Origin of the sequence: Solimonas fluminis, from assembly GCF_002930645.1 — a bacterium.
Classification (GTDB): domain Bacteria; phylum Pseudomonadota; class Gammaproteobacteria; order Nevskiales; family Nevskiaceae; genus Solimonas_A; species Solimonas_A fluminis.
The window spans coordinates 113,522-169,853 of the sequence record NZ_PSNW01000003.1 but is presented as its reverse complement, the minus strand read 5'-3'; the positions used below and the strand labels follow the sequence as shown (position 1 = coordinate 169,853).

The window sequence follows — 56,332 nt, the reverse complement described above, 5'->3', positions numbered from 1 at the left end:
TCTGCAGGCCGGCCTGACGCAGACCCAGGAGCCGCAGCAGATGCGTGCCGCGAGCCAGGCCATCGAGACGCTGCGCCTGGCGATCCCCCACAGCTACGAAGAGCCGACGCGCGAGTCCAGCCTCGCGGCCTGATGGGCAGTGGTCTTGCAGCCTCCCGGAACAAGGACGTTCCGGGAGGCTGCTTTGTTTCCGGGGCCGGGCGGCGCATTGCGCCGCAGGCGGAGCGCTGCAACAGTAGCGGCATTCCATAACCAGAAAGCGGGAACCGGTGCGGGCATTGGGGGGACGCAGGAATCGGCGGCGGATGCACGGGCGGGCCCTGTGCGCCGTACTGGTATGGCTGCTGCCCCTGGCGGTCCGGGCGCAGGCGCCGGTGGAATTGGCGCCGGTGGAGGTCCAGGCCCAGCGCAAGCCGCAGGACGAGCGCGACGTGCCGCTGTCCCTCACCGTGCTCGATGCGGAGCGCTTGCAGGACGCGCGCATCAGCACGGTGGACGATCTGTCGCGCTATGCCGCCAACACGCAGTTCAGCAAGAACCAGCTCTTCATCCGCGGCATCGGCACCGGCGCCAATTTCGGTTTCGATCCTTCCGTGGCGCTGTTCGTGGATGGCGTCTACCTGGGCCGCGGCACCGCGGCGCTGATGCCGTTCTGGGATCTCGATCAGATCGAGGTGATCCGCGGCCCGCAGGGCACGCTGCTGGGCAAGAACACTCTCGGCGGCGCGCTGAGCCTGCGCACCGCGGCACCGCAGGAGGGTTTCGGCGGCACGCTGGCCGCGGTGCACGGCGACCTGGATCCGCTGACGCTGCGCGCCGCGGCGGACCTGCCCCTGGCCCAGGACTGGGCGCTGCGCGTCTCCGCGCTGGCGGAAACGCTGGGCGGCTATGTGGACAACCGCACGCTGGACGAGGAGACGCTGGGCCGCCGCAACCAGGGCCTGCGCGCGCGCCTGCAGTGGCAGCCGGACGGCGACTGGTCCGGCTGGCTGGGGCTGGAGGTCAACAGCGGCCGGCTGCGGCACTTCGGCAGCCAGCTTTCCGCGGCCACGCCGGAGAGCCTGGCCCTGTACCGCCAGTTCGATCCGCAGACCGAGGCGCGGCTGGACGACTACCGCAGTTCCACGGACATGGAGCACAGCGGCGCCGGGCGCCATGCCGCCAGCGCGACGCTGAACCTGGCCTGGGGTGACGACCGCCTGCGGCTGACCTCGCTGTCCAATGTCTCTGGTTCACGCCTGGACTACGACTACGACGCCGACTACAGCCCGATCCCCTTGCTGACGCTGGGGCTGGACGAGGACTACCGGCAGTGGAGCCAGGAACTGCGGCTGGATGGGCGTCACGCCGCGGGCGAATACCTGCTGGGTGCCTACCTGCTGCATGCGGACCTGGGCGTGGACAGCCGCATCACCGCGCTGCCGGGAGGCGCCGAGGCGGTGGCGGGCGAACTGTCGGCGACGCCGGCCCTGCTGGCGCCGATCCTCGACGCCCTGCGCCGCCCCGGCCTGCCGGACCCGGTGTCCGACCAGAGCCGCAAGCGCTTCCGCCAGGAGGCGGCCAGCCTGGCGCTGTTCGGGCAATGGGGCTGGCGCTTCGCCCCCCGCTGGGAGCTGGCGGCCGGCCTGCGCTGGACGCAGGAACGCAAGGCGGTACGCATGCGCCAGAGCTTCGAGGACAGCGGGCTGCTGTTCCGCAGCTTCCTCGACGAGCAGGCCTACCAGGCGAGCCGGCGGCGCCGCGAGGATGACTGGTCGCCGCGGCTGGTGCTGCAGTACCGGCCCGACGCGCAGGCCACCTGGTACCTGCTGGCCGCGCGAGGCTTCAAGGGCGGCGGCTACAACGACCTGGCGGCCCGCCCGGACCGCCTGGAGTTCGAGCCCGAGCGCGCCACCACGCTGGAAGGCGGCTTCAAGGCGCTGTGGCTGGCCCGCCGCCTGTCGCTGAACCTCAACCTCTTCGACAGCCGCGTGAAGGACCTGCAGGTGAATGCCTTCGACGGCAGTTCCTTCTACGTGCAGAACGCCGCCGCGGCCCGCCTGCGCGGCGCGGAGCTGGAGACGCGCTGGCGGCTGGGGCGGGGCTGGAGCCTGCAGGGCAGCCTGGGCTGGCTCGATGCGCGCTACCGCTCGTTCCCCAACGCCCCGGCGCGCGCCGACCAGTCCACGGACTCGCAGGATCTCGGCGGCCAGCGCCTGTCGCGCGCGCCCGCCGCGTCCGGCGCGCTGGGCCTGGAGTACGCCGCGGTGCTCGGCGGCGGATGGGGCTGGCGCGCCGCGGCGGACGTACTGCACCGCGAGCGCAGCTTCCTGTCGCTGGACAACGACCCGGCCGACGCGCAGCCGGCGGTGACCACGCTCAACGCGCAGCTCGGGCTTTCATCCGCCGGGGGCGGCTGGGCGCTGGCGCTGGAGGGGCGCAACCTGACCGATGAACTGGTGCGCAATGCCGCCACCGATGTCTCGCTGTTCAGCGGCAACCACTGGGCCGAGGTGGACCCGCCGCGGCGCTGGTCGCTGACCCTGGCCTGGCGCTGGTAGGGCTGCCGCCGCCGGCGATTTCCGGGCACAGGACCCCGCAAGTCCGTTCCTCCGGCGATCCCTACCGCTGATCCATCTTCAGAAAAACTCCTAAAGGTTTGTCAGACGACGCCGTTAAGGGCCTCAGTAGCGGCAATGAGCTGCGAAGGGCCGGAACAACGTCACCGGCAACATCCACCCAGGAGAAAGCCATGCAAGGTATCAACACCAACGTGATGTCTCTGAATGCCCAGCGCAATCTGAACTCGTCACAGTCTTCCCTTTCCACTTCGATCCAGCGCCTGTCCTCGGGCCTGCGCATCAACAGCGCCAAGGACGACGCCGCCGGCCTCGCGATCAGCGAGCGCTTCAGCAGCCAGATCAAGGGCCTGAACCAGGCGCAGCGCAATGCCAATGACGGCATCTCGCTGGCGCAGACCGCCGAAGGCGCGCTGGGCCAGGTCACCAACAACCTGCAGCGCATCCGCGAGCTGGCCGTGCAGTCCGCCAACGCCACCAACTCCTCGACCGACCGCGCCGCCCTGCAGGCCGAAGCCTCGCAGCTGCTGAGCGAAATCGACCGCGTCGCCAACCAGACCTCGTTCAACGGCGTCAAGCTGCTCGACGGCAGCTTCAGCTCCGCCGTGTTCCAGGTCGGCGCCAACGCCGGCGAGACCATCAGCATCTCCAGCCTGGTGGACTCCAACGTCGCCGCCCTGGGTTCGGTCACCGCCGCCACCGGCCAGTCCAGCGCCGTCACCAGCATCGACACGCTGACCGCGGTCGGCGCTGGCGCCCTGGTGATCAACGGCACCGACGTGGGCGCCGGCATCGGCGCCGCGGGCTCCGCCCAGCAGCGCGTGGGCCAGGTCGTGGACGCGATCAACAACTACGCCAGCACCACCGGCGTGAACGCGGCCTACGACAGCGCCACCAACCGCATCGTGCTGACCTCGGCCGGCAACATCGCCGCCACCGGCACCGACGACGGCAGCCTGACCGGCTTCGACGTGACCGGCGCCGACGGCGACGCCACCGCCAGCACCACCACGGGCCTCACTGGCCTGAGCGTGGCCTCCTACGCCGGCGCCTCGCTCGCCATCCAGCAGGTGGACAGCGCTCTGTCGCAGGTCAACTCGGCTCGCGCCACCATCGGTGCGGTGCAGAACCGCTTCGAGTCGGTGGTCGCCAACCTCGCCACGACCTCCGAGAACCTGTCGGCTGCCCGCAGCCGCATCCAGGACACGGACTTCGCGGCGGAAACGGCCAACCTGACCCGCGCGCAGATCCTGCAGCAGGCCGGTACGGCGATGCTGGCCCAGGCCAACTCGGCGCCGAACAACGTCCTCAGCCTGCTGCGCGGCTAAGCGACGGAAACCCGACGGGGCGGGCCGCGAGGCCCGCCCCCAAGGGACTCCCACTCCGGAGTCGTCCAAGGAGTAGAAGATGAGTACAGAGATTTCAGCGGTAGCGGCGTTGGCGGCCTCCAGGGGAGGCGAGGGCCAGCGCGCTGCCGTTTCCGCGTTTCCGGCATCCGCGGCGGCTCCGCCGGCAGCGGCCGCCGCGGCACCCGCCCCCGGCGCGGGAGAAGCCTTGCAGGCGCCCACGGCGGCGGAGCTGCAGAAGGTGGTCCAGCAGATCGAGCGCTACCTGGAGTCCAGCCGCACCGGCCTGGAGTTCCGCGTGGACCGCGACCTCAACCGCGTGGTGGTGTCGGTGGTGGACCCGCGCGACGGCACGGTGCTGCGCCAGATGCCCAGCGAGGAAGCCCTGCGCATCGCCAGGGCCTTGGCCGACGAGGGCGGCAGCGGCCTGCTCGACGCCCTGGCCTGAAAACTGCATAGGCCCCTCACCAGAGAGCGAACATGGCGACCAGTTCCATCAATGCTTCCAGCTTCAGCTCCGGGCTCGACGTGGTCAGCCTGGTATCGCAGCTCGTCGCTGCGGAACGCGCGGCTCCGGACGCCCGGCTCAATGCCGCGCAGTCCAAGGCCCAGACGCGCCTCTCCGCGATGGGCGTGCTGAAGTCCGCCCTGTCCAACCTGCAGACCACGGCCAAGACCCTGGTCGGCGGCGGCGCGGTGGCCACGCCGGCCGTGAAGTCCTCCCGCGAGGACCTGTTCACCGCCACGGCCGCGGCGGGTGCCGCGCGCGGCAGCTTCGCGGTGGAGGTGGTGTCCCTGGCGCAGTCGACCAAGCTGGTGTCCGCGCCCATGGCCAGCGCCGATACCATCCTCGGTGCCGGCGATGTGGATATCACGGTGGGCTCCGAGAGCTTCAAGGTCACGCTGGGCAGCACCGGCAACAGCCTGGGCGCCCTGCGCGACGCCATCAACAACGCGACGGACAATCCGGGCGTCACCGCCTCGCTGGTGACCGAGTCGGGCGGCGTGCGCCTGCTGCTCACCGGCAACCAGACCGGCGCCAGCCAGGCGGTGAGCGTCAGCTCGCCCCTGATCTCGCTGAGCCAGACGCAGGCAGCGGTCGACGCGCACGTGAAGGTGGAAGGTTTCGACGTCTACAGCGCCAGCAACACCGTGACCGGCGCGCTGGACGGGGTGACGCTGAACCTGGTCAAGGCAGAGCCCGGCACCACCGGCACGCTGGCGCTGACCACCGACAACAGCGCCGCTTCCAAGGCGGTGCAGGACTTCGTCACCAAGTACAACCAGGTGTTGACCACGATCAACAACCTGACCAAGTACGATCCGGCGACCAAGACCGCATCCACGCTGACCGGCGACAGCACCGCGCGCCAGGCCGCCAACGAGCTGCGCGCCATCATGGGCGGCTCCGCGCCGGGCGGCTCGGTCAGCTACCTGTCGCAGCTGGGCATCAAGACCGGGTCCGACGGCTTGCTGACGGTGGACAGCGCCAAGCTCGGCGAGGCCATCGCCAAGGACGCCAGCAGCATCGCGCGGATGTTCGGCGGCGAGGACGGCTACGCCAGCAAGATCAGCAAGAACATCGACGCCATGCTGGCCGAGGGCGCCGGCATCGACGCGCAGACCGACACCCTGCAGGCCCGCCTCAAGGACATCAGCAGCCAGAAGGACGCGCTGGACCGGCGCATGACCCAGGTGCAGGCGCGCTACACCGCGCAGTTCACCGCGCTGGACACGCTGATGACGCGCATGAGCACGACCAGCAACTACCTCACCCAGCAGCTCGCGGCGCTGGCGGCCAACAATTCCTAGCGCCGTTCTTCCATGTGGGAGCGACGCGAGTCGCGATTACCCCCGAAAGATCTCGACCCGCGTCGCTCCCGCATGAGGTCGTCTCTCGCAGGAGCGGCGGTCAGCCCCGAACAGTGGCTGAATAAGCTGCCGTTCATCCTGAGCCTGTCGAAGGGCAGATGGTAGCTCGTTGACCCATGGGGAACCGCCCGTGCTTCTGTCCTCCGACAAGCGCAGGACTTCGGCATGAACAGACTTTTCCAGCGCTTCCCTAGTGCGCCAGCTTCAGCCCGATCACGCCGGCCAGGATCAGCAGCACGCTGACCATGCGGGCGATGGTGGCCGGCTCGTTCAGCAGCAGGATGCCCAGCAGCACGGTGCCGGCGGCGCCGATGCCCACCCAGACCGCGTAGGCCGTGCCCACCGGCAGCGAGCGCATCGCCAGGCCCAGCAGGCCCAGGCTGATCGCCATGGCGCCCACGGTGAGGACAGTGGGAAGGGGGCGGGTGAAGCCCTCCGTGTACTTCAGGCCGATGGCCCATCCGATCTCGAACAGGCCCGCCAGGACCAGCAGCAGCCAGGACATGATGACGCTCCGCGATGCGGGGTCGTCCCCGGGGTAATCCGACGATTCGCCGGGGTCGTCCCCGTGTCGGTGGTCGGCCGCTTGGACCGGCCGTCGGCAGGGGAGTTCCCCGGCTGTTCCAGGGCTCAAGTCTAGTCCATCGCCGCCGATAAGGGTCTGGACGACAACAGGAGTTTCTCCCATGCCCGCCCCGCAATCCGGCGCTCTCCGGCAGTACCAGAATACCGCGGTGATCGACGCGGCCAGCGCCGACATTCCGCCGCAGCAGCTGATCGCCATGCTGCTGTCGGGCGCGCTGGAGCGGCTCAACGCGGCACGCGGCTGCATCCTGGCCGGCGACCTGCTGCGCAAGGCGCCACTGATCGCCTCCGCCTCCGCCATCATCGAGCATCTGCGCCTGTGCCTGGATCACCAGGCTGGCGGCGAGATCGCCCGCAACCTCGATGCGCTCTACGACTACATGGGCCGCCGCCTGCTGCGCGCCAACCTCGACAACGACGCCGAGGGCGTGGACGAAGTGGCGGGCCTGCTGCGCACCATCAAGGCCGCCTGGGACGAGGTAGGCCGCCCGGGTCCGCGGCTGCGCTAGGGCGCTCGGCAAGGCCGTATGGCACAGGGACTGCAGGGTCCCGGTGATCCCGACCGAGTTCCGTCCATGAACGATCCGACCTCCCTCGACCAGCAGCTGGGCTACCGCGACACCCTGCCGCTGAGCTGGGTGCCGCTGGCCACGCCGCCGCCGCCCGAGCAGTTGCAGCAGTTGCAGGAGAACAACCTGCGCGTGCTGGCCGTGGTCGCGGCGCTGGAGGAGCGCCACTCCCCGCGCGGCGAGAACGACGAGCGCGTGGAGCAGGAGCTGGAACGCATCCACCAGAAGCTGGACATGCTGCTGGTGCTGTTCGGCCAGTTCCTGCGGCGCATGGACCCCTCGGCACCGCCGCGGCCGGTCCGGCTGACCTCCGCCGGCCTGAGCTGGGAGGGCGGCAGCGCCCTGGAGGGTTACGGCCTGCTGTCGGTCATGCTGCACCCCTGCATGCCGGAGCCCTTCACCTGGCCGGCCCGGGCGACCAACGCCGGCGCCGTGGGCGAGGCCCGCTTCGAGCCCCTGGGCGAGGCCCTGGAGGCCGCCCTGGAGAAGCACGTCTTCCTGCACCACCGCCGTTCAGTCGCCGTCTCCCGACCGCCTGCCGCCCGGAGCGCGTAGGGCGCTCCCTGACGGGGGTAGTATCTTCCCAGACTCTTGGAGGAGATCCCGGGATGCGGCTGATACTCGCCGAACCGCAGACGCTGGTCCGTGCCGGCCTGGCGCGGCTGCTGGAGCAGCACGCCGGCGCCGAGGTGATCGGCGAAGCGGACGACGGCCAGCAACTGCTGGAACTGGCCGCCCGCCTGCGCCCGGACGTGATCGTCAGCGAACTGGCCCTGGGCCGCATGAGCGGCCTGGAGCTGCTCTCTCAGCTGCGCCGCCACTATCCCGAGATCGCCGTGCTGATGATCTCCGCCCAGCTCGACAGCCACTCGGTGCGTACCGCGCTCAAGCTCGGCGCCGCCGGCTTCCTCGGCAAGAACGCCGACCCCAAGGAACTGGCCCTGGCGCTGCAGGCCGTGCAGAAAGGGCAGGTCTACCTCAGCCCCGGCATCGCCCACCTGGCCTTCGAACGCCGCAGTGCCTCGCAGCGCGCCGAAGACCACGTGGCCCTGACGCCGCGCCAGAAGCAGGTGCTGCAGCTGATCGCGCGAGGCCGCTCCACCAAGGAGATCGCCTCCCTGATGGGCGTCAGCATCAAGACCGTGGAGACCCACCGCGCCCGCATGATGCAGTCGCTGGGGCTCTACGGCACCAACGCGCTGATGCGCTATGCCATCCGCCTGGGCATGGACAGCGGCACGCTGTAGGGCGCGCTATTCCCATCCAGGCTCGTTGCCCGCTTCTCCCTGCTCGTCATTCCGGCGAAAGCCGGTATCCAGTGGATCTGCTCGGTGCCTGGCGAAGCTCTGGAAAAGTCCGTCCGTGCTGAGCCCTGAGCTTGTCGAAGGGTCGAAGCAGGGGCGGACTTTTTCCACCGTTGGTCAATGAGCTGTCGTCCACTGGGCCGACAAGCGCTTCAAGCCGACGCGGCTTAAGCTAGGGCATTCGGTACCGCGAGCGGAGAACACCATGGGACTGTTGACCTTCAGCCTCAACCTGACCCTGGACGGCTGTGTCGACCACCAGGAAGGAATCGCCGACGACGAGACTCACGCCTTCTTCACCCGCCTCATGGACGAGGGCGGGGCGATGCTGTGGGGCCGGGTCACCTACGAGATGATGGAGAGCTACTGGCCCGCGGTCGCCCGCGGCGATGCGGAGGCGCCGCCGGCGATGCGCGAGTGGGCGGTCAAGCTGGAGGCCAAGCCGAAGTACGTGGTGTCCGCGACGCGAGAGGACTTTCCTTGGACCAACAGCCACCACATCGCCGGCGACCTGCGCACGGGCATACAGAAGCTCAAGGACGCGACCCCGGCCGGCGTGCTTCTCGGCAGCGGCAAGCTCGCGGCCGAACTGGACCGGCTGGACCTGATCGACGAGTATAAATTCCTCGTCCACCCCAGGATCTCCGGCCACGGCCCGACGCTGTATGAGAGCGGGCTGCCCAGCACGCGACGGCTGGAGTTGGTCTCGGCGAATCCGCTTCGCTGCGGCGCAGTCGCCGTGCATTACCGGCGCGCGCACTGACTCAGCCCGTACAGGGCGGGTCTTGACCTGCCTTCCGGCTGGCGGGCCCGGAAGCCGCCCCGCACGAGCCCTGAACACCCTCGGCGCTTGCCATCGCGCCCCCAGCACTCCAGTATCCGCCGCATAGCCGCGCGCCACGCAGCGCCGGCACCGGAGGAGAGAGCGATGAACGATTCGCGCGGTGCCGCTGCGGCGCCAGCCTCGATGGCCTATGCCTGGACGGTGGTGGCGATCCTCATGGTCGCCTACGTGTTCTCCTTCATCGACCGGCAGATCCTCAACTTGCTGGTGGGGCCGATCCGGCGCGACCTCGGCATCAGCGACACGCAGATGAGCCTGCTGATGGGCTTCTCGTTCGCGATCTTCTACAGCCTGCTCGGCATTCCGCTGGGGCGCCTGGCCGACAGCCGCAGCCGGCGCGGGCTGATCACCGCGGGCATCGTGTTCTGGAGCCTGATGACGGCGCTCTGCGGCTCGGCGCGCTCCTACCTGCAACTGTTCCTCTACCGCATCGGCGTGGGCGTGGGCGAGGCGGCGCTGTCGCCGGCCGCCTACTCGCTGATCGCCGACTACTTTCCGCCGCAGCGCCGCGCCACCGCGATCAGCGTCTACTCCGCCGGCATCTACCTGGGCTCGGGCATCGCCTTCCTGCTCGGCGGCCTAGTGATCCACTACGTCAGCGCGCAGGGCGAGGTGGTATTACCGCTGGTGGGCAGCACGCGGCCCTGGCAGGTGGTGTTCTACATCCTCGGCGCCGCCGGCCTGGTCTTCAGCCTGGCTTTCCTGCTGGTGCGCGAGCCGCCGCGGCAGGGCACGCATGCGGTGGTGCCGCTGGGCGAGGTCATCGCCTACCTGTGGCGCCATCGCCGCGCCGTTCTCTGTCATAACCTCGGCTTCGCGATGATCGCCTTCTGCTCCTATGGCGCCGCGGCCTGGATCCCGAGCTTCTACATCCGCACCTACGGCTGGAACGCCGGCCAGGTAGGCATCGTCTACGGCCTGGTGGTGATGGTCTTCGGCACCGCCGGCATCGTCTGGGGCGGGCGCCTGACGGATCGCTGGGTGCAGCAGGGCCGGGGTGACGCCGCGTTGCGCGTGGGCCTCTGGTCCTGCGCCGTCTGCGTTGCCGGCAGCTGGGCCTACCTGCTGATGCCCACCGCAGAGTTGGCCCTGCTGGCGATGGTGCCGGCCGTATTCGCCCTCGGCATGCCCTTCGGCGCCGCGCCGGCGGCGATCCAGGAGATCGTGCCGCCGCGCATGCGCGGGCAGGCCTCGGCGATCTACCTGTTCATCGTCAACCTGGTGGGCCTGGGCATCGGCCCCACCGCGGTGGCGCTGGTGACCGATTACGTCTTCCACGACGACGCGGCGCTGCGCTGGTCGCTGCTCATCGTGGGCAGCGTCGCCTGCGCCGCCGCCGCGGCACTGCTTTGGGCGGGATTGCGGCCGTACCGGGCGGCGCTCGATCAGTTGCGGACGGAAGCTTGATCGGGCTGCGTTGTGCTTGCGGGGCGCATGGAGGTATGTCGGTGGCGGCAACTTGCAGCCCGAAGCCGCCTTTCAGTTGTCCTATTGTCCTTCCTAGAGGCGGTCGTTCGCCATCGTCTGGCACCCGCCCATAGAAGTCGGGATCAGCAAACAAATCGCCCATGCGGCTTTCGGTGCGCCCTACTTCATAAAGTGGACAGTCACTAGATGATGCATTGTCCCTTCTCGGGCCCGCCGCTGAGATTCCAAATCATTGTCCGTCGGTCGCGGATCTCTCTACGGGACACTGCTCCAGAACTGGCGCATCCCAGAGGTTCCGCTGCTTAGACGATCAGTCTACGTTCACTCGTCGGCCTATCAGAAGTAGCCGAAGAGTTGCGGCTTATCCACAGGGCGGTGGTTAAAAATGCCTTACCCGATAGAAGGTTATGGCTGGCCGTCTGGGCCCGTGAAATAACGTCTGGTCTGGCTCACACTAAGTGGACGCTGTCCCTTCTCGTTCATCAGTCAAGCAGCCGCCAAACCCCTGAAGGAGTACTGGAGCAAATGCGCGGATTCAGGTCGGTTAGTGACGTCTCTGGCATAGCAAGCACTATTGAGCCCCGGGGTGACTGAATGACTAAACCCGGAGTCATACGGCCGCGAACTACAGCTGTGGCGCTCGTTGCCGCTGGGGGGGCAGTTGTTATTCTTGCTTCCGTCTTGATGGTTAATGCTTCGAGCCGGACACGTCTGCAGGATGCATTCGACCGCGCTGAAAAACAGTTTGTGCGGCAACTTGACGACCGCATGCGAAAGTACGAGTACGGTGTGCGTGGAGCTCGTGGTGCCGCTGTCGTTGCCAACTCTGACGGCGGCCTAACTCTCGCACGCTTTCGCGACTACATCTCAACCAGGGATGCGAGTCGGGAGTTTCCAGGTGCCCGCGGTTTCGGATTCATACGTCGGGTTACGCGCGACTCAGAGAATGCATTCCTGGAGCAGGCACGCGCTGAAGGCCGCACCGACTTCAGCATCCGGACGCTGGGGCCGAATAGCAGCGATCGGTACGTGATCCAGTACATCGAACCCGAGGAGATAAACCGTCGGGCCGTCGGTCTGGATATCGCGTCCGACCCTGTGCGTCTCGCTGCAGCACGTAGGGCAATGCTCAGCGGCCAAGCCACACTCACTGGCCCGATTCCCCTGGTGCAGGCACAAAGCAAGGAAGCGAACGGCTTTCTCCTGCTGCTTCCGGTCTATCGGCCAGGCGCGCCCTTGCGCACCGAAGCGGAACGATTCGAGGCTACGATCGGTTGGAGCTACGCGCCACTGATCATCGACGAAATTCTGGCCGACTTGGTTGCGCAAGATTTTGGATTGGCCGTGTCCCTCAGCGACGTAACCCCCGGGGCGGAAGCATCTAGCTTCTATTCCACATCGTCGGCCACTATCGACGCAGAATTTATCCAGAATACCCGTGAATTCGATGTGTACGGACGCCGTTGGCAAGCCGTATTGACCTCCAAGCCTTCCCTGAAACAGCAAACCTCTGTGGTTCCAAAACCGCTCGCGGTCTTGATATCACTGACGTTGTATCTGCTGCTCGTCGCACTGGGAATTCTGGTCTACCGGTTCCGATTACGCCAACGGAGGGCGCTGGCTGATCAACTTGCCTTGACCAAGGGGGTCATCGACGCTGCGCCACAAGCGATCCTGGTGGTCGATCAAACCGGCGTGATATTGGAAGCCAACCGCCAGGCACTCACGTTGTTCGGCTACTCACTGGACGCTCTCACTGGAAAGTCCGTCGACCTGCTATTGCCCGAAAACAGTCGCGACGCGCATGTGGCCCATCGCAGGAGGTATGACCGATTGGCGCGGCCTATGGCCCCGAATCGACAACTGGCGGCGCGCCATTTCGACGGACATGGGTTTCCGGTGGAGGTCAGCCTGAGCCCCTTGACGCTGGGCCGCCAAGAGTTGGTTGTAGCTTCGGTAACGGACGTCACTGAGCGGTTAGCCACGCTGGCGCATCTGCAAGCGAGTGAGTCCCGCTGGCGCGAACTGGCCAACTCGATGCCACAATTGGTCTGGACCTGCCAAGGCGATGGCCCCTGCGACTTCCTGAGCGAGCAGTGGGTCCGGTATACCGGAGTTCCGGAGGCCGAGCAATTGGGCTCGGGCTGGCTGGAGCAGGTTCATCCCGATGATCGCCCGCAGCTTATGGAGCGCTGGCAGGCTGCGGTCGAAAGCCGCGGCATCTTCAGCGTCGAGTTCCGCATCCGCCGACATGATGGCATCTATCGCTGGTTCGATACGAGGGCTGTGCCTCTTCTCGATCCAGTCAGTGGAGCGGTCGTTCGGTGGTTCGGTAGCAACACTGACATCGAGCACCGAAAGCAAGCCGAGGAGGCGCTCAGGACACTGAACGCTACGCTGGAGCAACAAGTTGTCGCTCGCACCCAGGAACTGCGCGAGGTCCTTGCCCTGCAGGGCGCCATCCTCAGCAACGCCGGATTCGCCATCATCGCCACGGAGGTTGATGGAACAATCAAGGTGTTCAACCCGGCGGCGGAACGACTTCTGGGTTACGCGGCGGCAGAGGTTATTAGCAAGGCTACACCGGCCATCATCCATGATCCGGGCGAGGTCGCGGTTCGTGCGGAATCCCTGAGCCTGGAACTCGGTTATCCGGTAGACGTCGGGTTCGAAACCTTCATCGCAAAGGCCCGGCTCGGGGCGGTTGATGCCAACGAGTGGACCTATGTGCGAAAAGATGGCGGGCGGGTGCCGGTCTGGCTCTCTGTAAGCGCACTAAGGCGGGACGATGGGGAGCTATTCGGGTTCCTGGGCATGGTGGTCGATATCACGGAGAGGCGCGAACTTGAACGAACACTTCGGGAAAGAGAGCGCTTCCTTAACGAGGTAACGGACAGCATCCCCGGGATGATCGGATATTGGGATTCCGAACTGCACTGCCGCTTCGCTAATGCCTCCTACTTGTCGTGGTTTGGGAGAGCCAAGGAGCAGATGATCGGCATTCATATCAGAGATCTGCTGGGAGAAGAATTATTCCACCGCAATGAGCCCCTCATTCGGGGTGCCCTGAAGGGAGAGGCTCAGAAGTTCGAACGTAGGTTGAAGCGAGCAGACGGTAGCCATGGTCATACATGGGCGCACTATATTCCGGACATGGATGGTGCAACGGTAAAGGGCTTCTATGTTCTGGTCACCGATATAACGGAGCTGAAAAAGGCGCAGGAAATGCTCGAGGCGACCAACCGCATACTCGAACAGCGGAATCGGGAGGTTGAGGCTGCCACACAGGCCAAGAGTCTCTTCTTGGCCAACATGAGCCACGAGATACGGACGCCGATGAATGCCGTGATTGGTATGCTTCAGCTACTGCAACGAACACCAATGACGAGGTTGCAAGCCGACTACACGGACAAGGCCGAGGCTGCGGCGCGTGCAATGCTCGCGCTCATCAACGACATCCTGGACTTCTCCAAAATCGAAGCCGGCAAAATGCAGGTGGAGCGGGAGCTGTTCAAGCTGGATGAACTGCTGCGTCAGACGGGCGCTGTTCTATCCGAGATGCTGGGAGCCAAGGATGTAGAGATACTCTTTGATATCGATCCCAATGTGTCCTCGTCGCTTGTGGGAGACAAACTACGACTTCAGCAGGTGCTTCTCAATCTGGCCGGAAACGCGATCAAGTTCACCGAGCGTGGTGAGGTTGTAGTCGGGGTGCATGAGCGAGAGCGTCGTGGGAGTGTATCAGTCCTCGATTTCTTCATCACCGACACCGGCATTGGAATCGCTCCTGAGCAGATGGGAAAGATATTCCGTGGCTTCGAACAGGCCGAGGCGTCTACGAGCCGCCGCTACGGGGGGACCGGCCTTGGCTTGGCAATCAGCCGACGTTTGGTGGCCCTGATGGGAGGCGATCTACGTGTCGAAAGTACAATGGGAAAAGGAAGCCGTTTCTGGTTCTCGCTGGAGATTGAACTCGCAGACACCTGTCCGGCTAATCTGACCTCGAGCAATGGGGGTGTCAGCCTGAGGGATTTGCGTGTTCTTCTGGTCGATGACAACCCAATGGCACGCATGGTTCTGCGCGGATATGCCGAATCGCTTGGTTGGCGTGTTGAGATGGCCTCCAACGGGAAGGAGGCACTTGCGCTTTTGGAGACGGGATCGATCAGCGGGATTGAGCATGACGTGCTTCTTATCGATTGGCAGATGCCTGATATGAGTGGATGGGAAATATGCGAGCGCATCAGGTCTCGCCCACAGCCTAGCAAGGCGGCCCTGATCATCATGGCTACCGCACACGGTCGAGGTGCACTTGGCGAGAAGCTGGAGCAGGCACCGTCTCTGGTCGATGCCTTTCTGGTCAAGCCGATAACCGCATCCATGATTCTGGACGCAGTGGCGGACGCCCGCGCCCGGCACGGTACGCTTTGGGCCCAACGGGCGATGGTAGTGTCCGAGCGCAGGCTTGATGGCGCCCGCGTCCTCGTGGTCGAGGACAATACGACCAACCAGCAGATCGCGCACGACCTCCTGGTTTCTGAGGGAGCTACCGTCACGATCGCCAATGACGGCGAGGCAGGTGTGGCCGCAGTCCGGAACGGCACTCCGCCCTTTGACGTGGTGCTCATGGATATCCAAATGCCGGGCATGGATGGATACGAAGCAACCCGGAGGATTCGAGAATATTCTGCCCGCGGACGCTTACCTATTATCGCGATGACAGCAAATGCAATGCCCCAGGATCGGGAAGCCTGCTTGGCTGCCGGTATGAATGACCATGTTGGGAAGCCTTTCCACATCGATGAACTAGTAAGAGTTCTGCGTCTACATCTGCGCGGAGATGGGGTCCCCGGGTCTCTTCCAGCCCGTTTCCAGTTGTCACCGAAAGCAGAGTTCAACTTCCCCGCAGCGATTGCCCGCCTGGGCGGCAAAGCAGACTTGTTTGCTCGCCAGGCCAAGGCTTTTGGAGTCAACCATGGTTCAGTTGCGCCCGAATTGCGAGCTTCATTGCTGGCAGGAGACAAGCTCGGAGCCGGCCGGATCTTGCATGCCCTTAAGGGCGTTGCCGGGACGCTAGGCGCCGAGGGTTTGGCCGATAGTGCGGCGATGCTTGAGTTGCAGATCAAGGAGGCTGGAGACCAAGCGGTGTTCAATCCGGACCTCATGGGTCTGGAAGGGGCTCTCGCTCGCGCTGTGACTGAGCTTCAGCGCGAAGCCGACCGACTGTCGCCTGACTCGAAAGCGGTGGTTCCGACTCGCGTCTCTGACGACATGTTGAGATCCAACCTGATCGAGCTCATGGGTTTGTTGGCCCAGAACAACACGCGGGCGCTGGCGTTGCTGGATCTAGTTATCCCCGCGATCGAGAAGCTTGATTCTCATGCCGCTCGGGAGTTAAGGACATTCGCGGACAAGCTCGATTTCGCCGGGGCTTTAGAGGCATGCCGAAAGATCGATCTCGGAGGGGATGAGTAATGCGAGATCTGACTCCAGATGCCTCCCATCGGTTTCGCTTGCTAATTGTCGATGATCAGCCCATCAATATTCGGGTACTGCATGAAGCTCTTAGCGTGGACTACGAGATATTCATGACGACCAACGGACTCCAGGCGCTGGAGATCTGTGCGCGTGAACGGCCAGATCTTGTGTTACTCGATATCGAAATGCCCGATATTGACGGCATCGAGGTTTGTCGACGGATCAAGAGCGGTGAGGTGACCAAGAATATTCCCGTGCTTTTTGTGACCGGACACACCTCTCCTGAGCAGGAGGCCCTGGGATTGGAAGTCGGTGCGGTGGATTTCATTGCCAAGCCGATCCACCCGGCTGTTGTCCGGGCCCGTGTTCGCACTCATCTCTTGCTCAAATGGCAAGCCGACCTGCTGAGGCGCATGGCGCTTATCGATGGCCTGACTGGAGTTGCGAATCGGAGATGCTTCGATGATGCTCTGGACTTGGAGTGGCGCGTCTGCTCTCGATCCGGAGAGTCACTTGGCCTGGCCATGATCGACGTGGACTACTTCAAGCGCTTCAATGACCAATACGGTCATCAGGCCGGCGATACGTGTCTTAAGACCGTCGCCCAGAAGCTCCGAGGCCTGCTACGGCGCCCTCGCGATCTGATTGCACGATATGGAGGCGAGGAGTTCGTCTGCATGATTCCGGGGGCTAGCCTGGACGCTTTGAGGGATATTTCCGAAGGCCTTCGGAGTGCCGTCGAGTCGGCGATGATCCCACATGGCGGATCAGACTGTTCGGATGTAGTCACTGTCAGTATCGGCATCGCAGTTGCTTATCCTCGATTCGGCGAGAGCCCCGACGTACTGATGCAAAGCGCAGACAGGAGCCTTTACGCTGCGAAGCAGTCTGGAAGAAACAGGGTGTTAGCCGAGCCATCAAACGGGACGAACGCACAGAAACCTCGCCTTTAAAGCTCTTTGTCAGGCAGGCGTGAGAGGCGCTAGGGCATTCCTAGAAATCTTGATCACGGGCAAGAAATCCCGCTGCGTCTGCAGGTATTCTGAGGCTGGACAGTCTTCTCAGGCCAAGCAGGCGGCGACAGCCTGATAGCCGCACTTCAACGATGGTTGTAACGGGCCAGTGCAATCGCAGCAACCGTTGGGGAAGCAGAGGCCTTCCTCAAAGCAGTCGTTCGCCATCTTCTACTCCTGGCACAAAGCGGCCGCTAAAAAAAACAGAACTCCGTTATGAGCTTCTGGCTCCTCCGCCTAGAATGGTCCCTGGGGAGCTTGCGCCCGCAGGAACCCGAAACCCGGCTCCGCCGGGCCTTTTCGTTTCCAGGGTCAAACGAGTCCGGCTCCCGATGCTGTCCGGTGGGCGATTCCAATTTGCCGGCATAAGGGGCAGCATGCCCGCCATTGACCCCTTTCCGGATCCCTTCCCATGACCGACCGTGTCACCCTCGAGATTGCCGACGGCATCGCCACCGTCGGCCTCAACCGTCCCGAGAAGCACAACGCCCTCGACATCCCGCTGATCCAGGCGCTGGTGGACACGGCCAAGGCCATCAAGGCCGACCGCTCGGTGCGGGCGGTGGTGCTGCAGGGCAACGGCCCCTCGTTCTGCTCCGGCCTGGACGTGGCCAGCGCCTTTTCCAGCCTGCCCAAGTTCTTCAAGCACTTCGCCACCTTCGGCGTGAAGAAGCGCAACATCTTCCAGGACGTCAGCCTGTGCTGGCGCGAGCTGCAGGTGCCGGTGATCGGCGCCATCCACGGCAACTGCTTCGGCGGCGGCCTGCAGATCGCGCTGGGCGCGGACATCCGCATCGCCACGCCGGAATCCAGGCTGTCGGTGATGGAGGTCAAGTGGGGCCTGATCCCCGACATGTCGGGCACCGTGCTGCTGCGCGAGCTGATGCCGATCGACGTGGCCAAGGACCTGACGCTGACCGGGCGCATCGTCTCCGGCGCAGAGGCCAAGGAGCTGGGCCTGGTGACGCGCCTGTCGGCGGACCCCCAGGCGGATGCCCTGGCGCTGGCGCGGGAGATCGCCGCCAAGTCGCCGGACGCGGTGGCGGCCGGCAAGCAGCTGCTCAACGCCAACTGGCTCTGCGGCGAGAACAAGGCCCTGAAGCTGGAGCGCAAACTGCAGCTGCTGATGTTCCGCAGCAAGAACCAGCGCATCGCGGTGAAGGCCGGCCTGGCCAAGCAGGCGCCGCAGTTCAAGCCGCGCGAGCGCGATTACTGATCGGAGGAGGTCTCGCCGGTCTGCTGTTCGCGGAAGGCGGAGGGCGACATGCCTTTCCAGCGCTTGAAGGCGTGGATGAAGCTGGCCGGCTCGGAGTAGCCCAGGCGCAGCGCGATCTCGCTGAGCTTGATGCGGCCGGTGCTCAGCATTTCCTCCGCCAGGGTCTGGCGCACCTCGTCGAGCAGGGCGCGGAACGAGGTGCCTTCCTCTTCCAGGCGGCGGCGCATGCTGCGCGGTGACAGGTGCAGGCTGTCGGCGATGCGCTGGATGTCGGGCATCTCTCCCGGCGCGCGCAGCAGCAGGTCGCGCACCTTGCCGGCGATGCCGGCGCGCGACTGGCGCTGCGCCAGCAGTTGCCGGCACTGGTCCAGGCAGAGCCGCGCGAGCTGGCTGTCGCCCTGCGGCAGGGGCGCGTCCAGCACGGCGGCCGAATACAGCACCGAGTTCTCGGCGGCATCGAACTGCGGCTCCAGCCCACAGAGTTCGGCGTAGCGCGCGGCATGCGCCGGGCGCGGCCCGCGCAGCAGCACGCGCGTGGGCGGAATGCCGCCCGGGCGGATCTCGCGCACGGCATTGGTCAGCGCGGCGAAGTCGCGGTCCAGCAGGAACTGGCGCAGGTCCTCGGGGATGCCGCTGTCGTCCAGCAGCACGGCGATGTCGCGCCCGCGCGGCTCCATGCGGAAGCGCACGAAGGCATAGGACAGATCGAGGTAACGGGTGGCGATGTCCGCCGCGCTGCGGAAGTTGGGGCTGCTGACCAGGGCGAAGCCCCAGATGCCGTACACCGCCAGGTGATAGCGCAGCCCGGCATCCAGTCCCAGGTCCGGCAGGTGGCGCAGCCGGCGCACGATGTTGCGCACCAGGCGCAGCTCCTGGCCCGCGGTGATCTCGCTCTGCGGGTCGGCCAGCGTGTCCGGGTCGATACCCGTGCCCTGCAGGCACTCGGCCGCCTCCATCCCGCGCGAGACCGCGAGCTGGGTCAGCAGGTTGGCACTGATCGCGCTGCGCGTTGCGTCCTCGGGGACCATGCGAAAGTGGGGGGAGTGGCCTGGCCACAATTATCAATACCTTGTCCCTTGGCGTCATCTACAAGGCTGTCAACGGTCCCTCATGATGGATGGATTGCCCCAACGCGGCTGCAAGACCGTGCATCGAGGAGTGTTTCGCGTGCCCCAGAGTTTCGACTACATCGTCGTCGGCGGCGGTTCCGCCGGCTGTGTGCTGGCCAACCGCCTGAGTGCCGACGGGCGCTACCAGGTCTGCCTGCTGGAGGCCGGCCCGGACGACCGCAATCCGCTGATCCACATGCCGCTGGGCGTGGTGCCGCTGGTGCGCGGCTGGTTTGCCAACTGGCGGTTCTGGAGCGAGCCGCAGCCGCAGCTCGGCGGGCGCCGCACCTACCAGCCGCGCGGCAAGGTGCTGGGCGGCTGCAGCAGCATCAATGCCACGGTCTGTACCCGCGGCCACCGCTGGGACTACGACCATTGGTCCGAGCTGGGCTGCAGCGGCTGGTCCTATGACGAGGTGCTGCCCTATTTCCGCAAGTCCGAGAACTACGAGGCGCCGCTGGCCGAGCGCGATCGTCCCTTCCACGGCCAGGGCGGTCCGCTGAACGTCACGGCGCGGCGCTATACCAACCCGGTCAGCTCGGCGATGGTCGAGGCTGCCGTGCAGGCCGGGCATGTCCATAACGAGGACTTCAACGGCGCCGCGCAGGCCGGTGCCGGCCAGTTCAAGGTGTTCCAGAAGGGCGGCCAGCGTTGCAGCAACGCGCGCGCCTACCTGACGCCGGAGGTGCGTGCGCGCCGCAACCTGCACATCCTCACCGGCGCGCAGGCCACCCGGGTGCTGATCGAGAACGGCCGCGCCATCGGCGTGAAGCTGCGCCGCGGCGGCCGCGACGAGGAGTTGCGCGCGCAGCGCGAGGTGATCCTCTCCGCCGGCGCCTTCCAGTCGCCACAGCTGCTGATGCTCTCCGGCATCGGCCCGAAGGCGGAGCTGCAGAAGCACGGCATCGCCGTGCAGCAGGACCTACCCGGCGTGGGCGAGAACCTGCAGGATCACCTGGAAGTGATCGTGGAGACCCAGGCGAAGAGCCGTGCCGGCATCTCTTACCACCCGACCTCGCTGCTGAAGTCGATCGTCGCCCTGTTCCAGTACCTGTTCGGCAAGCGCGGCATGCTGACCAGCAACGGCCCGGAGGCCGGCGGCTTCCTGAAGTCCTCGCCGGCCGAGCCGATTCCGGACCTGCAGTGGCACTTCGGCCCGTTTCCCAACGTGACGCACGGTTTCAATTTGGTACCGATGTTCCTGCGCTACGGCTACATCGCCTATCTCTACGACCTGCGTCCGCTGTCACGCGGCCGCGTCGGCCTGCACAGCGCCGATCCGCTGGCGCCGCCGCGCATCGACCCGAACTACCTGGCCGAGCCGCGCGACGTGGACAAGCTGGTGGCGGGCGTGAAGCTGACGCGCGAGGTGCTCAAGCAGCGCGCGCTGGACCCGCACCGCGGCGAGGAACTGAGCCCCGGCCCGGCGGTGCAGTCCGACGCCGACATCGCGGCCTGGGTGCGCAAAGCCGCGGAGACCACCTATCACCCGGTGGGCACCTGCAAGATGGGCGTGGACGAGATGGCGGTGGTGGACCCGCAGCTGCGCGTGCGCGGCGTGCAGGGCCTGCGCGTGGTGGATGCCTCCATCATGCCGACGCTGATCGGCGCCAACACCAATGCGCCGACGACGATGATCGCGGAGAAGGCGGCGGAGATGATCCTGCGGTCTTAATTCCTGCCCTTTGTTTTCGCCATTCTCATTGATGGCGTTGCCTCTTCTCTCCCTCTCCCCGCTTGGGGGGAGAGGGCTAGGGTGAGGGGCTGCGGACTTTCGGCTGGAAGCCACGACGGAGGTGCCGGCGACGACGCCGGTCAGGCACAGTGGATCTCTAAGGGTTGGTTTCGCCCAAGGGCGAGTTACTTTCTTTCTTGTGAAAAGAAAGTAACCAAGAGAAACACACCCTGGGCGCGGACGGCCCCGCTGGCCCGTACATCCAAAGCATTCGCAGTCGCTCATGAAGACCTCGGAAGAGTGATTCCGAAATTCCTTCGTTGATCTCTGCTGGTTGGGAGAAAAGCAGAACCCCTCTCCCGCAAGCGGGAGACGGGCAGGCGAGGGCATGGATGCCCGAGGTAGGGCAACGCAGGAGCAGTTGCCGAGGAGAGGGTTTCTGTGAATCGTAAAGCGATTAAACCCACCGTTCGCCCTGAGCCTGTCGAAGGGTGAACGGCGGGAACCACGCCGCTCAATATCTGGCCGATTCGCGCGCCCTAAGCGTCCCTGCCGATGGTATGAACTGCTTGGAACAGGTCCCCGCCTGTCCGATTCTATCAACGGCCTGTCCCGCCCTCGCATTGGATGAGCCGCCGCTCACCGGCACCATGCCGCCGTCGAATCGCGACGCTGCCGTGCCGGGAGACACCGCATGTCCATCCTGATCAAGCCCAACGACGCCGCCTGGTTGTTCATGGAGCAGCGCGAGATGCCGACGCACATCGGCTGCCTGGCGATCTTCTCGCTGCCGCCGGACGCGCCCTCGGACTACCTGCTGCAGATGGCGGCGCGCTTCCGCGCCACGCGCATCTTCGCGCCGCCCTTCAATTACCGGCTGCAGCGCGGTGCCCTGCGCAAGCTGCTGCCGGCCTGGGAGGAGTTGTCGCCGGACCGGATCGACCTGGACTATCACTTCCGCCATTCGGCGCTGCCGCAGCCGGGCGGCGAGCGCGAGCTGGGCACGCTGATCTCGCGCCTGCATTCCTACCCGCTGGATCGCCGCCGCCCGCTCTGGGAGGTGCACCTGATCGAGGGCCTGGAGAACCGCCGCTTCGCGCTCTACACCAAGCTGCACCATTCGCAGATCGACGGCGTGGGCGGCGCACGCATGATCCAGGGCAGCATGTCCACCGACCCCGAGGCCCGCAACCTGGCGCCGCCCTGGGAGGGACGGCGCGCCGAAGGCGGCGAGCGCCGGGCCCGCCCGAGGCCGATGCCGCTCAGGCAGGTCCTGCGTGAGCAGGTGCAGGCCCTGGTGCCGGCGGTGAAGACGCTGGTATCCGGCCCGGCGCAGGAGCATGAGGACGAAACGGCGCGGCCCTTCGCGGCGCCGATGACGCCGTTCAACGGACGCATCCTGGGCAAGCGCCGCTTCGCCACGCAGCACTACGAACTGGACCGCATCAAGCGGGTGGCGCGCATCGCCGGGGTCACGCTCAACGACGTGTTCATGGCGCTGTGCTCGGGCGCGCTGCGGCGCTACCTGGGCGAGCTGGGACAGTTGCCGGAGGCCTCGCTCACGGCCGGCATGCCGGTGTCGGTGCGGCCGGCCGGAGACCAGAGCGTCGGAAATGCCATCAGCTTCATCATGGCGCAACTGCACACCGAGATCGCCGATCCGCTGGAGCGGCTCAAGGCCTGCCATGCCTCGGCACAGGCGGCCAAGCAGCCGCTGCAGCAGTTGCCCAAGGCGGCCATCAACCACTACACCATGATGCTGATGACGCCGCAGATGCTGCAGGTGAGCCTGGGCCTGGGCGGCTACACGCGGCCGATGTACAACCTGATCATCTCCAACGTGCCGGGCCCCTCGGAGACGCTGTATCTCAATGGCGCGAGGCTGGAGCAGATCTACCCGATCTCTCTGCTGTTCAACGGCCAGGCCCTGAACATCTCGGTGGTCAGCTATGCCGGCAGTTTCTGCCTGGGCTTCACCGGCTGTCGCGACAGCCTGCCCAGCATGCAGAAGATCGCGGTCTATACCGGCGAGGCGCTGGAAGAACTGGAGCGCGTGCTGGGCATCGCCGTGGAGAAGGCGGCATGAGCCGGGAAACGGTGCTGGTCACCGGGGCTTCGGCCGGCATCGGCCTGGCGCTGGCCGGCGAATTCGCATCGCGCGGCCATCCGCTGCTGCTGGTGGCGCGATCGGCGGACCGGCTGAAGGAGATCGCGGCCGATCTGCGCCGCCGCCACGGCACCGCCAGCGAATGGATCGCCGCCGACCTGTCGCGGCCGCAGGCGCCGCAGGAGCTGTTCGAGGCCTGCCAGCGGCGCAATCTCGAGGTGGACATCCTGGTCAACAACGCCGGCGTGCTGTGGGAGGGCGAGTTCGACGGCATCGCGCTGGAAAGACACCTCAACCTGCTGCAGGTGAACATCGCCGCGCCCACGGCGCTGGCGCACCTGTTCCTGCAGCCGATGCTGGCACGCGGGGCGGGGCGTATCCTCAACATCGCCTCCACCTCGGCCTTCAACCCGGTACCCTCGCTGGCCAGCTACGCCGCGAGCAAGGCCTACCTGCTGTCCTGGAGCGAGGCGCTGAACCTGGAGCTGCGCGAGCGCGGCGTCACGGTGACGGCGGTCTGCCCCGGCTTCACGGAGACGGCGATGATCGCGCAGGAGGGCCGCAAGCCCATGACCCTGCCGCTGGTGCCCAACCTGACGCCGGAGCAGGTGGCGCGCGAGTCCTACGAAGCCTGCATGACCGGCAGGGCGCTGCACATCAACGGCCTGATGAACCGGCTCGCGGTGCAGGGCATGAAGTACCAGCCGTTCTGGCTGCGCCGCGAGATGGTGGGGCTGATCGAGAAGTGGGGTATCTAGGCTCGTGTCTGCAGGAGCCAGCTCGCCGGCGAGCTCGATCTGGAAGTCGCCGGCAAGCTGGCTCCCGCATCATGCGTCGGCGTCGCCCGCCCCCGGTCGCTTGAGCTTGCGGTAGGCGGTGGGCGACATGCCCTTCCAGCGCTTGAAGGCGCTGATGAAGGCGGCAGGCTCGGTGTAGCCGAGGCGGCTGGCGATCTCGGCCAGCTTCATGTGGGCGGACAGCAGCAACTCCTCCGCGAGCGTCTGGCGCACCTCGTCCACCAGCGCGCGGAAGGTGGTGCCCTCCTCGTCGAGCCGGCGGCGCAGGCTGCGCGAGGCCATGTGCAGCTCCTCCGCCACGGTTTCCAGCGAGGGCATCTCGCCGGGATTGCGCAGCAGGCGGTCGCGGATCTGGCCCGCCAGGCCGGAGCGCACGCTGCGCTTGGCCAGCAGCTGGCGGCACTGCTCCTCGCACATGCGCGCCATCATCGGGTTGGCCTGCGGCAGCGGGGCGTCCAGGTCCTTGGCGGCGATCAGGATGGCGTTGAGCGGTGCCTCGAAGCTGGGGCGCACGCCGCAGAGCTTGTCGAAGCGCCAGGCGTAGTCGGGGCGCGGAAAGCGGAATTGCGCACTGCGCCCGGGGAAGCCGCCGGGGCGCATCTCCCAGGCCGCGTTGGCCCAGGCGGCGAAGTCGCGCTCCACCAGGAACTGGCGCAGGTCTTCGGGCACCTCGCTGTCATCGAGCACGATCAGCAGGTCCTTGCCGACGTTCTCCAGGCGGTAGCGCGCAAAGGCATAGGAAAGATCCAGGTAACGCACCGCGATCTCCGCCGCGCTGCGGAAGTTGGGGCTGCTGATCAGCGCGAAGCCCCAGATGCCGTAGGCCGAGAGGTGATAGCGCAGGCCGGCGTCCAGGCCCAGGCCCTGGCTCGCTGCGGGGCCGAGCCCGGAGAGCAGGTTGCGGATCAGCTGCAGTTCCTGCGCGGCGCTGATCTCGGTGGCGGGGTTGGACAGGTCGGCGGCGTCGATCCCGGTATTGCGCAGGCAGGCTTCCACCGGCAGGCCACGCTCGGCCCCGAGCCGCGTGAGCAACTGTGCGCTGATGACCGGGCGGCGTACTTCGGCGACGGGCATGGATCGGACTCCGACGGCGGCGGGAGGTGGTTGGCCGCAATTATCAGTGAGTTGGCCGAAAACGTCATTTTTCGGGTTTCCCCCTCGGAGCAAGTCTGCCGCGATGCCACGGAAGGACGATCATCTGGCCGAAATCATTAACTGTTTGTCCCCTGGACTCATTCCCCGCGGGTGGTGACGGGCGGCAGCATTCCCAGCCATGAAAACAGAGCCCGGCGCCGCAACAGGCGCCGGCGTTTTTTTACTGGGGAGTTCCAGATGCATATCGAAAACCGCGTCTTCCTGATCACCGGCGGTGCCTCGGGCCTGGGTGCCGCCACGGCGCGCGCACTGGTCGCCCGCGGCGGCAAGGTGGTGATCGCCGACCTCAACGACAAGCTCGGCCAGGAACTGGCGCGGGAGCTGGGCCCCGCCGCGCGCCATGCGCGCGTGGACGTGGCCAGCGAAGCCGACGTGCAGCAGGCCGTGACGCTGGCGCTGGCCGAACTGGGCGGCCTGCACGGCGCGGTGAACTGCGCCGGCATCGGCGCCGCCGAGAAGGCGCTGGGCAAGGAAGGCCCGCTGGCGCTGGAGCGCTTCAACCGCATCATCAGCGTCAACCTCGTCGGCAGCTTCAACGTGATCCGCCTGGCGGCGCATGCGATGAGCCTGCAAGCGCCCAACGAGGGCGGCGAGCGCGGCGTGATCATCAACACCGCCTCGGTCGCGGCCTTCGACGGCCAGATCGGCCAGCCGGCCTACTCGGCGTCCAAGGCCGGCGTGGTCGGCATGACGCTGCCGCTGGCGCGCGAGTTCGCGCGCATCGGCATCCGCGTGATGACCATCGCCCCCGGCATCTTCGAGACGCCGATCCTCGCCGGCCTGTCGCCGGAGGCACTGGACTCGCTGAACAAGTCGGTGCCCTTCCCGCCGCGCCTCGGCCGTCCGTCCGAGTTCGCCCAGCTCGCCGTGCAGATCGTCGAGAACCCGATGCTCAACGGCGAATGCATCCGCCTGGACGGCGCCATCCGCATGGCGCCGCGCTAAACGACCGTCACCCTCGTGGGAACGGCCTTGGCCGCGATCTTTCCACCCTGAATCGCGGCCAAGGCCGCTCCCGCGAAAGCGAAGCCTTTTCACTTCAAACCAGAGAAAACCATGACCGAAGCCTTCATCTACGACCACGTCCGCACCCCCCGCGGCAAGGGCCGCGCGGACGGCGCGCTGCACGAGATCACCCCGCTGCAGCTGGGCACCCAGGTGCTGCAGGCCCTGCGCGAGCGCAACCGGCTCGACACCGCGCTGGTGGATGACGTGATCATGGGCATCGTCTCGCCGGTGAGCGAGCAGGGCGCGGTGCTGCCGCGCTCCATGGCGCTCAACGCCGGCTACGCCGAGACCGTCTCCGGCGTGCAGGTCAACCGCTTCTGCGGCTCGGGCCTGGAAGCCGTGAGCCTGGCCGCCGCACGCGTGATGTCCGGCATGGCGCCGGCCGCCATCGGCGGCGGCGTGGAGTCGATGTCGCGCGTGGCGATGGGTTCCGACGGCGGCTCCTGGCCCACCGATCCCTCCTTCGCGCCGCGCGTCAACTTCGTGCCGCAGGGCATCAGCGCCGACCTGATCGCCACGCTCGACGGCTACTCGCGCGAGGACGTGGACGGCTTCGCCGTGGAAAGCCAGCGCCGCGCCGCGCAGGCCTGGAAGGAAGGCCGCTTCGGCAAGTCGATCCTGCCGGTGCGCGACGTCATCGGCCAGGTGGTGCTGGATCGCGACGAGCACATCCGCGCCGGCACCACGGTGGCGGACCTGGGCAAGCTCAAGCCCTCGTTCGAGATGCTGGGCCAGCAGGCCGGATTCGACGCCGTGGCGATCCAGCGCTACCCGCAGGTGGAAGCGATCAACCACGTGCACACCGGCGGCAACTCCTCCGGCATCGTCGACGGTGCCTGCGGCATCCTGATCGGCACCAAGGAATTCGGCCAGAAGGCAGGCCTGAAGGCTCGCGCCCGCATCCGCAGCTTCGCCGCCATCGGCTCCGAGCCCTGCATCATGCTGACCGGCCCGGCCGCGGTGTCGCACAAGGCGCTGAAGCTGGCCGGGATGAAGGTGAGCGACATCGACCTGTGGGAGATCAACGAGGCCTTCGCCTCGGTGGCCATGCGCTTCATGCGCGACATGGACATCCCGCACGACCGCGTCAACGTCAACGGCGGCGCCATCGCCATGGGCCATCCGCTGGGTGCCACCGGTGCCATCATCGTCGGCACCGTGCTCGACGAGTTGGAGCGCACCGGCAAGACCACCGCGCTATGCACGCTCTGCGTCGGTGCCGGCATGGGCAACGCCGCCATCATCGAGCGCATCTGAGGGCGGCGCAGGTTCCTGCCACGCCTCGACAAGCTCGGAACGATCGGGAACCGGTGGGTTCCGTTCGCCCCGGGCCAGTCGAGGGATGAACGGAATCGGCGCAGGACTTCGCAACGAATACCTGGATTCAACATGACTACCGCACTGAAATTCGACCTCGACCGCAACGGCTTCGCCATCCTCACCATCGACGTGCCCGAGCGGCCGATGAACGTCATCACGCCGGAGCTGACCGCCGAGCTGACGCAGGCCGTCGAGCGCATCGCCGCCGACGCCGCCATCAAGGGCGCCATCATCACCTCCGGCAAGCCGGGCGCCTTCGTCGCCGGCGCCGACCTGAAGGACCTGGTCACGGCCTTCGACAAGGGCATCGACGCCGTCGAGGGCTCCAAGGCCTCGTTCGAGCTCTCCGCCCTGTTCCGCCGCATCGAGACCAGCGGCAAGCCCTTCGCCGCCGCGATCAACGGCCTGGCCCTGGGCGGCGGCCTGGAGCTCTGCCTGGCCTGCCATTTCCGCGCGCTGAGCGATGATCCCAAGGCCGTCGTCGGCCTGCCCGAGGTCAATGTCGGCCTGCTGCCGGGCGCCGGCGGCACCCAGCGCCTGCCGCGCCTGATCGGCATCCCCAACTCGCTGCCGCTGCTGCTGCAGGGCAAGCAGGTGAAGCCGGCCGAGGCGCTCAAGCTCGGCATCGTCCACGCCCTGGCCCCGGCCGACCAGCTGGTGGCCAAGGCCACCGAGTGGCTGCTGGCCACGCCCAGCGCCGAACAGCCCTGGGACAAGAAGAACTTCCGCGTGCCCGGCGGCGCCGGCCCTATGGCCGCACATGCCAGCCAGACCTTCGTCGCCGGCAATGCGCTGACCTCGGCCAACACCAACGGCAACTATCCGGCCCCCAACGCCATCCTGTCCTGCGTCTTCGAAGGCACCCAGGTGCCGATGGACACGGGCCTGCGCATCGAGAGCAAGTACTTCGGCAAGCTGCTGTCGGGCGCCGTGGCGCGCAACCTGATCCGCACGATGTTCATCAACAAGGGCGCCGCCGACAAGCTGGCCGGCCGCCCCAAGGGCGTGGCCAAGTCCAAGGTGCAGAAGCTGGGCGTGCTCGGCGCCGGCATGATGGGCGCCGGCGTCGCGCATGTCAGCGCCAAGGCCGGCATCCAGGTCGTGCTGCTCGACTCCACCCTGGAGCAGGCCGAGAAGGGCAAGGCCGGCATCGCCGCGATGCAGGCCAAGGACCTGGCCAAGGGCAAGACCACGCAGGACAAGATCGACGCCATCCTCGGCCGCATCAAGGCCACGGCCGACTACGCCGACCTGGAAGGCTGCGACCTGATCGTCGAGGCCGTGTTCGAGAAGCGCGAGATCAAGGCCGACGTCACGGCCAGGACCGAGGCCGTGATCCCCGAGACGGCGACCTTCGGCTCCAACACCTCCACGCTGCCGATCACCGGCCTGGCCAAGGCCTCCAGGCGCCCGAAGCAGTTCATCGGCATCCATTTCTTCTCGCCGGTCGAGAAGATGCCGCTGGTCGAGATCATCCTCGGCGAGCAGACCTCCGACGAGACCCTGGCCAAGGCCCTGGACTACGTCGCGCAGATCAAGAAGACCCCGATCGTGGTGCGCGACTTCCCGGGCTTCTACACCAGCCGCGTGTTCGGCACTTTCTGTTCGGAAGGCCAGAAGATGCTGCTCGACGGCATCGAGCCGACGCTGATCGAGAACGGCGCCAAGCTCGCCGGCTTCCCGGTGGGCCCGCTGGCCGTGTCCGACGAAGTGACCATGTTCCTGCAGCAGAGCATCTACAAGCAGCAGGAAGCCGACAACCTGCCGGAGAAGTACCGCGGCAAGCTCGGTCGTCCGGTCGTCGACAGGATGGTGGACGAACTCAAGCGCCCGGGCCGCCGCTTCGGCGCCGGCTTCTACGACTACCCGGAGGGCGGCGGCAAGAAGCTGTGGAAGGGCCTGAAGGATGTCTTCCCGGTGAAGGCCGAGCAGCCGACGCTGGCGGAGGTGAAGTCGCGCTTCCTGACCATCATGGCGCTGGAGACGGCGCGCTGCTTCGAGGAGGGCGTGATCGCCTCGCCGATCGACGCCGACATCGGCTCGATCCTCGGCATCGGCTACCCGGCCTGGACCGGCGGCACGCTGTCCTACATCGACACGCAGGGCCCCAAGGCCTTCGCCGACGAGTGCGCGCGCCTGGCCGCCGCCTGGGGGCCGCGCTTCGAGCCCTCGGAGTGGCTGAAGGCGCGCGGCGCCTCCGGCGAGCTGTTCTACAAGAAGGCGGGCTGAAGCCCGTCTCCATCACAGGAGGAGCCGTCCATGTCCGCCGTCCTTGATACCGTGACGAAGCTGGCCGCTGCGCCGGCCGGCGACAACCCTCTGCCGGTGCTGCTCGACCGGCAGAGGGCGGCATTCAACGCCAGGGGCGAACCCTCCTCGCTGGCCGAGCGCCGCGAGATGCTGCGCAAGCTGGAGCAGGCGCTGATGGACCAGCGCCTGGCCCTGGCCGACGCCATGGCCGCCGACTTCGGCGGCCGTGCGCGCCAGGAGTCGCTGCTGGAGCTGTTCGTGGTGATCGACGACCTGCGCTACGCCCAGGCGAAGCTCAAGTCGTGGATGCGCACGCGCCGCGTTTCCGCCAACTGGCAATTCCTCCCGAGCCGTGCCTGCCTGATCCCGCAGCCGCTGGGCGTGATCGGCGTGATCGGCGCCTACAACTACCCGGTGATGACGACTCTGTCGCCGGTGGTGGGCGCCATCGCGGCCGGCAACCACGTGATGATGAAGCCCTCCAGCCTGACGCCGCGCAGCACCGAGCTGATGCGGCAGATCGTCTCGGGCCTGTATCCGGAGGAGCAGGTGGCCGTGGTCGCCGGCGACAGCAGCGTGGCCAAGCAGTTCTCCAAGCTGCCTTTCGATCACCTGGTCTTCACCGGCTCCACGCGCGTCGGCAAGCTGATCATGCGCGACGCCGCCGAGAACCTGGTGCCGGTGACGCTGGAACTGGGCGGCAAGTGCCCGGCCATCGTCGGCGAGGGTTACGACCTGAAGACGGCAGCCGAAACCATCGTCCAGACCAAGTTCCTCAATGCCGGTCAGACCTGCGTCACCGGCGACTACGCCCTGGTGCCGGAGGCTTCGGTGCCGGAATTCCTGGAGCACGCGCGCAACGCGATCAAGGCGTTCTACCCGAAGCTGGTGGACAACCCCGACTATGGCCGCGTGCTGATCCGCAGCGACTGGACGCGCCTGTCGAACTGGGTCGAGGAAGCGCGGGGCAGGGGGGCGAAGGTGGAAACCTTCAACCCCGCCGACGAGAGCTTCGGCCCCGACAACCGCGTGTTCCCGCCGACGCTGGTGTCCGACTGTCCCGCCGACACCACGCTGTGCCGCGAGGAAATCTTCGGGCCGGTGCTGCCGGTGCTGGGCTACAAGACGCTGGATGCGGCGCTGGCGCACGTCAACGCCGGCGAGCGTCCGCTGGCGCTGTACTTCTTCAGCAACCGCGGCGCCGAAGTGGAGCGCGTGCTCAAGCGCACCATCTCCGGCGGCGTCAGCATCAACGGCTGCGGCTACCACGCCATCCAGCACAACCTGCCCTTCGGCGGTGTCGGCGCCAGCGGCATCGGTGCCTATCACGGCCAAGCCGGTTTCGACCGCTTCTCGCATCTCAAGCCGGTGCTGTTCATGAGCCGGCTGACCAAGGCCAGCGTGTTCCTGCGCCCGCCCTTCGGCGCGCTGGCCGCCTGGGTGCTGGGCTTCATGCTGCACAACCGGCCGCGCCGCGAAAACCTCTGAACGGAACGAACACCTGATGGACTTCAAGAACCTCCTGTACCGCATCGAGCAGGGCATCGCCGTCATCAGCTTCAACCGGCCCAAGGCGCTCAATGCCATGACGCTGGAACTGATGGAGGAGCTGGGCCAGGCCTTCGACGCCGCCGCGGCCGATGCCGCGGTGCGTGCCATCGTGCTGACCGGCGAGGGCCGCGGCTTCTCCACCGGCGCGGACCTGGCGGCCACCAGCGACAAGCCGCCGCTGGACCTGCAGGGCCGGCTGGATCTCGGCTTCGTGCTGGACCGTTACTACAACCCGCTGATCCTGAAGATGCGTGAGCTGCCCAAGCCGATCATCTCGGCGGTCAACGGCATCGCCGCCGGGGCCGGCGCCAACCTGGCGCTGATGGCCGACCTGACCGTGGCGGCGCGCTCCGCATCCTTCCTGCAGGCCTTCGTCAACGTCGGCCTGATTCCCGATGCCGGCGGCACCTGGATCCTGCCGCGAGCCATCGGTCCGCAGCGCGCCATGGGCCTGGCCCTGATGGGCGAGAAGCTGTCGGCCGAGCAGGCGAAGGAGTGGGGCCTGATCTGGAGCGTAGTGGACGACGAGCAACTGATGCCGACGGTGCTGGCGATGGCGAAGCGCCTGGCGGAAGGCCCGGCCGTGGCCATCGAGCGCATCAAGCGCGCGATCCACGCCGCCGCGGCCAACGAGCTGGACAAGCAGCTGGACCTGGAGAGCGACCTGCAGCGCGACTGCGGCCAATCCCAGGATTTCATGGAAGGGGCGATGGCCTTCGTGCAGAAGCGCAAGCCGAACTTCAAGGGGCGTTGATGATGGATACGAATCTTTCCTCCTGGAACCCGCGCGGTGACACGGGCCGCATGGGCAGCCTGGCGATGCCGGTGACCGAGCCGCTGACGCCGCGCGAGCGCGAGGTGCTGGACTGCCTCTCTCGCAAGATGATGGACAAGGAGATCGCGGACTCCCTGAAGGTGTCGATCAACACGGTCAAGCACCACCTGCGCAACATCTACTCCAAGTTCGGCGTCGGCAACCGCCGCCGGGCGGTGGAGTTCTATCTCGCCCGGGTCTGACCCCCGGCGGATCGTCGCGGGCCTGGCCGGCGGCCGCCGGCAGGGCCTTCCGGGCGGCGCGGCGGCGCAGGGCCGCACGCCCGGGCTTTTCCCCGGCTTCCGGGCCGGCCGGGCGCCCTGGCGCCCGATTCCTCCTGTCCGGCCGCCCGGCCGGCATCCTCCTGCCGCTTCCATCCCCTCTTCGGGGTGTCCTGCCCCTGGGGCCGCAGTTTATGCGCCGTTCCCCGGCAGGCTAACATTGCCATCGGACGCTGGAATCGAAGCCCTGGGGCGGAAGTGACACTGGCGGCCCGGCAAACCTAGAATGGCCGCAGGGCCAAGACCTACGACACAGAAGCCCGCAGGAGAGACGAGCCGATGAAGGATTCGGGGCAACTGCTCCAGATCATCCATGCCGGGATGGTCAAGGCCGGTCTGGACGTGGACGCGATCTACCGCCAGCTGGGCTACCACGCCGAGAAGCTGCCCCTGCGCGAAATCCGGACCGAGCACGCCCTGCAGACCCTGTTCTGGCAGGTGGTGGAGCAGGTCAGCGGCGACCAGGAAGTGGGCCTGCACCTCTGCCCGCACCTGCCGGTGTTCCATGGCGAGGTGCTGGAATACCTGATCTTCAGCAGCCAGACCCTGGGCGAGGGCGTAGGCCGCTCCCTCAAGTACATGCGCCTGCTCAGCGACGCCATGAACGTGCGCATCATCCAGGACGAGCGGGGCTCGCGGCTGGTGGTGCAGGGTGGCGCCCTGGACGCACCGCAGCTGCGCCATACCGAGATCTGCGTGCTCTACGAGCTGATCGCCTTCGCCCGGTCGGTGACGGAGCGCAATTTCGCACCCCTGAAGGTGCGCCTGCGCTTCGACCGCCGCATCGACCCGGCCGAGTACGAGAAGGTCTTCGGCTGCCCGGTGGAGTTCGACGCCCCCGAAAGCGAGATCTGGTTCGACCCCAAGCTGCTGGCCTACCGCTCGCCGCGCTGGGACCCGGACCTGCTCAAGCTGCACGAGGAGCTGGCGGAGAAGCGCCTGTCCAATCTCAAGCGCCAGGACCTGATCGAGGGCATCCGCAAGGTGTTCTCGCAGCGCCTGGAGCTGGACAAGTGCGACCTGGAGGACGTGGCGCGGGAACTCGGGGTGCCGACGCGGCGCCTGCGCTTCGAGCTGTCCCGCGCCGGCACCAGCTTCAGCCAAGTGCTGGCCGACTTCCGCTACGCGCTGGCGCGCAAGCTGCTGCGCTCCACCGACGAGCCGATCGAGAACATCGTCTACCTGACCGGCTTCTCCGAGCCCAGCACCTTCTACCGCGCCTTCAAGCGCTGGTCCGGCATCACCCCGGTGCAGTACCGCGAGAGCCGCCGCCAACGCAACCTGGCTGGGTGAGGCGATGCAGGCGATGCCTCAAAGGCATTGCCTGCATCGCCGAACGTCCGGCCCTGGAGAAGCCGGGGGAGGAGGAAGTCCCGTCATGGATGCCGCCGCTGCGCGTGCGATGCCCTGAAGGCCATCGCCGCCGCTTCCGGCTCCCGGCGCGCCTGGCGCAGCGCGCCGCTAGCCGTTGTCGTCTTCGTCGTCGAAATCGTCTTCCGGCGGCGGGTTGCCGTCGTAGACCAGGTTCTGGCGGCGCTGCAGGTAGAGGCCGCGCACGAAGACGTAGGGATCGAGCTGCTGCTCCAGCAAGCTCTCGCTGCCCAGCAGGCCGCTGCGGGCATCCACCAGCCGCACGCCCTGGTAGCCCAGTTCCACCCGGTCATGCAGGTCGGCGTAGAGCAGCGGGTTGGTGAAATAGTCGCCGACGTTGTTGCCGACCAGGTCGCGGTTGGTGCTGGGCCCGAGGAAGGGCAGCATCAGGTACCAGCCTTGCCCCACGCCCCAGCGCCCCAGGGTCTGGCCGAAGTCCTCGTTGTTGCGCTCCAGGCCCACCATCGTCGCCGGGTCCAGGAAGCCGGCCAGGCCGAAGGTGGTGTTCATCAGGAAGCGCGTGGTGTCCAGGCCCGCCTGCTTGAACTTGGCCTGCAGCAGGTCGTTGGCGATCACCCGGATATAGACGAGGTTGTCCAGGAAGTTGTGGATGCCGGTGCGGACCTCCGGCGGCGTGGCGGCGACGTAGGTCTCCGCCAGGGGCTTGGCCACGTAGCGGTCGACCTTCATGTTGAAGGCGTAGACCTTGCGGTTGAGCGGTTCCAGCGGGTCCTGCGGGTCGTAGCTGGGGCTGTGGGCACAGCCCGCCAGCAGCAGGCCTGCTACGGCAATCAGTTGGATACGCATCGCTCCGCCGCCCCCCGCGGCCCTACCGCTCTCACGCCAGCTTCAGCAGCGTGTCCAGTTCGAAGAATGCCGCCAGGCGGCGCAGGCCCTCGCCCGCGCCGGTGAAAGCCAGCGTGCGCTGCTGGCGCTGCGCCCGGCGCTGCAGCTCCACCAGGAAAGCCACTCCGGCGCTGTCCACCTCGCGCACGCCGGACAGGTCCAGCGTACCGCCGGCCGCCAGCGCGTCGGCGCGGGACATCAGCCCCGGCACGCTGGCCAGGTCCAGCCTTTCCGGCAGGACGCTCACTGCGGAGCCGAGCCGCCCGACTTGGGCGTGTCGGTGGTGAACTGGCCGCCTTCCATGCGCGTGATCAGGCTGTTCAGGTCGCTCTTCTTCAGCTCCGAGGCGAACTGGCCGCGGAAGTTCTGCACCAGCGACAGGTTCTCGATGGTGATGTCGGTGATCTTCCAGTCGGCACCGACCAGGCGCATGGAGAAGCCGATGCCCACCGGCGGCTTGCCGTTGCGCAGCAGGTTGGTGTTGACGGTGGCGTCGGTGGCGCCCTCGGCCATGCGCACCGGCTTCCACTCCACCTTCACGGAGTCATAGTTCTCGATCATGGCGTCCGCGTAGGAGCGGATCAGCATGTTCTTGAAGGCATCCTGGAAGCGCGCCTGCTGCTCCGGGGTGGCGGTCTTCCAGTTGCGCGCCAGTACGCTGCGCGCGATGTAGGGCACGTCGAAATGGGGAACGATCTTCTCGTCCACCATCTTGAAGTAGCCCGGCTTGTCGGCCTTGTACTTGGCGTGGTTCTTGGCCAGCAGGTCCTGGATCTCGGCCACGGCGGCCTTCAGCGTCTCGTCGGGCGCGGAAGGGGCGGCCAGCGCCTGCGCGGCCACGGCCAGGCCCAGCGCCGCGGCGACACCCGTCAACCATTGCTTGATCATCACTGCCTTACTCCTGCTTCGCTGCATTGCCAGCGTCATTGCTGCGCGACGCCATGTTGGTGAGGAACTGACCGATCAGGTTCTCGAGAACCAGGGCGGACTGGGTCGACTTGATGCGGCTGCCTTCCTTCAGCACTTCCTCGGCCCCGCCGATCTCCAGGCCGATGTACTGCTCGCCGAGCAGGCCGGCCGTCAGGATCTTGGCCGAGCTGTCTTCCGGCAGCGTGCTGTAGGCCTTGCTGATGTACAGCGTGGCCACGGCCTCGAAGGTGTCCGGGTCGATCGCGATGCCCTGCACGCGGCCGACCTTGACGCCCGACAGGGTCACCGCCGATCCCGCCTTGAGCCCGCCGATGTTCTCGAACATCGCCGTGACGCGGTAGCCGTCGCCGTTGCCCACGGCGTCCAGGCTCGCGACGCGGAAGGTCAGGACGAACACCGCGGCCACGCCGAGGCAGACGAACAGGCCAACCAGTATTTCCAGCGCTCTCGATTGCATGTCTTGTGCTCTAACTTATTCGGGGACGGTTTAACGGAACATGAACGCCGTCAGGATGAAGTCCAGGGCCAGGATCGCCAGGGAGGACACCACCACGGTGCCGGTGGTGGCACGCGAGACGCCCTCGGAAGTGGGGGCGGCGTGGTAGCCCTGGTAGACCGCGATCCAGCTGACGGTGAAGCCGAACACGCCGGCCTTGATCAGCATCTGCCGGATGTCGGCCGCCTCGGTGCTGGCGCGGATCTGCGACCAGTAGCTGCCGGCATCCACGCCCAGCAGCTCCACGCCGATGGCGTGGCCGCCGGCGATGCCGATCGCCATCACGCAGAAGATCGCCGTCAGCAGCGGCACGGCGATCACGCCCGCGACGAAGCGCGGCGCGATCACGCGCTTGACCGGATCGGTGGCCATCATTTCCATGGCGGAGAGCTGGTCGGTGGCCTTCATCAGGCCGATCTCGGCGGCCAGGGCCGAGCCGGCGCGGCCGGCGAACAGCAGGGCCGTCACCACCGGACCCAGTTCGCGGATGATCGACAGCGTCACCAGCACGCCCAGCGAATCCTCGGCGCCGAAGCGCACCAGGGTGCGGTAGCCCTGCAGCGCCAGCACCATGCCGATGAAGCTGCCCGAGATGACGATAATGATCAGCGACAGGGCGCCGACCATGTAGAGCTGCTGGATCACCAGGCGCGGACGCGCCAGCGCCGCCGGCACGCCGCCGAGGACGCTGAGCAGGAAGAACTGCGCCCGGCCCAGGCCGGCGAGGAAGCTGGCGATGATTTCGACGGCGGCGCTCAAGCCTTTTCTCCCATCAGGTCGGCGAGGTACTCCGGCGCCTTGGCGTGGAAGCTCACCGGGCCGTCGTCGGCGCCGGTCAGGAACTGCTGCACCCAGGGCGAGGCATGGTCGCGCAGGTCCGCCGGCGTGCCGTGCGCGGCGATCTTGCCGTCGGCGATGACGTAGGCGTAGTCGCTGATCGACAGCACCTCGGTGATGTCGTGGGACACTACGATCGAGGTCAGGCCCAGGGCATCGTTCAGGGTGCGGATCAGGCGCATCAGCACGCCCATGGTGATCGGGTCCTGGCCGGCGAAGGGTTCGTCGTACATGACCATTTCCGGGTCCAGCGCCAGTGCGCGGGCCAGCGCCACGCGCCGTGCCATGCCGCCGGAAAGCTGCGAGACCCAGAGATCGCGGGCGCCGCGCAGGCCCACGGCCTGCAGCTTCATCAGCACCAGGTCGCGGATGACCGACTCCGGCAGCCGGGTGTGCTCGCGCAGCGGGTAGGCGACGTTGTCGAAGACATTGAGGTCGGTCAGCAGGGCGCCGTTCTGGAACAGCATGCCCATGCGCTTGCGCAGCGCATAGAGTTCGCGGCGCTTGAGCTGGTGCACGTCCACGCCGTCGAAGGAGACCGTGCCGGCCTTGGGATGCCACTGGCCGCCGATCAGGCGCAGCAGGGTGGTCTTGCCGGTGCCGGAGGGGCCCATGATGGCCGTGACCTTCCCGCGCGGGATGTCGACATCGATGCCGTCATAGATGACGCGGCTGCCATGACCGAAGGACAGGCCACGCACGCGTACCAGCACATCGTCGGCTTGTGGGGTGGGGTTCGTCATATTTGTTCTTGGATGCCCTCGCCGCCATTCGGTTCATGACCCCGGCTGCGAAGGGGCCATTTTAGCCCAGACCGGGTAGGCCGGGCCGCCGGAACGGACCTGTATCACACCCCACTATGGGGGGATAGGCGCAAGCGCAAGTGCTTTTCGAGCTCCGCTGCCACCACGGACAAGTCCGCCGGCCCGCCCAGTTCACGCAGCTGGGCCATGCGCAAGCCCTGGTAACCACAGGGATTGATGCGCGAGAAGGGCTCCAGGTCCATGTCCACGTTGAGCGACAGGCCGTGGTAGCTGCAGCCCTGGCGCACGCGCAGCCCCAGGGAGGCGATCTTGGCGCCGTCGACATAGACGCCTGGGGCCTGGGGGTCGGCGGCGGCGGCAATGCCGTAGCCCGCCAGGGTATCGACCAGGGACTGCTCGATCCGCGTCACCAGGGAGCGGATCGAGTAGCCCAGGCGCCGCAGGTCCATCAGCAGGTAGACCACGATCTGGCCCGGGCCATGGTAGGTCACCTGCCCGCCGCGGTCCGACTGGACCACCGGGATGGCCCCCGGCATCAGCAGGTGCTCGGCCTTGCCGGCCTGCCCCTGGGTGAATACCGGGTCATGCTCCAGGAACCACAGCTCGTCGGCCGTATCCGGCCCACGCCCATCGGTGAAGGCACGCTGCTCCTCGAAGACCTCCGCGTAGTCGCGGCGGCCCAGGTGGCGGACGATCAGGGGCGGCAGGGGATTCACTGCTGAACCTTACCCAAACTTTCCGAAAATGCGGAGAAGCCGCCGCGAGCGGTCCGGGGTTGCAGCGAGGAGCGGGGCCGTACTGAAGTACGGCGAGCACCGGAGATGCAAGATCGGGCCGCGCAGCAGGCTTATCCGTATTTTCAAGCGAACCAGAGACGGATCGTGTCGATCAGGCGGCGCCAGAAGCCGCCCTTGCCCACGTCCTGCAGCGCCACCAGCGGTTCGGTGCGCAGCAGCTTGCCGTCCAGCGTCAGCGTCAGCGTGCCCAGCTTCTGGCCGGCGGCGAACGGCGCGATGGCCTCGCCTTCCTGCTGCCAGCTGGCCTGCACGCGAGCGGCTTCGCCGCGGGGCAGGGTGATGGCGACCGGCTTGAGCGTGCCCACCTGCACTTCGCCGGCGGCGCCCTTCCAGACCTTGACCGTGCCCGCGGGCTTGGTGGGGCCGAGCAACTGGGCGCTCTCGAAGAAGCGGAAGCCCCAGTTCAGCAGCTCCAGGCTGGCCTGCTCGCGGTAGGCCCAGCTCTTGGTGCCCATCACCGCGGAGATCAGGCGGCGGCCGTCGCGCTGTGCCGAGGCCAGCAGGCAGTAGCCGGCTTCCGAGGTGTGGCCGGTCTTGATGCCATCGACGCTCGGGTCCTTCTTCAGAAGCAGGTTGCGGTTGGGCTGGGTGATGCCGTTGTAGGTGTAGTCCGGCAGCGCGAACCACTTGTACTGCTCCGGGAAGCTCTGGATCAGCGCCCGGCCGAGCAGGGTCAGGTCGCGCGCGGTGCTGTAGTGCTGCGGGTCCGGCATGCCGGGGGCATTGGCGAAGTGGGTGTTCTTCATGCCGATCCTGGCGGCCTGCTGGTTCATCAGCTCGGCGAAGGCCTCCTCGCTGCCGGCGACGTGCTCCGCCAGCACCACGCTGGCGTCGTTGCCGGACTGCGTGATGACGCCGTGCAGCAGCGCTTCCAGTGGCACGCGCGTGCCGACCTGCACGAACATGCGCGACTCGGAGGAGTCGATGCCCTGGCGCCAGGCCTTCTCGCTGACAAAGGCGGTGTCCTCCAGCTTCATGCGGCCCTGGCGGATCTCCTCGAGCACGACATAGGCGGTCATCACCTTGGTGATGCTGGCCGGGCCCACGCGCTGGTCCGGGTTGCTGGCGGCCAGCAGCTCGCCGCTGTCGTAGTCGAGCAGGGCATAGCTCGAGGCTTCCAGGGTCGGCGCCGCGGGAATGGCGGCATGCAGGGACAGGGACAGGGACAGCAGGGGCAGGGCGAGCAGGCGTTTCATGGTCTTCTGGTGTTGCAACAAAGATTCACTAGTTTATCGCAGTGCAGCAAAATCGGGGCCGGCCTGTAAGGGCTCCTCGAGGGTAGCGAAGAGGCCGTCGCGGGCGCGTCGAGATTGCGCCCGCGACGCACGGCCGTACCACGGTCCGGCGGGCATCGCGGGTGCAGGATCGGCCTGCGCCGCAGGCGGGTTCGCTGCCCTCACTGGGTCATCCACTCCGCCGCGTATCCATGCCCGCGCAGCCGCCGCCGCAGGTCGGCGGCCGAGGTCTCGTCGTGGAACGGCCCGGTCACCACCCGATGCAGGACTTCGCCGCCGAGATCGGTGGTGATCACCGTGGCGCCGGCGAAGCCCTTGCCCTGCAGCTCTTCGCGCAGGGCCACCGCGTTGATCGGATCGATGAAGCTGGCCACCTGCAGCCAGCCCTGGCCGGCCGCGGGTGCGGAACGGAGCTCGGCCTTCGGTTCCAGTGGGGGCGGACTCTCCGCCGGCACCGGAGCCGGCACCGCCGCGACGGCCGTGGGCGGCGCCGGGCTGTCGGGATTCACGGCCTCGATCTCCACCTCCACTGCGCCGTGGTTGATGATCTCGAGCTTGGCGGCCGCGGCGTAGGACAGGTCGATGATGCGTCCCTTGTGGAAGGGGCCGCGGTCGTTGACGCGCACGATGGTGCTCTTGCCGTTGGCCAGGTTGGTGACCCGGACGTAGCTCGGCAGCGGCAGGGTCTTGTGCGCCGCCGTCATCTTGAACATGTCGTAGATCTCGCCGTTGGCGGTCTTGCGGCCATGGAATTTCTTGCCGTACCAGGAGGCATGCCCACGCTCCCGGAAGCTGCCGGCCTGGCTCATGGTGCGGTAGGTCTTGCCGAAGACCTGGTACTCCGGCGAGTTGCCGGAACGGCTGCGCGGCTCTTCCTGCGGCACGGCGTCCGGCGTCAGCTCGATGCCCGCCGGAATTTCCTCGGGAGCGGGGCCGCGGTCGCGCTCGCTCAGCGGCGCCGGGCCGGGAACGAATTCGGGCGGCAGTCCCGGCGTGCGGGAGACCTTGGGCGCCGGTTGCTGCGGCGGGGGTGGCGGACGCCGCGGCGCCTTGCGCTCGGGTGCGGGCGGCGCGGTGACGCAGGCCGCCAGCAGCGTGCAGAGCAGGACGATGCCCGCCGCGCGCAATCTCACCGGGCCTCCGCCGCCAGCCGCTGCTGGATGCGCTGGGCCAGCTGCGCCACGGCCATGGCGTAGAAGGTACGCGGGTTGTAGGTCATCACGGTGTAGAAATTGTGCAGCGCCAGCCAGTATTCCTGGCTGCCGTCATCCAGCGGCAGCTGGATGATGCCGACCGGCGTGTCCGGCGGCAGGTCGACGTCGGCGGCGAGCCAGCCGGCGCGCAGCAGGGCGCCGGCGTTGTAGGCCGTGGCCTTGCCGTTGACCTCGGTGCCCGCCGGCAGCGGCGCCAGCAGGCGCGCCGGGATGATCAGCGGCTCGCCGCGGCGCCAGGCCTGCGACGGCCGGTAGCGCATGAAGTAGTGGCCGATGGAGCCGACCGCATCCGGCAGGGTCCACAGGTCCCGCCCGTTCTCGCCATCGTAGTCCAGGCTCAGGCGGCGGTAGTTGCTGGGCATGAACTGCGCCGCGCCCATGGCGCCGGCATAGGAGCCCTTGATGGCGGCCGGGTCCCGGCGGAAGTCGCGGCAGAACACGAAGAAGTGCTCCAGCTCGCTGGCGAAGAAGGCCGAGCGCGTCGGGTGCTCGAAGCCCTGCGTGGCCAGGGCGTCCAGCACGCGGATGTTGCCGGTGATGCGGCCGTAGCGGGTCTCGATGCCCAGGATCGCGGCGATCACGGCCGGCGGCACGCCGAACTCTTCTTCCGCCCGGTCCAGGAAGGGCTGCTGGTCGCGCAGCACCGCGACGCCGCCGTCGATGCGGCTCTGGTCGATGCGGCTGGAATAGCGCGTCCAGGTCTCGGTGCGCTCGGGTGCCTTCTGCTCCATCTCCACCAGCTGCGGCAGGCGCTGCGCCTCGCTCAGCGCGGCACGGACCGAATCCAGCTCCGCGGCGCTGAAGCCATGCTCCTGGCGCAGCCGTTCCAGCAGCGTCGCGGCCTTGGGGTGGCTGCCGTAGTCGGCCGAGGCGGCGGCGGTGCACAGCAGCAGCAACGGGGCCAGTGCGAGGGGTAGGCGCATGCAGGTCCTTAGTTGGCCAGTAGCTTTCGATGGGTATGGATGGACATGAGCATACCGAAGCCCGCCAGCAGGCTCACCATGGAGGTGCCGCCGAAACTGAACAGCGGCAGCGGCACGCCCACCACCGGCAGCAGGCCGATGACCATGCCGATGTTGATGAAGACGTAGATGAAGAAGGTCATGCCCAGGGCGCCGGCGAGCAGGCGCTGGAAGCTGTCCTGCGCACGCACCGCGATCCACAGGCAGCGTCCGACGATGCAGAGGTACACCGACAGCAGCACCAGCACGCTGATCAGCCCCAGCTCCTCGGCGAACACCGCGAAGATGAAGTCGGTATGCGCCTCGGGCAGGAATTCCAGCTTGGCCTGGGTGCCTTCCAGCCAGCCCTTGCCGAACAGGCCGCCGGAGCCGATGGCGATCTTGGACTGCGTGATGTGGTAGCCGGCGCCCAGCGGATCGCTCTCCGGATCCAGCAGCGTCAGGATGCGCTTGCGCTGGTAGTCGTGCAGGCGCTCCCACAGGATCGGCGCGGCGGCGCCCACCGCGGCCAGCGCGCCCAGGATCCAGCGCCACTGCAGCCCGGCGAAGAACAGCGTGAAGCCGCCGGCCGCGATCACCAGCATCGAGGTGCCGAGGTCGGGCTGCACCATGATCAGCACGGTCGGCACGCCCAGGATCACCAGCGAGGCCAGCAGCGTCAGCGGCCGCGGCGGCAGGCGGCGGTGGTGCAGGAAGGCGGCCAGCGTCATCGGCATGGCCAGCTTCATCAGTTCCGAGGGCTGGAAGCGGATGAAGCCCAGGTCCAGCCAGCGCTGCGCGCCCATGGCGTGGTCGCCGATCACCTCCACCAGCAGCAGCAGCAGCAGCGTCAGGCCGTAGAGCCAGGGCGCCAGCATGCGGTAGAACTCCGGCGGGGCCTGTGCCACCACCGCCATCACGAACAGCCCGAGCAGGAAGCGCTCGGCCTGGTTCACCACCGCCGGGATCGAATGGCCCGAGGCGGAATAGATCACGAACATGCCCAGGCCGGCCACGGTGGCCAGCAGCAGCAGCAGCCACATGTCGATGTGCCAGCTTTCCAGCAGGTCGGCCATGCCCGGCTCGGGCTTGTCGGGGCCGCCGCGGCGGACGCGGTAGATGACTTCGGCGATCATGACGGCAGCCCGTTCATTCAATCCTCCACGTCTTCATCGTGGACATGCCCGTCGGCATCGGGAGTCGCGACCGGAGCGGCCGCGGCCGGCTTGGCGGCGGCGTTGTAGCGCACCTCGCCGAGCAGGTACATGTCCATCACCTGGCGCGCGATCGGCGCCGCCACGGAACCGCCGTGGCCGGCATGCTCGGCGATCACCGCCACGGCGATCTTGGGATCGTCGGCCGGGGCGAAGGCCACGAACAGCGCATGGTCGCGCAGGTGCAGCGGCGTGGACTCCAGTGAACGCGCCTTCTTCTCGTCCTGGCGCATGGCCGCGACCTGGGCGGTGCCGGTCTTGGCGGCGATGCGGTAGGGCGAGTCGCGGCCGATGCGCGCCGCGGTGCCGCCGGCGCCATGAGCCACGTCGATCATGGCGTCGATCACGCGCTGCCAGTTGTGGTTGTCCTTCAGCTCGATCGGTTCCAGCGGCTCCGGCGGCACGCGCGTCACCTCGCGCGTGATCGCGTCCTGCGTGGCGTAGACCACGTGCGGCTTGAAGCCCTTGCCGCGCATGGCGATGCGCGCGGTCATCTGCGCCAGCTGCAGCGGCGTGGTCAGCGTGTAGCCCTGGCCGATGCCGATGTTGAGGGTCTCGCCGGGATACCACTGCTCCTTGCGCCGCCGCAGCTTCCACTCGCGCGAGGGAAACAGGCCGGAGCCCTCCAGCGGCAGGTCCACGCCGGTCTTGTGGCCCAGGCCCAGGCGGGTCATCGAATCGTGCATGCGGTCGATGCCGAGCTTGATCGCCAGCTCGTAGAAATAGATGTCGCAGGAGCGCATCACGCCGCCGACCATGTCCTGGAAGCCGTGGCCGCTGCGCTTCCAGCAGCGGTACTTGCGGCTGGAGCCGGGCAGGCTCATCTCGCCGCGGCAGTAGACCCCGTCCTCCGGCGTCACCACGCCATACTCCAGGCCGGCCATGGCCATGGCCGGCTTCACCGTGGAGCCCGGCGGGTAGGTGCCCTGCAGGGCGCGGTTGAACAGCGGCCGCTTGGGGTCGTTGGAAAGGGCCTTGTAGGTCTTGACGTCGATGCCCTCGATGAACAGGTGCGGATCGAAGCCCGGCTTGCTGACCAGGGCGATGACCTCGCCCGAGCGCGGGTCGATCGCCACCACGGCGCCGTCGAGCTCGCCCAGGGCCTGTTCCGCGATCAGCTGGACCTTGGAATCGACGCTGAGATAGAGGTTGCGGCCGGGGTAACCGCGGCGGTAGTCCAGCTCGCGCAGGGGGCGGCCATAGGCATTGGCCTCGATGATCTTGGCGCCGGACTTGCCGCGCAGCGTGTCCTCGTGGCTCTTCTCGACGCCGGTCTTGCCGATCAGCGACAGGCCCTCGTAGGTGTTCTCCGGCGCATCGGAGAGTTCCTTCTCGGTGATGCCGCCGACGTAGCCGATGATGTGGGCGCCGGAGGCTCCCAGCGGATAGTTGCGCGTCAGTCCGGCGGACACGTCCACGCCGCGGAAGGCATGGCGGTCCAGTTCGTAGCGCGCCAGTTCCTCCATCGTCAGGTTGTTGCGCAGCGGCACCGGCCGGTAGCGCGGCGTCTTGCGCACGCGGTCCTTGAAGCGGGCGATGTCCTGGTCGGTGAGCTGCACCACGCCGGACAGCCGCTGCAGCAGCGTGTCCATGCCCTCCACCTGCTCGGGCACCACTTCCAGCACGAAGGCCGGCTTGTTCTGCGCCAGCAGTGCACCATGGCGGTCGTAGATCAGGCCGCGCACCGGCGCCACCGGCATCACGCGCATGCGGTTCTCGTTGGCGCGGGTCTGGAAGTACTCGTTCTGCAGCACCTGCAGGTCGAACAGGCGTGCGATCAGGATCGAGCTGCAGACCAGGCAGAAGACGGTGCCGAACAGGGCACGGGCCAGGAAGGCCTGGCGCTCCCGGTGGAGGTTCTTGATGGAGCCCAGGGCCATGGGGCGGCCTTATTCCTCTTCCGGCGGCTGCCGGATGAGCTCCATGATGGTGTAGACCAGCGGCCAGAACAGCGAGGTCGAGACCACCGGCAGCCAGCGCAGCCAGTCGTCGCCGCGGTGCTTGGTCAGGCCGTCGATCCAGAACATCAGGAAGGCGTAGGCGACCCAGGCCGGGATCAGCGCCAGCGTGGCCTGCCACAGCGGGAACAGCACGAAGAAGGCGCGCAGGCGGGCTACCAGGAAGGTGACCAGCACGAAGCCCAGGGCATGCTGGCCCAGCACGCTGCCGAACAGCACGTCGCAGCAGAGTCCGACCAGGAAGGCCGGCAGCAGCACCGGCACGCGCGGCTCGCGCAGCGCCCAGTAGGACAGGATCAGGGGAATCCACAGCGGCCGCGCCGCCGCCAGCCAGTCCGGCAGGACCACCATCTGCAGCACCAGGGCCAGCAGCAGGCTGATGAGGAAGCCCGCGTTGAGCATGCCGGTCATCGGCCGGCGCCCGGGGCCGCGGGCGCCGCAGGAGGCGGTGCCGGGCGCGGCGCGGCGGCGGGCGTAGCGGCGGCAGGCGCCGCCACGGCTGCCGCGGGGCGTGCTGCCGCAGGAGGCGTGGGCGTGGGGGCGGCGGTGGCCGGTGCCGGGCCAGCCGGGACGGCTGCCGCGGGAGCGGCCGCCGGGGCGGCGGACGGCGCCGCAGTCGGGGCCGCCGGGGCGGGGCCGGGCGGCAGCAGCGGCTTCACGGCGGCCGGGGTGCCCGGGGCGGAGGGAACGTCCTCCACCCAGACCAGCAGCGTCTGCCGGCCCTGGTTCAGCTTGGCGGCCGGGTAGGCGTAGGCCTCCATGAAGTGCTCGCCGGCGACGTGCTTGACCTCGTAGACCTGGCCGACCGGGTAGCCGGCAGGGAAGCGGCCGCCCAGCGCCGAGGACACCAGCAGGTCGCCGACGCGGATGTCGACGTTGCTGGGCAGGAAGGGCAGGCGCAGGCCCTTGCCGTCGCCGCGCCCCACCGCGATGGTCTGCAGGCCGCTGCGGTTGATCTCCACCGGGATGCCGTGGTCGGGATCGGTGATCAGCAGCGCCTTGGCGCTGCCCGGCGCCAGCTCGGTCACCTGGCCCATGATGCCGTGGGCATCGACCAGGGCCTGGCCGCGGTAGACGCCGTGGCGCTCGCCCTTGTTGAGGGTGATCTGGTGGCGGTAGGGGTCCTGGCTGACGCTGGTGATCTCGGCGATCAGCACCCGCTCCCGGAGCTGGCTGGCGGAGGACAGCAGTTCGCGGATGCGGCGGTTCTCGGCCTCCAGCGCGGCGAACTTCTGCAGGCGGGATTCCAGCACCAGCTGCTTCTGCTTGAGCTCGATGTTCTCGCGCTCCAGCGAGCCGCGGGTGTCGATGTCACCGGCCGCCCGCAGCATGCGCGACGGCACCGAGGCGAGCCAGACCACCGGGGTCAGCAGCCATTCGACCGTGCCGCGGACCGATTGCAGGCCCTCGCCGCGGTAGTCGTTGACCATCAGCCCCAGCGCGCAAAGCATCAGGAAGAACGCGCGCAACCCCACGCCGGGTCCCCGGGGGAACAACGGACGGCGGTGGTTGTCGTACAGGGTTGTGTTCAAGTTGCGCGCGTTTGGTAAGAAATGTCAATGAATCATCACGCGCAGCATAGTCCTGAAGCCCCCGGGGTGCAACGGCTGCAGGAGGGCGGCGACGCCTGCCGGGTTCAGGGCTTTCGGGGGAGAGGCCGGAGCCGGGGCTGACGCCGCCCGGCCCCGGCCCGCAGCCTGCTCAGTCGAGGCTGTAGAAGTCGCCCTGGCGGTCCAGCATGTCCAGCACCATGCCGCCGCCGCGGGCCACGCAGGTCAGCGGGTCGTCGGCGATGATCACCGGCAGGCCGGTCTCCTCGGAGATCAGCTTGTCCAGGTCGCGCAGCAGGGCACCGCCGCCGGTCAGCACGATGCCGCGCTCGGCGACGTCGGAGCCCAGTTCCGGCGGGGTCCGTTCCAGGGCCTGCTTCACGGCCTTGACGATGCCGGACAGCGGCTCCTGCAGCGCGTCGAGGATCTCGTTGGAGTTCATCGTGAAGTTGCGCGGCACGCCGGCGGCCAGGTGGCGGCCGACGACGTCGATTTCCTGCACTTCATGGCCCGGGAAGGCGGTGCCGATCTGGATCTTGATGCGCTCGGCCGTGGCCTCGCCGATCAGCATGTTGTACTGGCGGCGCACGTAGGAAACGATGGCCTCGTCGAACTTGTCGCCGCCGATGCGGACCGACTCGGCGTAGACGATGCCGTTGAGCGAGATCACGGCCACCTCGGAGGTGCCGCCGCCGATGTCCACGACCATGGAGCCGCGGGCCTCGCCGATGGGGATGCCGGCGCCCAGGGCGGCGGCGATAGGCTCCTCGATGACCCAGACCTTGCGGGCGCCGGCGTTCTCGACCGACTCGCGGATGGCGCGGCGCTCCACCTGGGTGGAGCCGTAGGGCACGCAGACCACGACGCGGGTCAGCGGGCGCGCCATGCGGCCCTTGGTCACCTTGCGGATGAAGTGCTGCAGCATCTTCTCCGTGACGGTGTAGTCGGCGATCACGCCGTCGCGCAGGGGGCGGACGGTGGTGATGTTGGTGGGGGTGCGGCCGAGCATCTGCTTGGCCTCGATGCCCACGGCCTCGACCTTCTTGGCGCCGCGGGAATCCATGCGGATCGCGACCACCGAGGGCTCATTCAGCACGATACCCTCGTCACGCACGTAGACCAGCGTGTTGGCGGTGCCCAGGTCGATGGAAAGGTCGTTAACGAACAGACGGCGAACGGCGTCGAACATCGGAGTGTCTTTTGGGCGTGGTGATTCGTGTTGTGGCGGGCGGCCGGCGATGCGGACGCATGGCACAATTCATTAGAATTGCGTATCCGCACATCTTAAACGATTCTCACCCAAAAATGAGCCTGAGCCCCGAGCAGATCCGGCAGGTCGCCAAGCTGGCGCGCCTGGAACTGAATCCTTCCTTAACCGAGGCCTACGCCGGCCAGATTTCCAACATCCTGGAACTGGTCGGCCAGCTGTCGGCGGCCAGGACCGAGGGCGTCGGGCCCATGGCCCATCCGCTGGAGATGACCCAGCGCCTGCGCGCCGACGAAGTCACCCAGCCCGACCAGCGCGAGGCCTTCCAGGCCATCGCCCCGGCGGTGCAGGACGGCCTCTACCTGGTGCCGAAGGTCATCGAGTGATTTGCGCCCGGGGACGCCCCGGGCCCTGAAGGACATCCATGCATACCCTGTCGATCAAGCAACTGGGCGAGGCCCTGCGGGCCAGGAAATTCTCTTCCCGCGAGCTCACCCAGCACTACCTCAAGCGCATCGAGACCCTCGATCCGCAGCTCAACAGCTACATCACCGTGACCGCCGACCAGGCCCTGGCGGCGGCCGATGCCGCGGACGCCCGCCTGGCCCGCGGCGAGGGCGGTCCCCTCACTGGTATCCCATTGGGGCAGAAGGATATTTTCTGCACGACCGGGGTCCGGACCTCCTGTGCCAGCCGCATGCTGGACAGGTTCATCTCGCCCTACGACGCCACCATCGTGAAGAAGCTGCAGGCCGAGGCCGGCATGCCGATGCTGGGCAAGCTGAACATGGACGAGTTCGCCATGGGCTCCTCCAACGAAACCAGCTGGTACGGTCCGGTGAAGAATCCCTGGGACGTCACCCGCGTGCCCGGCGGCTCCTCCGGCGGCTCGGTGGCGGCGGTCGCGGCCGGCCTGGCCCCCGTGGCCACGGCCACCGACACCGGCGGCTCCATCCGCCAGCCCGCCGCCCTGACCAACCTCACCGGCATCAAGCCGACCTACGGCCGGGTGTCGCGCTACGGCATGATCGCCTTCGCCTCCAGCCTGGACCAGGCCGGCGTGGTGGCCCGCTCGGCCGAGGACGCCGCCCAGGTGCTGCAGGCCATGTCGGGCTTCGACCCGCTGGACTCCACCAGCATGGACCGCCCGGTGGACGACCTCGTCGCCCCCCTGGGCCGCTCGATCCAGGGCCTGCGCGTGGGCCTGCCCAGGGAATACTTCGCCGACGGCCTGGACGCCGGCGTGCGCGCCTGCATCGACGGCGCCATCGGCGAGCTGAAGAAGCTGGGCGCCACGTTCACCGAGCTGTCCCTGCCCAACTCGCCGCTGTCGGTGCCGACCTACTACGTCGTGGCCCCGGCCGAGGCCAGCTCCAACCTGGCGCGCTTCGACGGCGTGCGCTACGGCCACCGTTCCGCCCAGGCGAAGAACCTGGAGGAGCTGTACGAGAAGAGCCGCGGCGAAGGCTTCGGGCCTGAGGTGCAGCGCCGCATCATGATCGGCACCTACGTGCTGAGCCACGGCTACTACGACGCCTACTACCTGCAGGCCCAGAAGGTCCGCCGCCTGATCTACGACGATTTCCGCCGCGCCTTCGAGCAGGTGGACGTGATCCTCGGCCCCACGGCCACGGATGTCGCCTTCAAGCTCGGCGCCAAGACCGACGACCCGGTGTCGATGTACCTCAACGACATCTACACCATCGCCGCCAACCTGGCGGGCATCCCGGCGATGAGCCTGCCCTGCGGGTTCAAGGACGGACTGCCGGTGGGCATGCAGCTGATGGGCAATTTCTTCGACGAGGCCAAGCTGCTGAACGTCGCGCACCAGTACCAGCAGGTCACCGGCTGGCACACGCAGTCGCCCAAGGGTTTCGAGTAAAGACATGAGCAACGCAAACTGGGAAGTCGTCATCGGGCTGGAAGTGCACTGCCAGCTGATGACGAAGACGAAGATTTTCTCCGGCGCCGCCACCGCCTACGGCGCGGAGCCCAACACCCAGGCCGACACGGTCACGCTGGGCTTCCCCGGCGTGCTGCCGGTGCTGAACCATGACGCCCTGCAGATGGCGGTGAAGTTCGGCCTGGCGGTGGACGCGCAGGTGGCCGAGCGCAGCGTGTTCGCGCGCAAGCACTACTTCTACCCCGACCTGCCCAAGGGCTACCAGATCTCGCAGTACGAGCTGCCGATCGTGGCCAACGGCCACCTCGACATCGAGCTGGCGGATGGCTCCACCAAGCGCATCGGCATCACCCGCGCGCACATGGAGGAGGACGCCGGCAAGTCGGTGCACGACGCCTATGCCGGGCAGTCCGGCATCGATCTCAACCGCGCCGGCACGCCGCTGCTGGAGATCGTCTCCGAGCCGGACATCCGCTCCTCGGCCGAGGCGGTGTCCTATCTCAAGAAGCTGCACCAGCTGGTCGTGTATCTCGGCATCTGCGACGGCAACATGCAGGAAGGCTCCTTCCGCTGCGACTGCAACGTCTCCGTGCGCCCGCGCGGCCAGAAGGAATTCGGCACCCGCACCGAGACCAAGAACGTCAACTCCTTCCGCTACGTCGAGAAGGCGATCGAGTACGAGATCGAGCGCCAGATCGAGGTGATCGAGTCCGGCGGCAAGATCGTGCAGGAAACCCGCCTGTTCAACCCGGACACCGGCGAGACGCGCTCCATGCGCAGCAAGGAGAACGCCAACGACTACCGCTACTTCCCCGATCCGGACCTGCTGCCGGTGGTGGTGACCGCGGCGGACGTCGCGCGCGTGCGCAGCACCATGCCGGAGCTGCCGGAAGCCAAGCGCAACCGCTTCGTCGAGCAGTACGGCCTGCCGAAGTACGACGCCACCGTGCTGACCGGCGAGGCGGCCCTGGCCGACTACTACGAGGCCGTGGTCAGTACCTCCGGCGGCGACCCCAAGACCTGCGCCAACTGGGTCATCACCGACCTGCTCGGCGCGCTCAACAAGCTGGGCAAGGAGATCGGCGATTCGCCGGTCACCGCGCCGATGCTGGCAGGCCTGGTGGCGCGCATCGCCGACAAGACCATCTCCGGCAAGATCGCCAAGGACGTGTTCGAGGCGATGCTGGCGGGCGAGGGCGATGCCGACACCATCATCAAGGCCAAGGGCCTGGTGCAGATCACCGACGAGTCGGCCATCATCAAGGCCATCGAGGACGTGATGGCGAAGAACCCGGGCCAGCTCGCGGAGTACCGGGCCGGCAAGGACAAGCTCTTCGGCTTCTTCGTCGGACAGGCGATGAAGGCCACGCAGGGCAAGGCCAATCCGGACGCCCTGAACCGGCTGCTGAAGGAAAAGCTGGCCCCGTGAACGAGCTGCGCGAACTGCTGTTCCCGGAGCGCGGCGTCCGGGGCGCCTACGTCGACCTGCGCGAAGGCATCCAGGACATGACCGGCTGGCGCCACTACGCGCCGGACGTCTACCGCCTGCTGGGCCAGGCCCTGGCTGCGACCCCGCTGCTGGCCTCGCACCTGAAGTTCGAGGGGCGCATCAACCTGCAGTTCAAGGGCAACGGCGCGCTGCAGCTGCTGGTGACGCAGATCGACCACCAGCTGGAGCTGCGCGGCATGGCCAAGACCACGCCGGACGCCGCCGGCCCGTTCGGGGAGCTGATGGGCGACGGCATGCTGGCCATGGTGATGGAGCCGGCGCGGGGCACGCAGTACTACCAGGCCATCGTCGAGGTCGCCGGGGAATCGCTGGCCGAGGCGCTGGAGGGCTACTTCACGCAGTCGGAGCAGCTGGCCACCTTCATCCGCCTGGCCGCCGGCCCGGATCGCCTCGTCGGCCTGATGCTGCAGCGCCTGCCCTCGGACGAGGTCAAGGACGGCGATGCCCACTGGGAACACATGCTGGCCCTGGCCCACACGGTGAGCGAGCCGGAGATGCTGGCCAAGGACGGCGAGACCCTGCTGCGCCACCTGTTCCACGAGGAAGACCGCCGCGTGTTCGAGCCGCGCCCGGTGAACCTGCGCTGCCGCTGCAGCCACGCCAGCATCTCGGCGATGCTGCTGGGGCTGGGGCAGGAGGAACTGCAGCCGGTGCTGGAGCAGCACGGCCGCGTGGCCGTGACCTGCGAGTTCTGCGGCCGCGAGTACAGCTATTCCGAGTCCGACATCCGCGCCTTGCTCGACGCCGACAGCGCCACCGGCGACAACCAGACCCGGCAATAGGCCGCCGCATGATCCTGCCGCGCTACCGGATCGACGCATCCGCCATTGCCGGTGCCGGCAAGGGCCTGTTCCTGGACGAGGCGGTGGCGCGGGGACGCGTCATCATCGCGCCGGACAACATCCACACGGTCTGGCCCGAGGCACAGCTGCGCCGCTACCCGGCGGACTCGCGCGAGGTGGAGTCCAGCGTGCGCTGGTTCGAGGACCGCTTCTCGCTGACGCCCGAGTGGAGCGACGAGTGCTACGTCAACCACTCCTATTCGCCCAGCGCGCTCTGGCACCTGGGCTTCATCTTCGCGCTGGCCGACCTGCCGCCGGGCACCGAGGTGACGATGGACTACCGCTATGTGATCGGTGACGGCGAGCGCATGCCCTTCGTCGACGCCGCCACCGGCCGCGAGATCGTCGGGCTGCCCTGGAGCGAGGTGCTGCGCGACGGCGCCAGCGCCCTGCTGGCCCTTGCCGGCGGGCGAGGGCCGTGACGCCCGGGCGCAGCGGCATCGCCGCGCCATACCGGCGATTGATCGCGGCGCTGCTCTACGCCGCCCTGGTGATGATCGCCGCGACGCTGGCGGCCACCAGCCAGCCCTGGCTGGGCGTCCAGCTGGGATACGCCGCCGGCGCCCGGTCGGCTCAGGTGCTGGCGGCCGGCGGGCCGGCGGGCGCCTTGCCCGACGGCATGGTGCTGACGGCGGTGGCCGCGCCCGGTGCCGAGCCGCTGCCGCTGCAGGAAGCCGACCTCACGCCGGAGCCGGACGGCAGCTTCGGCCGCTACGCCGAGTTCCATGACTTCCTGCTGCGCCAGGACCGGCTGGCTTCGCTGATGCGCCAGCCGGAGCTGCGCCTGATCGACGGCCGCGGGCAGGAGCACCGCCTCCTGCCGGCGGATCATCGTCCCCTGCGCTCGCTGCCCTTCGAGTTCTGGCTGCAGCTCCTGGTGGGCCTGCTGGCCTGGCTGATCGCCACCGGCGTCTGGGCCTTCCGCCCCGGCGAGGCTTCGGCGCGCTACCTGCTGCTGAGCGCCTGGGGCGTACTGACCTTTGCCCCCGCGGCCGCCGTCTACAGCACGCGCGAACTGGCCTTGCCCGGGCCGGTGTTCCGGCTGCTGTCGGAGCTGAACTGCCTCGGCGCCTTCGTGTTCTGCTCGGCGCTGATCGCGCTGCTGTGGTACTACCCGCGCCGCCTCGGCCGTGCGCCGCTGGGTCCGGTACTGGTGGCAGGGTACGTCGGCTGGGTCCTGGCCCAGGCGGCCGGCGCCTTCGAGACGATCCCGGTCGGCCGCCATGCCCCGATCATGCTGGGCTTCCTGTCCACCTTCATCCTGGCGGCGGCGCAGTGGCGCAACACGCGCAGCGACCCGCTGGCCCGCGCCTCGCTGCTGTGGTTCCTGCTGTCCTGGCTGCTCGGCAGCGGCGCCTTCGTGATGCTGACGATGGTGCCGCAGCTGTTCGGCGTGGATACGGCGAACCTGCAGGCCTATGCCTTCCTGCTGTTCCTGCTGATCTACGCCGGCATCGCATTGGGCATCCTGCGCTTCCGCCTGTTCGACCTGGGTGACTGGTGGTTCCGCATCTGGACGCTGTTCATCGCCGGCGCCCTGGTGATCGCGACCGACCTGCTGCTGGTGATGTGGTTCGGGTTCGAGCCGACACTGGCGGCCTCGCTGGCCCTGGCCGTGATCGGCTGGGCCTACTTCCCGGCGCGCCAGTGGCTGCTCGAGCGCCTGGTGCGGCGCCCCCGCGCCGACGTGGCGGCCTTGCTGGACCGCCTGCTCGACACGGCCGAGCCGGATCCGCGCGAACTGTGGCGGCGCAGCCTGGCGGAGCTGTTCCGCCCCCTGCAGATCGAGATGGTGGACCCGGCCCGGGCGGGCCATCGCATCGAGGACGACGGCGTCAGCCTGCGCGTGGATCCGGGCCTGGGGCAGCCGGCCTTCCGCCTGCAGTATCCGGCCAGCGGCCGGCGCCTGTTCTCGCGCCAGGACCTGGCGCTGGTGGACCTGCTGCAGCGCCTGATCGAGAAGCTGATGCTGCGCGACCGGCTGCTGGGCGAGGGGGCCGAGCTGGAGCGCCAGCGCATCGCCCAGGACCTGCACGACGACGCCTGCGCCAAGCTGCTGACGGTGGCCTGCCAGACCCGGGAGACGGCCACCGAGAGCCGCCTGCGCGAGGTGCTGGAGGACGTGCGAGTGGTGGTGCACTGTCTCAGCGGCGGCGCGCAGCGCCTGCAGGACCTGGTGCCGCAGTGGCGCTCCGAGGCGGCCGACCGCTGCGAGGCCGCGGAAGTGACGCTGACCTGGCAGGCGCCGGCGCAGCTGCCGGAATGCTGGCTGTCCCCGGTGCTGACCGCCAATGCCTCGCGCATGCTGCGCGAGGCGCTGAGCAATGCCCTGCGCCATGCGCGTCCCGCGGCCATTGCCGTGCGCCTGCAGATCGAGGCCGGGGTGCTGTTCTTCGCGGTGGAGCATGCGGGCCAGTTGCCGGAGGCCGGCGGCAAGCGGCCCGGCATGGGGCTGCGCAACCTGCAGCGACGCGCCGCGGAGGTGGGGGGCGAGTTCCAGCTGCTGCAGCCGCAGGGCGGCCTGATCCGCGCGCAATGGCGCCTGCCGCTGCCCCTGTCGCTGGCGGCGGGCAGCTAGCCAGGCTGCGGTTACTCCGCGGCTATTCCGCGGGCGGCGCGGGCAGGGCGGATTTCCGCGGCAATTCGGGCGGCAGCTCCGGGGGCGCTTCCGCCGCCGGGGGTACCGGTTCCGGCCTCAGTTCCGGCGGCGGGATCGCGATGCCCTCCACTTCCTGCAGCACCGGCACCGCCCGCTCCTGCACCAGGGTCAGCGCGCGGATGCGGTTCTCCACGACGCGCCGCTGCGCCTGGGCGCGCGCGATCTTCAGGCGGCTGCCGGCCAGGTAGAGCTTCTGCTCCAGTTCGCCGTCGCCGGCCGCCAGCGATGCGGCGGCGGCATCGATGGCGCGGTCGGCCTCCACCATCGCGACCGGTGCCAGGCCGCCGAGCTGGGGGTCTCTTTCCAGCTGCTCCAGTTCCGCCCGCAGCGCCTCGAGCTCCGGGCTGGTCCGGGGGGCGGAGGCGCAGGCCGCCAGCAGCAGGGGCAACAGGATCGCGGCAAGGCGGCGCATCAGCGCGTCTCCGCCGCGGCAGGCAGCACTTGCTGCAGCCGTGCCTGCGCCTTGGCCAGGTCGGCCAGGGCAATGGAGAGTTCCGCGTCGGCACGGGCCTGCTCGGCGAGCCGGCGGGCCCGCGGGTAGTCCAGGGCCTGCAGGGCGGCGCGGGCCTGGTCGAGCTTGCCGCGGGCGCTCGACAGCGGGCCCTGAGCGTCCGGCGCGGCGACCCCGGTGCCGGCCTTGCCTACCGCCACCTCGGCGGCTTCCATCGCTTCGTCGGGACGCAGGGGCTGGCTGCTGCAGGCGGCCAGGAGAAGCATCCCCAGGCAGGCCAGGGCGGGCGGACGGAAAGGGCGGGCATTCATGGGGCGCAATTCTTGATCCGGCACGAGAAGTGGCGCAAGCCGCGCCCTCGGCGAGGCCGGCTAGAATCCGGATCGGCGAGAGCGCCGTATCCTGCCAAAACCACCGGAATCCCATGACCGCCCTGCACACCGCCGCCACCGGATTGGCCTGCGTCTTCGTCTTCATCAGCCTCGCCTGGGTGGTGCAGTGGCGCACCGCCAACGCCGGCATCGTCGATGCCGTGTGGTCCTGGAGCCTCGGCTTCCTGGGATTGCTGTACGCGCTGCTGGGGCCGGCACCGGAACCGCAGCGCCTGCTGCTCGGCCTGATGGCCGCACTCTGGGGCCTGCGCCTGGGCCTGCACCTGTTCCTGCGCAACCACGGCAAGCCCGAGGACCGGCGCTACCGGAAGTTCCGCGACGAGTGGGGCGCGCAGGCCAACCGCAACATGTTCTTCTTCTTCCACTTCCAGACGCTGTTCGCGATGCTGTTGTCGGCCGCCTTCCTGGTCGCCGCCTACAACCCGCAGCCGCTGGCATCGCCCTGGCTGCTGCTGGCCGCGGCGATCTGGCTGGTCTCGGTGCTCGGCGAGGGCATCGCGGACCGCCAGATGGAGCGCTTCCGCGGCAATCCCGCCAACCGCGGGCAGGTCTGCCGCGAGGGCCTGTGGCGCTGGTCGCGTCACCCCAACTACTTCTTCGAGTGCCTGCACTGGCTGGCCTATCTCCCGCTGGCCCTGGGTTCCGCCTGGTGGCCCGCGGCGCTTGTGTCGCCCCTGGTGATGTGGTTCCTGCTGATGAGGATGTCGGGCATCCCGATCCTGGAGCGGCACATGGCCGCATCCAAGCCGGGCTATGCCGAGTACATGCGCACGACCAGCGCGCTGATTCCCTGGCCGCCGAAGCGGTAACTCCAAGACACGACACAGAGGAATGATCCCGGGCATGAACCTGATCGAACTGACCGAGCGCGGCATTTTTCCGGACGTCCTGGTCCGGGCCGGCATGCGCAAGCTGATCTCCCAGCGGCTCACCGA

General features: G+C 67.8%; 51 protein-coding genes (2 of these 51 cut by a window edge). 31 read left to right on the top strand and 20 right to left on the bottom strand.

What is annotated here, in order from left to right:
* The 5 genes from C3942_RS07115 to fliD all read left to right on the top strand — a co-directional run.
* Nucleotides 1-133: the 3' end of a hypothetical protein gene (locus C3942_RS07115; RefSeq protein WP_104229686.1), read on the top strand. 185 nt of this gene lie to the left of the window's left edge; only the last 133 of its 318 coding nucleotides appear in the window; its start codon lies off the left edge, out of view; the stop codon is at nt 131-133.
* Between the two features lie 172 nt (nt 134-305).
* Nucleotides 306-2,540 carry a TonB-dependent receptor gene (locus C3942_RS07110; protein ID WP_104229685.1) on the top strand — a complete coding sequence of 745 codons (2,235 nt, stop codon included), beginning with the start codon at nt 306-308 and terminating at the stop codon, nt 2,538-2,540.
* Nucleotides 2,541-2,731: 191 nt separating this feature from the next.
* Nucleotides 2,732-3,886: a flagellin gene (locus C3942_RS07105; RefSeq protein ID WP_104229684.1), complete on the top strand. Its 1,155-nt coding sequence runs from the start codon at nt 2,732-2,734 to the stop codon at nt 3,884-3,886.
* 226 nt (nt 3,887-4,112) lie between these two features.
* Nucleotides 4,113-4,352 carry a flagellar protein FlaG gene (locus C3942_RS22915; protein WP_165797362.1) on the top strand — a complete coding sequence of 80 codons (240 nt, stop codon included), beginning with the start codon at nt 4,113-4,115 and terminating at the stop codon, nt 4,350-4,352.
* A 32-nt stretch (nt 4,353-4,384) separates the two neighbouring features.
* Nucleotides 4,385-5,716, top strand: coding sequence for a flagellar filament capping protein FliD (gene fliD, locus C3942_RS07095; protein ID WP_104229682.1), 1,332 nt, complete (start codon nt 4,385-4,387; stop codon nt 5,714-5,716).
* 250 nt (nt 5,717-5,966) lie between these two features.
* Here the strand turns inward: fliD and sugE are convergent, their stop codons facing one another.
* Nucleotides 5,967-6,281, bottom strand: coding sequence for a quaternary ammonium compound efflux SMR transporter SugE (gene sugE / locus C3942_RS07090; RefSeq protein ID WP_104229681.1), 315 nt, complete (start codon nt 6,279-6,281; stop codon nt 5,967-5,969).
* Between the two features lie 181 nt (nt 6,282-6,462).
* Between sugE and fliS the strand changes: the two genes are divergently transcribed.
* The 8 genes from fliS to C3942_RS07050 all read left to right on the top strand — a co-directional run bounded on the left by fliS (nt 6,463) and on the right by C3942_RS07050 (nt 18,213).
* Complete coding sequence (fliS, locus tag C3942_RS07085) at nt 6,463-6,870, top strand: flagellar export chaperone FliS (protein WP_104229680.1); 408 nt, start codon at nt 6,463-6,465, stop codon at nt 6,868-6,870.
* Between the two features lie 66 nt (nt 6,871-6,936).
* The gene (locus C3942_RS07080) at nt 6,937-7,485 is read left to right on the top strand and encodes a PilZ domain-containing protein (RefSeq protein ID WP_165797361.1); all 549 of its coding nucleotides are present in this window, start codon (nt 6,937-6,939) and stop codon (nt 7,483-7,485) included.
* Between the two features lie 53 nt (nt 7,486-7,538).
* Nucleotides 7,539-8,177, top strand: a complete 639-nt coding sequence (locus tag C3942_RS07075) for a response regulator (RefSeq protein WP_104229678.1) — start codon at nt 7,539-7,541, stop codon at nt 8,175-8,177.
* Nucleotides 8,178-8,439: 262 nt separating this feature from the next.
* A complete protein-coding gene (locus C3942_RS07070; protein WP_104229677.1) occupies nt 8,440-8,997 on the top strand; it encodes a dihydrofolate reductase family protein in 558 nt (185 codons plus the stop codon).
* 165 nt (nt 8,998-9,162) lie between these two features.
* A complete protein-coding gene (locus tag C3942_RS07065) occupies nt 9,163-10,485 on the top strand; it encodes a spinster family MFS transporter (protein WP_104229676.1) in 1,323 nt (440 codons plus the stop codon).
* Between the two features lie 615 nt (nt 10,486-11,100).
* A complete protein-coding gene (locus tag C3942_RS07060) occupies nt 11,101-15,981 on the top strand; it encodes a PAS domain S-box protein (protein WP_104229675.1) in 4,881 nt (1,626 codons plus the stop codon).
* Entirely contained in the window at nt 15,981-16,937 is a 957-nt protein-coding gene (locus tag C3942_RS07055; RefSeq protein ID WP_104229674.1) for a diguanylate cyclase, read from the top strand. The genes C3942_RS07060 and C3942_RS07055 overlap by 1 nt, the downstream gene beginning before the upstream one ends.
* A gap of 472 nt (nt 16,938-17,409) precedes the next feature.
* Nucleotides 17,410-18,213 carry a crotonase/enoyl-CoA hydratase family protein gene (locus C3942_RS07050; RefSeq protein WP_104229673.1) on the top strand — a complete coding sequence of 268 codons (804 nt, stop codon included), beginning with the start codon at nt 17,410-17,412 and terminating at the stop codon, nt 18,211-18,213.
* Here the strand turns inward: C3942_RS07050 and C3942_RS07045 are convergent.
* Complete coding sequence (locus C3942_RS07045; RefSeq protein ID WP_207766006.1) at nt 18,207-19,241, bottom strand: AraC family transcriptional regulator; 1,035 nt, start codon at nt 19,239-19,241, stop codon at nt 18,207-18,209. The genes C3942_RS07050 and C3942_RS07045 overlap by 7 nt on opposite strands.
* Nucleotides 19,242-19,326: 85 nt before the next feature.
* On the opposite strand from C3942_RS07045, the gene C3942_RS07040 reads away from it, so the two are divergent.
* From C3942_RS07040 to C3942_RS07030, 3 genes are all read left to right on the top strand, one after another.
* Complete coding sequence (locus C3942_RS07040; RefSeq protein WP_104229935.1) at nt 19,327-20,997, top strand: GMC family oxidoreductase; 1,671 nt, start codon at nt 19,327-19,329, stop codon at nt 20,995-20,997.
* A 694-nt stretch (nt 20,998-21,691) separates the two neighbouring features.
* The gene (locus tag C3942_RS07035) at nt 21,692-23,083 is read left to right on the top strand and encodes a WS/DGAT/MGAT family O-acyltransferase (protein WP_104229672.1); all 1,392 of its coding nucleotides are present in this window, start codon (nt 21,692-21,694) and stop codon (nt 23,081-23,083) included.
* Nucleotides 23,080-23,862: an SDR family NAD(P)-dependent oxidoreductase gene (locus C3942_RS07030; RefSeq protein ID WP_104229671.1), complete on the top strand. Its 783-nt coding sequence runs from the start codon at nt 23,080-23,082 to the stop codon at nt 23,860-23,862. The genes C3942_RS07035 and C3942_RS07030 overlap by 4 nt, the downstream gene beginning before the upstream one ends.
* Nucleotides 23,863-23,931: 69 nt before the next feature.
* On the opposite strand, the gene C3942_RS07025 is transcribed toward C3942_RS07030, so the two are convergent.
* On the bottom strand, nt 23,932-24,975 hold the full coding sequence (locus C3942_RS07025; protein ID WP_104229670.1) for an AraC family transcriptional regulator: 1,044 nt from the start codon (nt 24,973-24,975) through the stop codon (nt 23,932-23,934).
* Between the two features lie 258 nt (nt 24,976-25,233).
* Here C3942_RS07025 and C3942_RS07020 point away from each other — a divergent pair, with 258 nt between their 5' ends.
* The 7 genes from C3942_RS07020 (at nt 25,234) to C3942_RS06990 (ending at nt 33,573) form a co-directional block, all read left to right on the top strand.
* A complete protein-coding gene (locus C3942_RS07020; protein WP_104229669.1) occupies nt 25,234-26,001 on the top strand; it encodes a 3-hydroxyacyl-CoA dehydrogenase in 768 nt (255 codons plus the stop codon).
* A gap of 111 nt (nt 26,002-26,112) precedes the next feature.
* On the top strand, nt 26,113-27,321 hold the full coding sequence (locus C3942_RS07015; RefSeq protein WP_104229668.1) for an acetyl-CoA C-acetyltransferase: 1,209 nt from the start codon (nt 26,113-26,115) through the stop codon (nt 27,319-27,321).
* 132 nt (nt 27,322-27,453) lie between these two features.
* Nucleotides 27,454-29,613: a 3-hydroxyacyl-CoA dehydrogenase NAD-binding domain-containing protein gene (locus tag C3942_RS07010; protein WP_104229667.1), complete on the top strand. Its 2,160-nt coding sequence runs from the start codon at nt 27,454-27,456 to the stop codon at nt 29,611-29,613.
* A 30-nt stretch (nt 29,614-29,643) separates the two neighbouring features.
* Nucleotides 29,644-31,122, top strand: coding sequence for a coniferyl aldehyde dehydrogenase (locus C3942_RS07005; RefSeq protein ID WP_104229666.1), 1,479 nt, complete (start codon nt 29,644-29,646; stop codon nt 31,120-31,122).
* A gap of 16 nt (nt 31,123-31,138) precedes the next feature.
* The gene (locus C3942_RS07000) at nt 31,139-31,939 is read left to right on the top strand and encodes an enoyl-CoA hydratase-related protein (RefSeq protein WP_104229665.1); all 801 of its coding nucleotides are present in this window, start codon (nt 31,139-31,141) and stop codon (nt 31,937-31,939) included.
* A gap of 2 nt (nt 31,940-31,941) precedes the next feature.
* Nucleotides 31,942-32,202 carry a helix-turn-helix domain-containing protein gene (locus C3942_RS06995; protein ID WP_207766004.1) on the top strand — a complete coding sequence of 87 codons (261 nt, stop codon included), beginning with the start codon at nt 31,942-31,944 and terminating at the stop codon, nt 32,200-32,202.
* Between the two features lie 357 nt (nt 32,203-32,559).
* Complete coding sequence (locus tag C3942_RS06990) at nt 32,560-33,573, top strand: AraC family transcriptional regulator (protein WP_104229663.1); 1,014 nt, start codon at nt 32,560-32,562, stop codon at nt 33,571-33,573.
* Nucleotides 33,574-33,741: 168 nt separating this feature from the next.
* Here the strand turns inward: C3942_RS06990 and C3942_RS06985 are convergent, their stop codons facing one another.
* The 15 genes from C3942_RS06985 to C3942_RS06915 form a co-directional block, all read right to left on the bottom strand.
* Nucleotides 33,742-34,458 carry an MlaA family lipoprotein gene (locus C3942_RS06985; protein WP_104229662.1) on the bottom strand — a complete coding sequence of 239 codons (717 nt, stop codon included), beginning with the start codon at nt 34,456-34,458 and terminating at the stop codon, nt 33,742-33,744.
* Between the two features lie 31 nt (nt 34,459-34,489).
* Nucleotides 34,490-34,744 carry an STAS domain-containing protein gene (locus C3942_RS06980; protein WP_207766003.1) on the bottom strand — a complete coding sequence of 85 codons (255 nt, stop codon included), beginning with the start codon at nt 34,742-34,744 and terminating at the stop codon, nt 34,490-34,492.
* Entirely contained in the window at nt 34,741-35,385 is a 645-nt protein-coding gene (locus C3942_RS06975; protein ID WP_165797360.1) for an MlaC/ttg2D family ABC transporter substrate-binding protein, read from the bottom strand. Before C3942_RS06975 ends, C3942_RS06980 begins: the two co-directional genes overlap by 4 nt.
* Before the next feature lie 7 nt (nt 35,386-35,392).
* Entirely contained in the window at nt 35,393-35,884 is a 492-nt protein-coding gene (mlaD, locus tag C3942_RS06970; protein WP_104229660.1) for an outer membrane lipid asymmetry maintenance protein MlaD, read from the bottom strand.
* A 30-nt stretch (nt 35,885-35,914) separates the two neighbouring features.
* A complete protein-coding gene (gene mlaE / locus C3942_RS06965; RefSeq protein WP_104229659.1) occupies nt 35,915-36,682 on the bottom strand; it encodes a lipid asymmetry maintenance ABC transporter permease subunit MlaE in 768 nt (255 codons plus the stop codon).
* On the bottom strand, nt 36,679-37,503 hold the full coding sequence (locus tag C3942_RS06960) for an ABC transporter ATP-binding protein (RefSeq protein ID WP_104229658.1): 825 nt from the start codon (nt 37,501-37,503) through the stop codon (nt 36,679-36,681). The genes mlaE and C3942_RS06960 overlap by 4 nt, the downstream gene beginning before the upstream one ends.
* A gap of 104 nt (nt 37,504-37,607) precedes the next feature.
* Nucleotides 37,608-38,231 (bottom strand): lipoyl(octanoyl) transferase LipB, encoded by a 624-nt coding sequence (gene lipB / locus C3942_RS06955; protein WP_104229933.1) that lies wholly within the window; start codon nt 38,229-38,231, stop codon nt 37,608-37,610.
* 152 nt (nt 38,232-38,383) lie between these two features.
* Nucleotides 38,384-39,517: a D-alanyl-D-alanine carboxypeptidase family protein gene (locus tag C3942_RS06950; protein ID WP_104229657.1), complete on the bottom strand. Its 1,134-nt coding sequence runs from the start codon at nt 39,515-39,517 to the stop codon at nt 38,384-38,386.
* 200 nt (nt 39,518-39,717) lie between these two features.
* A complete protein-coding gene (locus tag C3942_RS22820; protein ID WP_165797359.1) occupies nt 39,718-40,689 on the bottom strand; it encodes a septal ring lytic transglycosylase RlpA family protein in 972 nt (323 codons plus the stop codon).
* Nucleotides 40,686-41,693: a lytic murein transglycosylase gene (locus C3942_RS06940; protein ID WP_104229656.1), complete on the bottom strand. Its 1,008-nt coding sequence runs from the start codon at nt 41,691-41,693 to the stop codon at nt 40,686-40,688. Before C3942_RS06940 ends, C3942_RS22820 begins: the two co-directional genes overlap by 4 nt.
* Before the next feature lie 8 nt (nt 41,694-41,701).
* Nucleotides 41,702-42,787, bottom strand: coding sequence for a rod shape-determining protein RodA (rodA, locus tag C3942_RS06935; protein WP_165797382.1), 1,086 nt, complete (start codon nt 42,785-42,787; stop codon nt 41,702-41,704).
* A 77-nt stretch (nt 42,788-42,864) separates the two neighbouring features.
* Nucleotides 42,865-44,805 carry a penicillin-binding protein 2 gene (gene mrdA / locus C3942_RS06930; protein ID WP_104229654.1) on the bottom strand — a complete coding sequence of 647 codons (1,941 nt, stop codon included), beginning with the start codon at nt 44,803-44,805 and terminating at the stop codon, nt 42,865-42,867.
* A gap of 9 nt (nt 44,806-44,814) precedes the next feature.
* Nucleotides 44,815-45,294, bottom strand: a complete 480-nt coding sequence (mreD, locus tag C3942_RS06925; protein ID WP_104229653.1) for a rod shape-determining protein MreD — start codon at nt 45,292-45,294, stop codon at nt 44,815-44,817.
* Nucleotides 45,291-46,415 (bottom strand): rod shape-determining protein MreC, encoded by a 1,125-nt coding sequence (gene mreC / locus C3942_RS06920; protein ID WP_104229652.1) that lies wholly within the window; start codon nt 46,413-46,415, stop codon nt 45,291-45,293. Before mreC ends, mreD begins: the two co-directional genes overlap by 4 nt.
* Before the next feature lie 169 nt (nt 46,416-46,584).
* The gene (locus C3942_RS06915; protein WP_104229651.1) at nt 46,585-47,622 is read right to left on the bottom strand and encodes a rod shape-determining protein; all 1,038 of its coding nucleotides are present in this window, start codon (nt 47,620-47,622) and stop codon (nt 46,585-46,587) included.
* 116 nt (nt 47,623-47,738) lie between these two features.
* Between C3942_RS06915 and gatC the strand changes: the two genes are divergently transcribed.
* From gatC to C3942_RS06885, 6 genes are read left to right on the top strand one after another with little or no spacing between them, the layout of a single operon-like run.
* The gene (gatC, locus tag C3942_RS06910; RefSeq protein ID WP_104229650.1) at nt 47,739-48,026 is read left to right on the top strand and encodes an Asp-tRNA(Asn)/Glu-tRNA(Gln) amidotransferase subunit GatC; all 288 of its coding nucleotides are present in this window, start codon (nt 47,739-47,741) and stop codon (nt 48,024-48,026) included.
* Nucleotides 48,027-48,064: 38 nt separating this feature from the next.
* Complete coding sequence (gatA, locus tag C3942_RS06905; RefSeq protein WP_104229649.1) at nt 48,065-49,522, top strand: Asp-tRNA(Asn)/Glu-tRNA(Gln) amidotransferase subunit GatA; 1,458 nt, start codon at nt 48,065-48,067, stop codon at nt 49,520-49,522.
* Nucleotides 49,523-49,526: 4 nt separating this feature from the next.
* The gene (gene gatB, locus C3942_RS06900) at nt 49,527-50,972 is read left to right on the top strand and encodes an Asp-tRNA(Asn)/Glu-tRNA(Gln) amidotransferase subunit GatB (protein WP_104229648.1); all 1,446 of its coding nucleotides are present in this window, start codon (nt 49,527-49,529) and stop codon (nt 50,970-50,972) included.
* Nucleotides 50,969-51,835, top strand: a complete 867-nt coding sequence (gene hslO / locus C3942_RS06895) for an Hsp33 family molecular chaperone HslO (protein ID WP_104229647.1) — start codon at nt 50,969-50,971, stop codon at nt 51,833-51,835. The genes gatB and hslO overlap by 4 nt, the downstream gene beginning before the upstream one ends.
* A gap of 8 nt (nt 51,836-51,843) precedes the next feature.
* Nucleotides 51,844-52,317 carry an SET domain-containing protein-lysine N-methyltransferase gene (locus tag C3942_RS06890; RefSeq protein WP_104229646.1) on the top strand — a complete coding sequence of 158 codons (474 nt, stop codon included), beginning with the start codon at nt 51,844-51,846 and terminating at the stop codon, nt 52,315-52,317.
* Entirely contained in the window at nt 52,314-54,473 is a 2,160-nt protein-coding gene (locus C3942_RS06885) for a sensor histidine kinase (RefSeq protein WP_133164249.1), read from the top strand. Before C3942_RS06890 ends, C3942_RS06885 begins: the two co-directional genes overlap by 4 nt.
* 22 nt (nt 54,474-54,495) lie before the next feature.
* Here the strand turns inward: C3942_RS06885 and C3942_RS06880 are convergent, their stop codons facing one another.
* On the bottom strand, nt 54,496-54,966 hold the full coding sequence (locus C3942_RS06880; RefSeq protein ID WP_104229644.1) for a DUF4398 domain-containing protein: 471 nt from the start codon (nt 54,964-54,966) through the stop codon (nt 54,496-54,498).
* Nucleotides 54,966-55,316: a DUF4398 domain-containing protein gene (locus C3942_RS06875; RefSeq protein ID WP_104229643.1), complete on the bottom strand. Its 351-nt coding sequence runs from the start codon at nt 55,314-55,316 to the stop codon at nt 54,966-54,968. The genes C3942_RS06880 and C3942_RS06875 overlap by 1 nt, the downstream gene beginning before the upstream one ends.
* Nucleotides 55,317-55,429: 113 nt before the next feature.
* Between C3942_RS06875 and C3942_RS06870 the strand changes: the two genes are divergently transcribed.
* Both C3942_RS06870 and C3942_RS06865 read left to right on the top strand, forming a co-directional pair.
* A complete protein-coding gene (locus C3942_RS06870) occupies nt 55,430-56,206 on the top strand; it encodes a DUF1295 domain-containing protein (RefSeq protein WP_104229642.1) in 777 nt (258 codons plus the stop codon).
* A 34-nt stretch (nt 56,207-56,240) separates the two neighbouring features.
* Nucleotides 56,241-56,332 carry the beginning of an SAM-dependent methyltransferase gene (locus tag C3942_RS06865; RefSeq protein WP_104229641.1) on the top strand. The gene runs 952 nt beyond the window's last position, so the window shows 92 of its 1,044 coding nt (coding positions 1-92); the start codon lies at nt 56,241-56,243; its stop codon lies off the right edge, out of view.

What these genes read in the sequence shown, in the direction of transcription:
- C3942_RS07110 (WP_104229685.1), top strand. Translation starts at nt 306, where the DNA reads ATGCACGGGCGGGCCCTGTGCGCCGTACTGGTATGGCTGCTGCCCCTG.
- C3942_RS07105 (WP_104229684.1), top strand. Translation starts at nt 2,732, where the DNA reads ATGCAAGGTATCAACACCAACGTGATGTCTCTGAATGCCCAGCGCAAT.
- fliD (WP_104229682.1), top strand. Translation starts at nt 4,385, where the DNA reads ATGGCGACCAGTTCCATCAATGCTTCCAGCTTCAGCTCCGGGCTCGAC.
- sugE (WP_104229681.1), bottom strand. Translation starts at nt 6,281, where the DNA reads ATGTCCTGGCTGCTGCTGGTCCTGGCGGGCCTGTTCGAGATCGGATGG.
- fliS (WP_104229680.1), top strand. Translation starts at nt 6,463, where the DNA reads ATGCCCGCCCCGCAATCCGGCGCTCTCCGGCAGTACCAGAATACCGCG.
- C3942_RS07080 (WP_165797361.1), top strand. Translation starts at nt 6,937, where the DNA reads ATGAACGATCCGACCTCCCTCGACCAGCAGCTGGGCTACCGCGACACC.
- C3942_RS07075 (WP_104229678.1), top strand. Translation starts at nt 7,539, where the DNA reads ATGCGGCTGATACTCGCCGAACCGCAGACGCTGGTCCGTGCCGGCCTG.
- C3942_RS07070 (WP_104229677.1), top strand. Translation starts at nt 8,440, where the DNA reads ATGGGACTGTTGACCTTCAGCCTCAACCTGACCCTGGACGGCTGTGTC.
- C3942_RS07065 (WP_104229676.1), top strand. Translation starts at nt 9,163, where the DNA reads ATGAACGATTCGCGCGGTGCCGCTGCGGCGCCAGCCTCGATGGCCTAT.
- C3942_RS07060 (WP_104229675.1), top strand. Translation starts at nt 11,101, where the DNA reads ATGACTAAACCCGGAGTCATACGGCCGCGAACTACAGCTGTGGCGCTC.
- C3942_RS07055 (WP_104229674.1), top strand. Translation starts at nt 15,981, where the DNA reads ATGCGAGATCTGACTCCAGATGCCTCCCATCGGTTTCGCTTGCTAATT.
- C3942_RS07050 (WP_104229673.1), top strand. Translation starts at nt 17,410, where the DNA reads ATGACCGACCGTGTCACCCTCGAGATTGCCGACGGCATCGCCACCGTC.
- C3942_RS07045 (WP_207766006.1), bottom strand. Translation starts at nt 19,241, where the DNA reads ATGGTCCCCGAGGACGCAACGCGCAGCGCGATCAGTGCCAACCTGCTG.
- C3942_RS07040 (WP_104229935.1), top strand. Translation starts at nt 19,327, where the DNA reads ATGGATGGATTGCCCCAACGCGGCTGCAAGACCGTGCATCGAGGAGTG.
- C3942_RS07035 (WP_104229672.1), top strand. Translation starts at nt 21,692, where the DNA reads ATGTCCATCCTGATCAAGCCCAACGACGCCGCCTGGTTGTTCATGGAG.
- C3942_RS07030 (WP_104229671.1), top strand. Translation starts at nt 23,080, where the DNA reads ATGAGCCGGGAAACGGTGCTGGTCACCGGGGCTTCGGCCGGCATCGGC.
- C3942_RS07025 (WP_104229670.1), bottom strand. Translation starts at nt 24,975, where the DNA reads ATGCCCGTCGCCGAAGTACGCCGCCCGGTCATCAGCGCACAGTTGCTC.
- C3942_RS07020 (WP_104229669.1), top strand. Translation starts at nt 25,234, where the DNA reads ATGCATATCGAAAACCGCGTCTTCCTGATCACCGGCGGTGCCTCGGGC.
- C3942_RS07015 (WP_104229668.1), top strand. Translation starts at nt 26,113, where the DNA reads ATGACCGAAGCCTTCATCTACGACCACGTCCGCACCCCCCGCGGCAAG.
- C3942_RS07010 (WP_104229667.1), top strand. Translation starts at nt 27,454, where the DNA reads ATGACTACCGCACTGAAATTCGACCTCGACCGCAACGGCTTCGCCATC.
- C3942_RS07005 (WP_104229666.1), top strand. Translation starts at nt 29,644, where the DNA reads ATGTCCGCCGTCCTTGATACCGTGACGAAGCTGGCCGCTGCGCCGGCC.
- C3942_RS07000 (WP_104229665.1), top strand. Translation starts at nt 31,139, where the DNA reads ATGGACTTCAAGAACCTCCTGTACCGCATCGAGCAGGGCATCGCCGTC.
- C3942_RS06995 (WP_207766004.1), top strand. Translation starts at nt 31,942, where the DNA reads ATGGATACGAATCTTTCCTCCTGGAACCCGCGCGGTGACACGGGCCGC.
- C3942_RS06990 (WP_104229663.1), top strand. Translation starts at nt 32,560, where the DNA reads ATGAAGGATTCGGGGCAACTGCTCCAGATCATCCATGCCGGGATGGTC.
- C3942_RS06985 (WP_104229662.1), bottom strand. Translation starts at nt 34,458, where the DNA reads ATGCGTATCCAACTGATTGCCGTAGCAGGCCTGCTGCTGGCGGGCTGT.
- C3942_RS06975 (WP_165797360.1), bottom strand. Translation starts at nt 35,385, where the DNA reads ATGATCAAGCAATGGTTGACGGGTGTCGCCGCGGCGCTGGGCCTGGCC.
- mlaD (WP_104229660.1), bottom strand. Translation starts at nt 35,884, where the DNA reads ATGCAATCGAGAGCGCTGGAAATACTGGTTGGCCTGTTCGTCTGCCTC.
- C3942_RS06960 (WP_104229658.1), bottom strand. Translation starts at nt 37,503, where the DNA reads ATGACGAACCCCACCCCACAAGCCGACGATGTGCTGGTACGCGTGCGT.
- C3942_RS06950 (WP_104229657.1), bottom strand. Translation starts at nt 39,517, where the DNA reads ATGAAACGCCTGCTCGCCCTGCCCCTGCTGTCCCTGTCCCTGTCCCTG.
- C3942_RS06940 (WP_104229656.1), bottom strand. Translation starts at nt 41,693, where the DNA reads ATGCGCCTACCCCTCGCACTGGCCCCGTTGCTGCTGCTGTGCACCGCC.
- rodA (WP_165797382.1), bottom strand. Translation starts at nt 42,787, where the DNA reads ATGGCCGACCTGCTGGAAAGCTGGCACATCGACATGTGGCTGCTGCTG.
- mrdA (WP_104229654.1), bottom strand. Translation starts at nt 44,805, where the DNA reads ATGGCCCTGGGCTCCATCAAGAACCTCCACCGGGAGCGCCAGGCCTTC.
- mreD (WP_104229653.1), bottom strand. Translation starts at nt 45,294, where the DNA reads ATGACCGGCATGCTCAACGCGGGCTTCCTCATCAGCCTGCTGCTGGCC.
- C3942_RS06915 (WP_104229651.1), bottom strand. Translation starts at nt 47,622, where the DNA reads ATGTTCGACGCCGTTCGCCGTCTGTTCGTTAACGACCTTTCCATCGAC.
- gatC (WP_104229650.1), top strand. Translation starts at nt 47,739, where the DNA reads ATGAGCCTGAGCCCCGAGCAGATCCGGCAGGTCGCCAAGCTGGCGCGC.
- gatA (WP_104229649.1), top strand. Translation starts at nt 48,065, where the DNA reads ATGCATACCCTGTCGATCAAGCAACTGGGCGAGGCCCTGCGGGCCAGG.
- gatB (WP_104229648.1), top strand. Translation starts at nt 49,527, where the DNA reads ATGAGCAACGCAAACTGGGAAGTCGTCATCGGGCTGGAAGTGCACTGC.
- C3942_RS06890 (WP_104229646.1), top strand. Translation starts at nt 51,844, where the DNA reads ATGATCCTGCCGCGCTACCGGATCGACGCATCCGCCATTGCCGGTGCC.
- C3942_RS06880 (WP_104229644.1), bottom strand. Translation starts at nt 54,966, where the DNA reads ATGCGCCGCCTTGCCGCGATCCTGTTGCCCCTGCTGCTGGCGGCCTGC.
- C3942_RS06875 (WP_104229643.1), bottom strand. Translation starts at nt 55,316, where the DNA reads ATGAATGCCCGCCCTTTCCGTCCGCCCGCCCTGGCCTGCCTGGGGATG.
- C3942_RS06870 (WP_104229642.1), top strand. Translation starts at nt 55,430, where the DNA reads ATGACCGCCCTGCACACCGCCGCCACCGGATTGGCCTGCGTCTTCGTC.